Consider the following 55825-nt stretch of genomic DNA (forward strand, 5'->3'; position numbering starts at 1 on the left):
GGCACTGCATCCGGACGATGGGCTCGCGAACCTCGTCACCTTCACCACGCCGGTCGATTTTTCGAAGATGGAGATGTTCCAGCGCTGGGCCGATTGCCGCTTCTTCGATGTCGACAAGCTGGTCGATACGCTGGGGAATTGCCCCGCCGATTACCTCTACACTGCGTTCGACATGTTGCGCCCTGGCGCGCGCGCGGCGGGCAATATCCGGCTCTACGACAATCTGTGGAACGACGAGTTCGTGAAGTCGTACCGGATGTTCGACCGCTGGAGCTCGGACAGCCTGCCGCTTGCGGGCGAATATTTTCGCGAGACGACCAAGAAATTGATGTGGGACAACCAGCTCCACGAAGGCACGCTCGAGCTCGGCGGCCGGCGAGTCGATCTCGCCGCGATTACCGCGCCGTTCCTCCACGTCGCCGCCGAGCACGACCATATCGTGCCGACCGCCGCCTCGGCGCCGTTGATCGGGATGATCGGGTCGGCGGACAAGGACGAGATCGTGCTCAAGGGCGGGCATGTCAGCCTCGTCGCCGGCGGCAATGCGGTTCGGCGGCTATGGCCGAGCCTGGTCGCTTGGCTGGGCGAGCGATCGACATGAGCCACGCCATCCGTCGCTTTCGACCTGAAGACCGCGACAAGGTCATTGCGTTCGCCGCGACCTTGCCGGAGCAGGATCTGCTGTTCCTCAGCCGCGACGTGCGCGAACCGCGCGTCGTCGCGGCGTGGCTCGCGGCGATCGAGAGCGGCGAGATCGACAGCCTGGTCGCCGAGGATGGGGGCGAGATCGTCGCGACCGCCGCCCTGGTGCGCGATCCGCTGAGCTGGTCGGCACATGTCGGCGAGGTGCGGCTGCTGGTGTCGCCGGCGCGGCGTGGCGCGGGGCTCGGCAACGATCTGCTCCAAGGCATCTTCATGATCGCAAAGGAGCGCGGCCTCGCCAAGCTCACCGCGCGGATGACGGTCGACCAGGCCGCGTCGATCGCACTGTTCGAAGGGGTCGGTTTTCGTGCCGAGGCGATGCTCAAGGACCAGGTGCGCGGCGCCGACGGGCAGAGCCACGACATCGCCATCCTCAGCTACGACTCGGCGCGGGTCGCCGCGCGGCACGCCGCGATCGGTATCGAATAAAGACTTGTTGGGATCGAATCGCGGGCACGGTGCGTAGATACCGCTCGAAACGCAGGAGAAATACGAATGGCCAGTGCAGCTCCCCGGACCGCGGTCAAACCGCCATCGGCGCTGCTCGCGCTTACCGAACTGCCGCGCGCCTTGTTCGAGTGGAGCGCCTTGCCCTGGGCCGCGCCGATGCTGGCGAGTGCGCCGCGCGGCGATGGGCATCCGGTGATCGTGCTGCCGGGCTTCGTCACTGGCGACAGCTCGACCGGCACCTTGCGCGGTTTCCTCAAGCGCCAGGGCTATGCCCCGCACACTTGGGATTTGGGACGCAATCTCGGGCCCAAGGCGATCGGGCGGCAGGGCGAAAAGCTGATCGCGCGCGTGCTCGCGGTGTTCGAGCAAAGCGGGCAGAAGGTCAGCCTGGTCGGCTGGAGCCTTGGCGGGGTGATGGCGCGGCTCGTCGCCAAGCGGATTCCGCACGCGATCCGCCAGGTCATCACGCTCGGCTCGCCCTTCTCGGGCAGCCCCAAGGCGACCAATGTTTGGCGCGCCTACGAAGTGCTGACCGGGCAGAAGGTCGACGCCGAGGACACCAGAGCGCAACTCGACGAAATCTCGGCGCCGCCGCCGGTGCCCTCGACTGCAATCTACTCGCGCAGCGACGGCATCGTCGCGTGGCAGAATTGCTGCGAGGAAGTCGGCCCCACGAGCGACAATATCGAAGTGCATGGCAGCCATTGCGGGCTCGGCGTCAACGCCAGCGTGCTCTACGCAGTCGCCGACCGGCTTGCGCAGCCCGAGGACGACTGGCACCCGTTCGAGCGGACCGGGATCAAGGCGTGGGTGTTCCCATCGGCTGGGCATGCTTGAATCTCCCCTCCCGCTCGCGGGAGGGGTAGGGGGGCCTATGATCGGCCGGCGCTTGTTTCAGGCCCACCCCGAGCCCCTCCCGCAAAGCGGGAGGGGGATGACCTATTTCTTCCCGCCCGCCGCACCGCGCCCGAATTGCATGATCAACTCGCCGATCTCGCGTGCGTGCGACAGCGAGCGGGCGCCCTGATCGCGGAGATATTCGCCTTGGATCTTGGCCACCGCGGCCGGGCTCTTCGCGGACGCCGCGGCGCGCATCGCGGCGAATGCCTCGCGCGTATTGGCTTCGGCTTGTTCGAGCATCTTGAGGCTGACCGACGAGCCTTGCTTGGCGAGCTTCTCGCTCGATTCGCGCAGCTTCTCGCCGGCGCCCTGAACTCGGTCGGCAGCGGATTTCGCGCCCGCGGCGGCGCGGTCGGTGGCATTCTTGGCGCGCTTGGCCGCCTTGTCGGTAGCGTCCTTGGCGCGCTTTGCAGCTTTGTCTGTGGCGCTCTTCGCACGCTTGGCGCCATTGTCGATCGCGTCCTTGACCTTCTTCGCCATCACCTTGCTCCCTTCGCTGCGCGCTTCGGCGCCGGTTTGGATTTTGCGGGCGCCGCTGCCGGCTTGATCGCCGCAGCCTTGAGCGCCTCGAACGAACGGCGCAGCGCGGCGGCATAGACGTCCGGATCGGGCAGCATGTCGCGATCGGCGGTGAACGACACCGCGATCGTATCGCCGTACGAATAGACGGGGTTGATGAGGCCCATGCTGTCGAACACCGGCGCGGTGCCGTACATCGCGACCATCTTCGCGCCGCAGAAATAGAGCGGCACGCGGCTGCCCGGCACGTTGGTGACGACGCAGTTGAAGGCCGGCGCGTGCATGTTGGCGGCACCCACGCGCGTATAGAGCCGCGCGCCCAGCCCGGCGAGGCCCGACGGGATGAGCTTCGAATAGTCCGCCAGCGTCTTGGCGCCGACCGCGTTGGTCATCGCCTTCGAATTGACCGCGTCGTCGTGGACGAAGCGCAGCCGCTCGAGCGGGTCCTCGATCTGCGTGCCCAAGCCCACCACCATCGCCGAGACGAGGTTGCCGAGCGCTGCCTTCTCGCCCTCTTGCCGCACCGAAATCGGCGCCATCGCGGTCAGCGTTTCCTTGGGCAGCTCGCCTTTGTCCTTGAGGTAGATACGCAACGCCCCGCCGACCACCGCCAGGATCACGTCATTGACCGTCGCGTCGGGCACCGCGTCCTTGATCGCGCGCACCTCGGCGAGCTTGAACGGCACCGCGTCCCACACGCGGTGCGCGGAGACCTTGCCATTGAACCGGGTCTTGGGCGCGGGGCGCGTGTTCTTGAGGGAGACGTCGCCTTTGCCCGCCTGCACCGCGAGCTTGGCCATGCCGGGGAGCGAACGGCCGATCGTCTCGGCGATCCGCATCGGCTGGAGGAGATTGTTGAAATAGGAGCGAGTCAGCAGATCGGCGACGCGCGGCATGTTCTCCGGTTTCCACGTATCGGGCTTGGGCGGGCTCGCCATCTCGGCGTCGAGGTCGTGCACCGCCGCCGACATCTCGACCCCCGACATGCCGTCGATCGCGGCATGGTGAACTTTCGAGACCAGCGCGAAACAGCCCGGGGGCAGCCCGGGAATGTTGTCGAGCCCCTCGACCACGGTGAACTCCCAGAGCGGCTTGGTCAGGTCCATCGGCCGCGCGTGGAGCCGCGCGACCTGGATGCACAGCTGGCGCCAGTCGCCGGGCTTGGGCAGCGCGATGTGGCGAACGTGGAATTCGAGGTCGAACTCGGGATCCTCGATCCAATAGGGATGGTCGACGTCGAACGGCACGCGGACCAGCCGCTGGCGAAAGCTGCGCGCGCCCTGCAGCCGGCTCTCGACGAAATTTAGGATGTCCTTGAAGCGCACGAACCCGCCTGGCGCGGTCGACGGGTCGTAGATGCCGACCGATCCGATGTGCATTGGCGTGTGCGGGGTTTCGAGATAGACGAACGACGCGTCCTGCGCGCTCAATTGCTCCATGCGCACTCTCTCCCGTGGCGCCGGCCGATGCCGGTCTGTAGGGCAGGCGTAGCAGAGCGCGGGCGGAGGCGCGAATCGGGGCGAGCCGGTTGCCGGCCAGTCATTACCGAACTCAGACACACGAAAAAGGGCGCCCGCGAACGAGCGCCCCCTTCGATGCCTTCGGCACGGGTTCGGTTTAGAACTTTACCTCGGCATTGACCGTGAACGAGCGGCCGCGAGGGTCGGCAACGCGCGGTTCCCACGAGCTGCCCGAGCCGGTGTTCGAATCGTACGTGATCGCGAACGGCGGATCGGTATCGAACACGTTCCTGACCCCGGCGGCGATGGTGAAGTGCTGATTGATCCGCTGCGAGATCGACGCGTTGTAGATGATGTACGGCTTCACGTCGGGGTTGAAGTCGGGCCGGCTCGGACTGCCCGGCAGCGCCTGATTCTTGTATCCCGAGCGGTAGATTTGCGAGAAGGTCAAGCCGAAGCCGCCGGTCGTCGTATAGGCAACATAGACGTTGTGCTTCCACTTCAGTCCCAGGTCGCCCGCAAGCGTGAACACGCCGCGCGTGTTGGTGTAGGGCAGGTTGGGGAGCAGCTTTTCCTTCTTTTGGATCAGCAACGTGCCGTCGAATCCGGCGGAGAACACGCCACCCAGCGCCTCGATATTGCCGCGTCCGGAGAAATCGACGCCGCGTGTCCGGCGCGATCCGAAATTGCCGGTCCTGAGATCCACCGCAGTGATGATGCCGGCAGTGCGCGTGATGCGATCGGGGAAGGCGTTGATGTTGGCGAGCAGCTGCGGGATCGTGATCGTGCCGATCGTATTGTCGACCGCGATGTACCAATAGTCGGCCGACAGGCTGAGGTGGCTCGACGGCTGCAGGACGGCGCCGAACGTGTATTGCTTCGACGTTTCGGGCCCGAGGTTCCGATTGCCACCGCTCGACGAATCGGGCGTGATCGGCTGGCAGCCCGGCGTGGCGTTGACTACGCCCCCCGGGCAGGTGGTCGGATCGACCAGCGTGTTGCCCGGATTGGGGGATACCGTGACGCCGTTGAATATCTGGTTGAACGACGGCACGCGGAAACCGGTGTTGTACGAACCGCGGAGCAGCAACCAGTCGACCGGACGGAATTTGGCGGAGACCTTCGGATTGAAGGTCGAGCCGAACCCCGTGTAATCGTCGACGCGCCCAGCGACGGTGATGTCGAACGACTTGAACACCGGGAACAAGACTTCGCCATAGGCGGCCTTCACGTCGCGCGTGACCTTGCTCAGCGCGTTGACGTTGTCGAACGCGACGTTGAAGATATCGGGCTGGTTCAGGTCGGCTGCCGACGAGCCGTTGAAGCTGTAGCTTTCGCGCCGGTAATCGACCCCGACCGCGAGCTGCACATCGCCCCCGGGCAGGCGGAACAGCTTGCCGGAGATCGACGCGTCGAACTGCCGCGTCTCATACTTTCCGCTATACAGCTTCAGGCCCTTGGCCGAGACGGCGTCGAGCGCGGCGAGCGCTTGCGGCGTCTGCACCAGCGAGAACGGATTGAGGATGCCGCTGTTGAACAGCCCGACGATACCCGGTGCGCTCGCACCCGGTGCAGTCGGCGCGCGGGGATCGGCCTGGCCCGCGAGCGTCGCGCCGGTTCCCGAAGCGATCGCCGCAGCGTTCGACGCGAACACGCCGCGATACGAATAGCCCGATCCCAGCACCGAACTCGCGCTGCTGCTCGCGTAGGAAGCGCCCGCGCGATAATCCCAGCCGGGCGCGATCGGTCCGTCGATACCCAGCGCGGCGCGGAACGTCTTGGTGTTGGTGGTATATTCGCGCGGGCCGCAATCGATGCAGCGATAGCGGAACGCGATCGGCTTGCCGTAATTGGCCGCGACCGCCGGCAGCACCGCAACGATGCTGTTGTAAACGGCGTTGTAGGTCGGTGCCGTGAGCGCGTTGAGCGGGTAGGCGATCGGCAAAGACGTATTGTTCGCGCTATACTGGTTGTTCGAGAAGATCTTGTTCGATGTCGCGTCCGATCCGGTCACTTCGACATAGAGTTCGTTCCCGCCGAACTTGGCGGTGGCGCGGCCGTAATAGGTCAGCGTCTGGAGCGGCTGCTGCAGCGTCGCCGCGCGGCCCGTGTCCCACGAACATGCCAGCGCGGTGGTGGCATTCGCCCACAGCACCGAATCGTAGTTCATGCCGCCATCGACCGAGTCGCAGCCGGCGCCGCCAGGCAGGCGAAGCGGATTGACGCCGCCCGATGCGGCGGCCGTCGTACCCGGAATGAAAAAACCTGGGTTGGCGAGAAGCGAGGTCCCACCGCTTGTGCCGCCGAGCAACGTGCCGCCCTGCGTGATGCCGATCGGTCCACCCGCGACCGGCGTCGCCGCGGTCGGGTTGATCGGGAAAGCCGTCGCGATCGGCGTGCCGCGCGTGTCGATCGACAGACCGCGATTGGGCTGGTTGCCGTTGACGAAGTCGCGGTCCTGGCCGAACAGCGCACCGTTCCAGCTCTTGCTGATCGACCCCATGACGTTGAAGCCCTGCTCGTCGAGCTTGCCCCAGCCGACGGTCGCCGAAAGGCGATAGATTTCCGCGTCGCCCTGCTGAGTCGTGTCGGTGAAGCCGGCGACGTCGATGCCGGTGAAGTTGGTCTTGGTGATGAAGTTGATCACACCGCCGATCGCATCGGTGCCGTAGATCGCCGAGGCGCCGTCCTTTAGAATTTCGATGCGGTCAATCGCCGCGAACGGGATCTGGTTCACGTCGACCGCCGAGCCCTGAAGTCCGTGCGCTGCGACTCGGCGGCCGTTGAGCAGGACGAGCGTCGACGCGCTGCCCTGCCCGCGCAGGTTCGCCGCCGACAGGCCGTTGGTGCCACGCGCCGCGCCGCTGACCACGTCGGAGTTCGACGCGAGGTTGTCCGCGCCGTTGCCGTTGTTGGCGAGGAACGAGATCAGCTGTTCGGGGCTGCTGATACCTTCGCGGCTCAAATCCTTGTTGGTGATGATCGTCAGCGGCAGCGCCGAATTGTTCGGATCCTGCTTGATGCGCGAGCCGGTGACGATGATGTCCTTGCCATTGTCTCCGCGATCCGCCGGATCGGCGGCGACCGGCGCGGCGCCGGTTGGCGTGGCGGCGGGCGGGGTGGTCTGATCGCCGCCCGTGGTTTGCGCGAAGGCGGCGCTCGGCAGCGCGCACAAAGCGGCGAACGCCGTGCCCGAAACCAGCATCAGACGGAGCGAGGTCGAACCAGCCATGTCGTATTCCCCCAAGTGACGCCGTTCCCCCGGCGTTTGATTCACATATTAAGCAACAAAACTGCCATACCGCGCCACCCCTTTTTTCAACTCCCGGAAAGCACAGGCATTTTTTGGCGCAGGCACCTCGAAACGTTGCTCCGCTGCAACATACCGGGCATTGACGCCGGCAGCGTTGCAGGGGAGCGTGACCGCAACGCAATGAGGGGAGCCGGGATGCCATCAATCCAAGGTCGCTCGACAAAGCGCGGCGCATGAGCGCGTCGGTGACGGCGGGCCAGGCCGAAGCGCAGGCCGCGGTGCCGCGCGATTGGCGGCGATACGCACTGTACCTGCTGCTTGGGTTCGCCGCCGGTCTCCCCTTCTACATGTTCAACGCGGTGCTGCTGCTGCGGCTCGCCAGGCATGGCGTCGACATCGTAACGGTCGGCTATTTCGCCTGGGTCGCTCTGCTGCCGACGTTCAAGTTCGCTTGGGCGCCTTTGCTCGATCGCTACGATGTGCCGGGCTTCGGACGGTTCTGGGGGAAGCGGCGCGGGTGGATCATGCTCGCGCAGCTCGGCATTTTCCTGTCGATGGTGGCGATGGCGTTCACCTCGGCCGATCATAGCTTGCCCGTCGTCGCGTTGTTCGCGGTGTTGCTGGCGTTCTGGACGACGACGCTCGAGGTCGCGGCCGACGCTTGGCGTATCGAGATCGCACCGACCGCGGAGGAGCAGGGTCCGATGGTCGCCGCCAATCTGTGGGGATATCGCAGCGCGATGGTCGCCGCGGGAAGCGGCGCGATCTTCATCGCCGCCAAAGCCGATTGGACCTGGGCCTATCTGGTGATCGCGGTGGCGGCGTTCCTGCCGTTCCCGATCCTTGCGGCGATGCGCCCGGACCCGGGGCGCGGGGGCGGCCGGCTGAGCGCGCTGGCGACGGGCCTGGGCGCCAGCGCGATCGTGCTCGGCGGATCGTTGATCGTCACGGCCGTCGTCGGCTGGGCGCTGCTCGCCGCGATCGGATCGATCGGGATCAACAACCCGTCGGTCGTCAGCTATTGGGTGTTCGGCATTGCCTTGTTGCCGTTCGTCGCGATCGCCGCGGCGGTGCCGTGGATTCGCGACTTGCCGCCGACCGCGCCCGCGCGCATGTCGGCAGCGATCGGGCCCTATGTCGATGTCGCGTGGCGATACGGCTACATGCTGATCCCGGTGCTGCTGTTCGTGTCGGTCTATCGCATGGGCGACGTGATGGCGCTGACGCTGTCCCACCCCTTGTTTAACGCGCTCGGCTATAGTCTCGAGGCGATCTCCTTCTCGGACGGGGCGGTGGCATTGGTGTCGAGCATGCTCGGCGTCGCGCTCGGCGGCTGGCTGGCGGCGCGCGCGCGGATGGGGTGGGCGCTGGCGATCGGGGCTTTGATGTCGGCGCTGAGCAATTGGATCTTCGCCTGGCTCGCGCACCAGCATCCCGGTGGCCCCGCGCTGTTTTCGCTTGGGTCGTGGGTCATCAGCGGTGGCGACTTCAAGCTCTACCTGGCGATGGGGGTCGACCAGTTCGGCCACGGCTTCGAAGGCGCTGTGTTCGTCGTCTACCTTTCGATGCTGGTGAACCCGCGCTTTCCTGGGGCGCAATATGCCTTGCTGTCGGGGCTTGCCTTCCTCCTGCCGCGGCTGCTCGCGGGACTGTCGGGCGTATTTCAGCAATCGATCGGCTATGCCGGCTTCTTCATCATGGCGGGCGCGATGAGCTTGGGCGCGGTGGTGTTCCTGCCGCTGACCGGGCGCGCGGTGGCGCGGCCCGACGATCACCCGGAAGCGGCATGATCGACATCGACCAAGCCTTCGCGCCGGCAGCCGCGTACGTTGCCGAAGCACGGATCCCCGGGGCGACGTTAGGCATCGTCACCGCGACTGGGGAGCGCGCCGTGCGAGTGGCGGGGCATGCGGCTCTAGTGCCCGAAGCGGAGGCGCTGACCGAGCAGCATTGGTTCGACCTCGCCTCGGTATCGAAGGTCGTTGCAACCACGACTATGATCCTCGAGCTCGCCGATGCCGGCAAGCTCGACCTCGACCGCCCGCTGACCGACGCGATCTTCGATCTGCGGCAGTACGACGTGGCCAACGCGCCCGAGCGGCGGCTGACATTCCGCGATTGCCTGGCGCACCGCACCTTCCTGCCGGCGGTCGAGCCGATCTACACCTATGGCGACGATCCCGACCGGCTCCGCGCGTTCGTGCTCCAGCGCGAATGGCGGCATGGCCCGCCGGTCTATTCGGACATCAATTTCCTGCTGCTCGGGATCGCGATCGAGCGGATCACTGGGCAGTCCTTGTCGGCGTGGCCGCTCGGCGACGGCTTGAGCTACGGCCCGCCGCTGGGCTCCGCCGTCGCGACCGAGTTCTGCCACTGGCGCGGCCGGATGCTCAAGGGCGAGGTCCATGACGAGAATTGCTCGGCGATGGGTGGCGCGACCGGGCATGCCGGGTTGTTCGGGACGGTCGCGGGCGTGCTCGCCTTCGCGCAAGGTCTGCTCGACGGCAGCGGCGCGTCGCCGGCAATGCTCGACGCGATCCGTACGCGGCAGTTCGAGCATCGCACCTGCGGATGGGACAGCCGCAATCCGGGCTGGCCGGGCGGGGAGACATGCTCGCCCGCGACGATTGGGCATACCGGGTTCACCGGGACGGGGCTGTGGATCGATTTCGATCGCGGCGTCGCTTGGACGTTGCTGACCAACCGAGTTCATCCGACGCGGCACAGCGCGGGCGCGGCGAGCATCTTCAGTTTGCGCAGCGAAACCGGCGAAGCGGTGATCGCCGCCGTCGGTTAGACGTAGTGCGGCTCGCCGTCCTCGAACAATTGCTCGTAATGGACCAAGGCCGGCTCGGGGCCGAGAGGTACCGGCTCGCCGTCGCGGAACGCCCATTCCCCCCGGTCGCAATCCTCGGCGCGGACATAGCCGTTGATATACAGCCGGCGCAGGTGGTCGGAGCGATTGGTGCCCGATGCGTGAACCAGATACGGGTTCCACAACGCGACGTCGCCGGGCTCGAGGATCAGGTCGACCTGGTCTCCGGGCGAAATCCCCGCCGCCTCCAGCGCGGCATCTTGCGGCGCGTTGCCGAGCACTTCGGTGCTGGTGTCGAGATCGACCGGGCCGCGCGCATGGCTGCCCGGGATGAAGCGCATGCCCCCCGTCATCGGATTGTGCGGATCGATCGCGATTCCCGTCTGGACGTACGAATCGCCGAGGTTGCGGTAGGCCGTCTCGGGCCGGCGGAAGCGCGAATCCTGATGCCAGGCGAAGTCGCCGCGGCTGTTGGGCAGCTTCCAGTGGAGCTGGTTGATGATCTGCTTGAGGTTGTCGCCAATCAGCGGCTCGAGGATTTCGACCCAGCGCAGGTCGAGCCGAGTCTCGTTGAGCACCGCATTGTGGTAGGACGGCCATTGCGCCATCGGCACGTGCGGACGGCCGTCAGGGCCTGGCTGGACGTTATAGAACAGGTTGCCGTGGCGAAAGCTGCGGCCGTGCGCGACGCCTTCGGCATAGACTTCGTCCATCGCCGCGCCGATCCGCGCTATCTCTTCGAGCGAAAAAATGTTGCGGGCGATGGCATAGCCCTTGTCGCGGTAATCGCTGACATAATCGGTCATGCCTGCTTCCCTAATTGGCGGCAGCGACGATTTCCAGCGCCTTGTCCATCGCCTTGGTCGCGCCTGTGCCATCGGGGATGTCGTTGGCATAGATCGAGAAGGTCAGTACCCGCCCGCTCCTGGCGATCATATAACCCGACAGCGCCGAGGTGGCGTTGAGGCTGCCGGTCTTGGCGAACAATTTGCGGTCGAGCGCGGTCCCGCCGAAGCGCCGTACGAGCGTGCCGTCGACCCCGCCGACCGGGAGCGTCTCGCGCCACGTCGCGCCCCAGGTCTGCCCCGCGATCCAACGCAGCAACTTAACCGCAGAGCGCGGCGAGACTCGGTTGTAGGTCGACATCCCAGACCCGTCGGAGAAATCGAACCCGGCGCGGGGCGCGCCGGCCTTGGCAAGGACACCGCGCACCGCGACTTGCCCATCGGCAATCGAGCCACTGCCGGCGACCAGCGACACGCGGCGCAGGAACAGTTCGGCGTGGAGGTTCTGGCTGACCTTCATCGTGAGCTTGACGTCGTCGGCGAGCGGCGGGGGTGTGAGCTTGGCGAGCACCGGCTCGGCGGGCGGCCTCGCGGGTGGCGCGCTGCCCCGCACCATCGGATCGTCGGCGGGCATCAGCGGTCTGTGGCGCACGGCGATCGTGCCCGTCACGCGCACCCCGCGCGCGCGAAGCAACTCGGCGAGGCGCCAAGCGGCGTAGCGCGCCGGATCGTCGATCCCGACGCGCAGCCGCTCGGGCTTGGCGTCGGCGCCGATCGTCCCGGTCAGCCGCAGCTCATAGCCGTTGGGGGCGCGGTCGAACCCGATATCGCTCTTGCTGCCGGGGACGGTCGTCACTCGGTCATCGACGGTATAATAAGCCGGCAACGCCGCGCTCGGCGCGCCACCCGGCTTGCCCGGCGTCACCGTCACGACCAACTCGTTGTCGTCGAGCGTCAGCGCAGAGATGCCGGTCCCCGACCGAGTCGGAATGTTGTTCCAGCTCATCCCCGGGCTCCAGCGCTCGTCGGGGAACAACGTGTCGTCGCCGATCACATTGCCGACCACGCGCGTCCTCGCGGCGACCGCGTCGGCAAGGCTCGCGAGGCAGTCGACCGTGCAATCCTCCGCACTCGACAGCCGCGCATCGCCATTGCCGACCAGCACGACATCGCGGCCCTCCAGCCGCACTGCGGCGCCCCCGATCGTGTCGGGCCCGGCCATATCCGGTAAGGTCGCGAATGCCGCCGCGGTGGTAAACATCTTGGTGTTCGAGGCCGGAATGAAGCGTCCGTCGGGATCGATCGCGATCACTTCGCGACCCTGATCGTCGACCGCGAGCAGCCCGAACCGCGTGCCGGGCGGCGCCTGCGCAAGCGCCGCATCGACCGCGCCGCGCAAGCCCGCATCCTGCGCCAGGCTCGGCATCGCCACCGCGAGCGCCGCGGCCAGACCCACTACCCCCTTGATCATGGCCACGACGGTAAGGGTTGCGCAGGCGGACGCAAGTCGGGAAAGTGTGCGACATGAACTGGGCGCGCCGCATCGTCATGATCCTCGTCGTCATACTCGGTATGACCGCAGCATCGGCCGAGCGACCCCAGGCGACATTGATCAAGGGCGCGCGCGTGTTCGACGGCACCGGCGCGCCGGCCGTGATCGAGGATGTGCTGATCGTCGATGATCGCATCGCCGCGGTCGGCCGCCACCTCAAGCGTCCCCGCGCGACGCGGGTGATCGACGCGCGTGGGATGACGCTGATCCCTGGCCTGCACGACCTTCACACGCATCTGCGCGCACCCGCGATTGATGCGCCGGAGGACCTCGGCAAATCCTACGCCGCGTACCTGCTCGACGGGGTGACGACGGTAAACGACTACTCGCTGTCGGGCGAGATGATCGCGCCGATCCGCGACCTCACCAGGCCGGAGGGCGTGGCCGCACCGCATCTCGAAATGGCGGTGCGGATCGGGGTGCCGGGCGGGCACGGTACCGAGTTCGGCTGGGGCGACTTCTTCACGCTGCAGGTCTCGACCCCGCGTTCGGCGCACCTCGCGATGAAGACGGCGCTTCGGTACAAGCCCGACGTCATCAAGGTGTTCGCCGATGGCTGGCGCTATGGCCGCGACCCCGATCTCAACAGCATCAACGAGGATACGCTCGCGGCGATCGTCGCCGACGCGCACGCCGCGGGAATCCCGGTCGTCACGCATACGGTGACGCTGGAGGGCGCCAAGATCGCGGCGATGGCGGGGGTCGATTCGGTCGGGCACGGCGTCGGCGACGCTCCGGTCGACGACGAGCTGATCGCGCTGATGCGCAAGAACCACACCGCCTACATCGCGACGATGGCGACGTTCGAGCCGCAGGAGGATCGGACGTTCCTCCCCGCCGAATGGGCTAGTCTCACGCCCGGCGAACGCGCTCGTGAGGAAGCACGGATGGCCAAGCCGCTCGAGCCAATCCAGCCTTACGATGCGAAACGCTGGGCGATCATGCAGGGCAATATCCGCGCGCTGAAGGCGGCGGGGATCCGCATCGGGATCGGCACCGATGCCGGGATCGAGGGCACGTATCATGGCGAGTCGACGCTGCGTGAGATCTGGCGGCTGACGCAACTCGGTTTCACCCCGGCGGAGGCGTTGGTCGCGGCGACCAGCACCAGCGCGGAGATCATGGGGCTCGACAAGATCGAGGGGGCGATCCGCCCCGGGATGCGCGCCGACCTCGTGCTGATCGCGGGCAAGCCCGACCGGAACATCGCCGACCTCTACAACGTCCGCCACGTCTGGGTTTCAGGCCGCGATCAGGACCTGATCGCGCTGCGCAAGCTCGCCGACGGTACTGCGCCGACGCCGATGCCGGTGACCGTGATGCCCGGCCCGATCGACACCGGCGCCCGCGACGACGGCCGCACTGATGTCGACACGCTGCCGGTCGAAAGCACCGAGCCCGGCACCGACCATAGCCGCCTGACGATCGCCCGCCCGAACGATCCGCGCGTGGGCAAGAAGCTGTTCCTCGCGGTCCGGCTCGGCGCGCGTGCGCAGCCGTTCGCGCAAATGATCGTGCCGCTGACACGGGGTGGGGTGACGCTCGCCGATGCGAGCGGATTCATCGGCGTTGCCTTCGATGCGCGCGGCAGCGGGCGCTATTCGCTCGCTTTCGACAGCTACGGCCTTGAGCCCGACGACTGGTTCCACGCCGGCTTCGATGCCGAAGAGGGCGTGCACGAGGTGCGCGTGCCGTTCAGCGCGTTGAGCGGCAACGGGACGTTCGATCTCAAATCACTTCGCGCGTTGCTGGTCCGGCTACACGGCGATCCCGGCGCGACCACCTGGCTCGAGATCGGGAACTTGCGTTTCTATCGCTGAGGTGGGCACGTCCCCGGGGTCGGCGTGTGCGGCAGCGCGCGACCCGCGGCGACGCCGGTGAGCTTGCCGTTGTCGACCGCGACCCGGCCGTTGACCAGCACGGTGCGCACGCCCGTGGCGGGGAGCGACGGCTGCTCGTAGGTCGCCTGCGCCGCATAGCTTTTGGGATCGAACACCACGACATCGGCGAAATCGCCGGGCTTGAGCTCGCCGCGACCCTTGAGCGCGAACCACTTGGCGGTGAGCGTCGAGCTGCGCTCGATGAACTGGCGCAGCGTGATCACCTTATCCGCGACGACGTACTTCGCGTATTTGCGCGCGAACGTGCCCCATACGCGCGGGTGGCCGCTCGACGCATCGCTGTCGGTCATCACCCAGGGCTGACGCATGAACGCGGCGATATCGGCCTCGCTCATGTTGAACGAGACCGTGGCAGCGTCGTGGACCCGGATCACCGCGATCACGGCGGAGATCGGGTCGGTCTTCATGGCCGCCGCGATCTCACTCAAATACTTGCCGCGCCATTGCCCTTCGGTGACCAGCAACGTCGCCGCACCCCCGCGCTTGCGCATGTTCTCCGCCATGTCGGCACGCAGTCTGGGCTGGAGCGCCTTGTCGTCGAACCGTGCGATCATCGCCTTGGTGCCGCCGTCCTGCGCCCAGAGCGGGACCAAAGAGGCGACCAGGCTCGTGCCGCTGGCCGACCATGGGTATTGGCTCGCGGTGATGTCGACGCCCGATGCGCGCGCGGCGTCGATCTTGGCGATGATCGCGGGCGCCATGCCCTGGACGTCGATGCCCAGCGCCTTGATGTGGCTGATGTGGATCGGCATGCCGGTCGCGCGGCCGATCGCGATCGCTTCGTCGATCGCCGCGGCGAGGCCGACCGTGTACGAACTCTCGTCGCGGATATGGCTGTCGTAATAGCCGCCGCGCTTTGCGGCTTCCGCCGACAATGCGATCACTTCATCGGTCTTGGAAAAGTTCTGCGGGGCGTAGAACAGCCCGGTCGAAAAGCCGATCGCGCCTTCGCACATGCCCTTGACCACCAGCGCCTTTTCCCGCGCCAGTTCGGTGGGGGTCGGCGCGCGCGCATCGCCGCCGATCACCGCCTCGCGGATCGTCCCGAACCCGACATAGGTGGCAAAATTGATCCCGACCGGCTTGGTCCTGGGAGTCGCCAGCACGCCCGCGACGTCGATCGATCCGCCGCCGTCATTGCCGATGAACGCGGTCGTCACGCCTTGCAGCAGAAATGCGGGGATCAGCCTGGTCTTCGCGTCTGCCGAGGCGAGCCACGGGCCGGCGTGCGTGTGCGGATCGATGAAGCCGGGCGCGACGATCATGCCCTTGGCGTCGATCGTCCGTGTGGCCGCGATCTTCAGGTTGGCGCCGACCGCGACGATCCTGTCGCCGCGGATCGCGACGTCGCCGGTGAACGGCGCTTCGTCGCCGGTGTAGATCGTGCCGCCGCGGATCAGCACGTCGGCCCCTTGGGTTGGCGCGGCGCCAAGCGAGGAGCCGGCGAGCAGCGCGGCGATCAGGGCGGAGGCGAGCTTCATGGCGGCGATCCTTTCGTGGGCGTAGGGGCGCGTCAAGGCTGCGCGAGCGACTCCTCGGTCACGGTATAGGCCGAATGGCTGCCCTTCACCGGCGGCACGTCGGTCGCGAAATAGGCAGTCCCGGTGCCGGTCCTGGGGTCGAACCATAGCCCGGACTTGAGGCCATAGGCATCGCCCGAATGGCCGATCCGCCGCTTGCCGTCGCCGAACACGTCGTCGCCGCACTTCGCCTGCGGCGTCGCGGTCAGCAGCGTGCCTAGGCCATAGCTGCACACCCAGCCATCGTCGACCTCGCCGTTGGTCCCGTCATAGGTCCAGGCCGGAGTCTGCATCAGCTTGACCGAAGCCGGCGTGAGCAGCCGCACGCCGTCGACCTTGCCGCCGTTCATCATCAAGCGCCCGATCCTGGCGAGGTCGACCATCGAGATATGCAGCCCGCTCTGCGGCGCGAACATGGATCCGTTGGCGCCCGCGCGCCAGCGCGACAGGTCGCAACTGCCGTCGGTCGCGGGGGTGACGGGGCAGGCGGGGCGCTTCCCGTGATTGTCGTCGCGAGTCACTTGCCCGCCGCGATAGAGCACGACCCCGCGCGCGATCGTCGCGTCGTCGCAGGTATCCCACTGATAGCAGGCGGGAAGGCGCAGCGGGCGGACCACGAGTCGGTCCATCAACCGATCGAACCGCTCGCCGGTGGCACGCTCCATCACCGCGGCGACGACGGGAAAGTTGAAGTTGACGTAGTGGAACCAGGTGCCGGGGGCATGCTGGCTGTCCCACGCCTTGGGATTGCTCAGAACGCTGCGCATGTCGCCGTCGAGCGGTAGGACATAGTCGAGAGTGTCGGTCAGGCTCGAGCGGTGCGAGAGCAGCAGCCGCAGCGTGATCGGGATGTCGGGAAAGGCGGGGTTGCGGAAGGTGTAGCCGAGATAGTTGGAGACGTCGGTGTCGAGGTTGAGCTTGCCCTGCTCGACCAGCCGCATCGCCGCGATCGTCGTCACCATCTTGGAGATTGACGCGATGCGCACCGGGCTGTCGGGCGTGACCGCACGGTTCGCGGCGGCGTCGGCCAAGCCTTCGGCGCGGACCGAGGTGATGCCGTGGCGATCGAAGGTGACACGGACGGTGGCGGCGGGCTGAGCGGCAGTCGCGCCGGCGAGGAGGAAGGCGAGGGGGAGCATGGCGTCGGAAGCTAAGCCAACATGCGCCGTTGGGGAATAGCCCCTCCCCTCAGGGAGGGGTGAGAGACCTATTGCTTGAACGATCCCGCGCGCCACAGGAGCGTGATCGACACGCGTCGGTTGCGTGGGTCGCTGGGGTTGTCCTCGATCATCGGCTCCCGATCGGCGACGCCTTCGATCCGGTAGAAGCGAGTCTCTGGCGTGCCACCAGCGGCCAGCCGTCGGCGAGTCGCCTCGGCGCGGCCCGATGACAGCATCCAGTTGTTCATCGCCATCGGATCGCCATAGCCCAGGCTGTCGGTGTGCCCGCGGATCATGATCGGGTTCTTGGTGTCCTGGATCGTCGTTGCGATCAGCCCGATCAACTTGTCGGCCTCGGGCACCAATTGCGTCGTGCCGAGCGCGAACATCGAATAGTCGGCGTCGTCGACCAGATCGATGCGCAGGCCTTCGGTGGTCTGGATGAAGCGGACGTGGCTCGCCAAACGCTTGAGCGGCGACGTTTGCATGGCGGCCATCAGGCGGCGCTTCAGCGCTTCGAAATTCTTCGCGTCCTCGGCGGCGATCGTCTTGTTCTTGAGCGATCCCTGCTCGCCGGTGCCGACTTGGGCGCCGCCCTTCGAATCCATCGGGATCGTCAGCGATCGGGTGCCGGTCTGCGACGCGCGATTTGGGTAATTGTCCTTATCGGTGATCGACTGCCCGCCGAGCATCCCGTTCGATCCAGCCGAATTTTCCTTGAGCTGGACCAGCGTCGGAGTGAAATAATCGGCAATGCCCTTGCGCTGTTTCTCGGTGGTCGCGCCGAGGATCCACAGCAGCAGAAAGAACGCCATCATCGCCGTCACGAAATCGGCATAGGCGACCTTCCACGCGCCGCCATGATGCGCGCCGTGACCCTCGATATAGATCTTCTTGTAGATGATGCGGGGCGGTTGATTGGACCCGTGCGGAGCGCGCGCGGACATTTTATGCGGCTCCTGACGGAGCCGGACGGTGCCGGCCCACTCCCCCACCCGACCGCCCAATCAGGGTACGATCGTCGGCGGTCGGGTGGGGGAGTGGGCGGACACCGCTCATCGGATTAACGCCCCCGCAACCCGTCGAACACCTCGGCGAAGCCCGGCTGGTTCGAATGCGCGATGCCCGAACGTGCGGCTTCGATCACCAGCGGCTGGGGATGGCCGTGGAGTGAGGCAATGATGATCTGCTTGACGACGTTGTAGATCGCCGCGTCGGCGTCGATGACTTGCTTGAGCCGCGAGGCCAGCGGGCCGACGATGCCATACGCGAGCAGCACGCCGAGGAAGGTGCCGACCAGCGCCGATCCGATCATCGCGCCCAGGATCGCGGGTGGCTTATCGATCGACCCCATCGTCTTCACCACGCCGAGCACCGCCGCAACGATGCCGAGCGCGGGAAGCGCGTCGGACAGCGACTGCAGCGTGGTCTGCGGCCCTTCGACCGCGTGGTGGTGTGTCTTGATCGCGTTATCCATCACTTCCTCGACCGCGTGGACGTCGAGCGTGCCCGACGAGACGACGACGAGGCGCAGCGTGTCGGCGATCAGATTGGTCAGCGTGTGGTCGGCGAGCAGCCGCGGATATTCGGCGAAGACGGCGGACGATTTGGGGTCCTCGACATGCGGCTCGAGCGCGATCGGCCCATCCATCCGCAGCATCTTCATCAGCTTCGAGACGAGGAAGATGACGTCGAGATAATCCTGTTTCTTGTACTGGGGCCCCTTGAGCACCTTGGCGACGCCGCCGCCCAGCGCTTTCAATTCCTTGGTCGAATTGCCGATGATCAGCGCGCCGGCCGCGGCACCGCCGATGATCAGCATTTCGTGCGGGATGGCCTCCATGATCGGGCCCAGCGCGCCGCCGGTGAAGACGAACCCGCCGAACACCATCGCGAACAGAACGACGAGGCCGATTGCCGGAAACATTACGCTCGAAAATCCCCCATATTTCGCGGCCTTGCCGGCATCAGGACCGGCCTGATCAACGGTTAAGCGGGTTTGGTATTCAATCCGTTAACCGTAAGGCGGAACCGGCCCCCAAAATTGGGGATCAGCGCATATAATCGAACAGCGACAGGCTGGAGAGCTTGGTGAAGCTCGCTTGCGCCGCCGACAGGATCGTCATTGTTTTCTGCAGGTCGGTGATCGCTTGAGTCACGTCGGTGTCCTCGATCGCCGACCGAGTGACTTCGCGATCGGTGGCGAGGTCGCTCATCCGCGTCGATTCGATATCGACTCGCTGCGCGCGCGCGCCGAGCGAGCCCTGGACGGCGGCTGCCTGACTGTTGGCCGCACCCAGCGAATCCGCCGCGGCGCCGGCGACGCTGGAGATGTCACCGCCGCCGCGAAGTGCGGCGGCGAGCGCGGAGATGGTCGACAGCACGTTGCCGCCGCTCGAATCGACGAACAGCCGCGACGCGGCTTCGCCCGGCGCGGCGCTCGACGCGGCACCGATCGGGATCGCGGCCGGACCGTCGCTGGCGAAGGTAAAGCTGCCGTCGGAATTGGCGGTGACGGCGGGCGTGTCGCCGCTCGCGAAGATCGCGGCACCCCGCGAATCCTTGGCGTTGGCGAGGTCGGTCAGCGACTGGACGATCGAATCGAGCTGGTCCGCAATGACGCTGCGATCGCTCGCCGACAACGTGCCGCTATTGGCCTTGATCGCGAGCTCCTGCGCCTGCTGGATCTCGTCGCCGATCGACTTGAGGGTAGTGTCGGCCTGGCTCAGCGCCGACTGTACGATGGTGATGTTGCCGGCATAGGCCTGGTCGTCGGCACCGTCGCGCACGATCCCCTGCAAGCGGCGATAGCCGACCGCGTCGTCGGACGGCGTGTTGAGCTTCTTGCCCGTCGACACTTCGGTCTGGAGCTTGTCCGCCGCCGCGGTCAGCGACTGAAAGTTGCGCTGGTTCGACGTGTAGAACTGGTTGGTGCTGATCTGCATGGCGCTTTACCGGATATCGATGATCGACTGGATCGTGTCGCGGGCGACCTGGATCACTCGGCTGGTCGCGGCATAGGCTTGCTGGAAGCGCATCAGGTCGACCGCTTCGCTGTCGAGATCGACGCCAGACAGCGAATCGCGCGACGCCACCGCGTTGCTGCGGATCGTGGTCTGCGCGTCGGCGACCGATTTGCGCTGCGCCAGCGCCGAGGCATTGGTGGTGGTCATGTCGACCACTTTGTTCTCGTAATCGCCCGAGGTGCGAAGCGCGGTGAAATTGCCGAGGTTGGTGTTGTCGCGCTGGCCGCCGCCGACCGCGGAGGCGGCGATGCCGCGCGGATCGTCGAGCGCGACCGAGACCTGCGCGGTGCCTTGGCTCGGGTCGATCGCGAACAAGGCGGCGCCGCTGTTGTTGTCGAGGTCGCGGCCCTGCGCCTGGACGGCGTTGATCCCGTCGACGAAATTTTGGGCGATCCCCTGGAGCCGGCTGCGCGCGTCGGCGATGCGCTGCGCGCCGTCGACGATCCCTGCCAGCGCCCCGCCGACCGGCGACAGAACGTGCTGGTCGATGCCGGACATCATGTTGAACGTAATCGTCCCCGCGGCATTGCGAGAATAGCCGACCGTGCTCGCCTGGCTGGTATCGACCAGCACCGGTCCGCCGCTGCCGCCGGCGCGCACCGTAGCGCGCCCGGCACGGTCGTAATCGACGGTGACGTCGGTCAGCGCACTCATCTGGTCGAGCACCTGGTCGCGCTGGTCGAGCAATGCGGCATTGCCCGCAGTGCCCTCGCCAGTGCGGCCGAGGCCGTTGTTGATCTTCGCCAGCGTCGCCGCGAGCGAATTGAGCGACGACACGGTGTCGCGCGTGGTGGTGTCGAGGTCGGCGGACACTCGGTCGAGCGATGCGCCGGTTTCGCTGAACGCGCTGGCGACGCCGTTCGCCGATTCGAGCATCGCCGATCGCGCGGCGGTCGAGGTCGGGTCGCCCGCGAGCGTGGTCGCCGAGGTGAAGAAGCTCGACAGTCGCGTCCCGAGCACGCTGCCGCTCATCGAGGTTTCGATGCGGTCGAGCCAGGTCACACTGGTCTCGGTCTTGGCGAGGTCCGCGCCCGCGACGAGGACCTCGGCCTGCTTGAACATGTCGCCCGCGCGCTGGACGCCGGTGACCGCGGCGCCTTCGCCGCTGCCGGTCGACTGTGCGCCGACTGCGCCGATCGACGCGACTTCCTTGATATTGGTGGTGCGGCGCGAATAGCCGGCGGTGCCGGCGTTCGCGATATTCTCCGACACGGTCGCGAGCGCGACCTGGTACGCGCGCAAGCCGCTCGCGCCGATCGCCAGCATGTCGCTCATGGCGTAGTGCTCGCTTCATCGGCGGCAGGGGCAGCGGCGGGCGTCTGCAACGACGCCTGCGAGCGCGACAGGAAATCGGTCATCGCCTTGCCGATGCCGATCGGCTGATGTGCCGCCATGCTCTCGGCGATCTGTTTGTCCTGCATCTCGCGGAACGTGTCCTGTTCCTTCGAATCGAACAGCCCGTCGCCGAGCTTCGCCTGGCGCATCGACTTCATCATCAGCCCGATGAACACCGATTCGAACTGCTCGCCCGCCTTTTTGAGGTTGGCGGCCGAGCCGAGCCGGCTGGTGTCGGTCGAGATGCCCGTGGTGGGCGCGATCGGGGTAGGCCCCGTCGAGGAGGGAAAGTCGGTCACAGGATGATCAACTCGGCCTTGAGCGCGCCTGCTTCCTTAAGCGCCTCGAGGATCGCGACGAGGTCCGACGGCGAGGCGCCGATCGCGTTCACCGCCTTGACGATGTCGGCGAGCTTCGGGCCCGGCGCGAGCAGGAACATCGGCCGTTTCTCTTCGTCGACGGCGACGCCCGATTTCTGTTCCTTGGCGGTCTGACCCTGACTCATCGGCAGCGGCTGGACCACGGTTTCCTTCTCGTCGATCCGCACGGTCAGCTTGCCGTGCGTGACCGCGGCGGGGCCGACGCGGACCGCCGAATTGATCACGACGGTGCCGGTGCGCGCGTTGACGATGACTCGGGCCGGCGGTTCGGCCGGGACGACGTCGAGATTCTCGATCTCGCTCATGATCGTCGCGCGGGTATCGGCACCGGTCGGGGCCTTGATCCGGATCGACACGCCGTCGACGGCTTCGGCGGCGCCGCCGCCGAACCGCGCATTGATCGCCGCGGCGACGCTCTGCGCCGTGGTGAAATCGGACCGTGCGAGATTGAAGGTGAGGGCGGGCGAGGTTTCGAACCCGGTCGCGACCGCGCGTTCGACGGTCGCTCCTTCTGGGATCCGTCCGGTCGAGGGCACGTTGATCACCACCGACGAACCGTCCTTGCCTTCGACGCCCAATCCACCGACGGCGAGGTTGCCCTGCGCCATCGCGTAGATCTGGCCGTCGGCGCCCATCAACGGGGTCAGGATCAAGGCACCGCCGCGCAACGACTTGGCCTTGCCCATCGATGCGACGGTGATGTCGATCCGCTGGCCGGGCTTGGCAAACGGCGGCAGGTCGGCGGTGATCATCACCACCGCGGCGTTCTTGAGGCCCGGGTTGATTCCGGCCGGCAGCTGCAAGCCCAACCGGCTGGCGACCGCCTTCACCGACTGAATGGTATATTCGAGATTGTCGTCGCCCGTGCCGGCGAGCCCGACGACGATGCCGTAGCCGGTCAGCTGGTTGGTGCGGATACCCTGGAAACCGCCCAAATCCTTGATGCGGTCCGCCGACGCGGGAATCGCGATCAAGCTGGCGATCAGGGCGGCGAGGATCAGGCGGAACCGGAACATAAGACGCAATCCAATCAGGTTGTCATGATGCTATGCCCGGCCGATGGTTAAGGCCGTGCTAACCATCGAGCACGGCCGTGGACCGGCTAAAAGGGGCTGATCACCGAGAAGAACCGGCCGAGCCAGCCCTGGCGACCGGCGCGGGCGACGTCGCCCTTACCGGTATAGGCGATGCGAGCGTCGGCGACGCGGGTCGACAGCACGCGGTTGTCGGCGCTGATGTCGGCGGAGCGGACGATGCCCTTGATCTGGACGAACTCGTCGCCGCGGTTGAGCGTCACGCGCTTCTGTCCCTGCACCAGCATCGTGCCGTTGGGATAAACCTCGACCACCGTCACCGAGACTTCGCCGGTCAGCGAGTTCGACTGATCGGCGGTGCCCTTGCCGTTGAAATTGCGGTTGCCGCTGAGGCTGAGATCGGTCGGCTTGACCGCCGACAGCAAACCGGTCGACGGCGGCGTCAGCCCGAACCCGCCACCCGAATCGAGCTTCGACGAGGACGATTTGGACGCCGACGTGTTTTCGACCAGCACGATCGTCAGCGGGTCGCCGATGCGGCGCGCGCGGCTGCCTTCGTAAAGTGCGGCATAGCCGTCCTGCGGCTGGAAGATGCTGCCGTTGGCTGGCGCCGGCGCTGCCGGCGGCGGCGGCGGGACCGCCGAGAAATCCTCGACCGGCTTCTTCTTGCCGCCGTGCGCATATGCGGGCGTGCCCGCGCCGAGCATCAGCGCGGCGCCGGCGACGGCCGCAATCAGGGTGAAGTTGCGCATCAGATGTTCTGATTAACGTATTTGAGCATGTCGTCGCTCGCCGAGATCATCTTCGAATTGACCTCGTACGCGCGCTGGCATTCGATCATGTCGACCAATTCCTCGACGACGTTGACGTTGGACGCTTCGAGCATTCCCTGGCGGACGGTGCCGCGGCCGTCCTCGCCCGGCACACCGAGATTGGCGGCGCCGGAAGCGGCGGTTTCGGTCATGTAATTGTCGCCCTTGGACTGCAGCCCGCCCGAATTGGCGAAGGTCGCGACCTGGAGCTGGCCGAGCGTCGCCGGTTCGGTCTGTCCCGCGACGGTCGCGGAGACGGTGCCGTCGGTGCCGACGGTGATCGCGGTCGTGCCTTCGGGAACGGTGATGCCGGGCATCACCTGATAGCCTTCGTTGGTGACCAGGAGTCCTTCGGGGCTGCGCGAGAAGTTGCCCGCGCGGGTATAGCCGAGCTGGCCGCCGGGAAGCTGGACCTGGAAATAGCCGTCGCCATCCAGCGCCATGTCGAGGCTGTTGCCGGTGGTCTGCATCGACCCTTGCGTGTCCATCCGGGCGGTGCCCTGGATGCGGACGCCGGTGCCGAGGTTGAGCCCGGTCGCGTACTTGCTTTCGCTCGACGACGACGCGCCGGCGGCGGTGACCGTCTGGTACGAAAGCGTCGCGAACGAGGCGCGGTCCTTCTTGAACCCCGTCGTGTTGACGTTGGCCAGGTTGTTCGAGATCACCCGCATCCGCATGTCCTGGGCGTCGAGCCCAGTGCGGGCGATATGCATCGCGGCGCTGCTCATCTCATATCACTCCTCAATTGGGCATGCGCATCAGGGATGCGCCGCCTTCGTCCATGTCCTTGGCGGACTTCATCAGATTGGCCTGCACTTCGTAGGCGCGCTGGTTTTCGAGCATGTCGACCAGAGCCTGCGTCATGTTGACGTTCGATTGCTCGAGCATCCCGCTCTCGCACTTGGCGTCCTCGTCGGTCGGCAACACGCCGCCACCCTTCACATGGACGAGGTTGTCGAGACCCTTGACGGTGTCCGAGCCCTTCGCGCTGGTGAACTTGATGCGATCGATGATCTGCGGGGTCTTGGCATCGCCGCCCTGCGGGACGATCGACACCGTGCCGTCGCCCGCGATCGAGATCGACGTCGCCGGCGGCACGGTGATGGGTGCCCCCCCGGACCCCATCACCGGGAAACCGTCGCCGGTTTCCAGTACGCCACTGGCCGAAACGTTGAGATCGCCACGCCGTGTATAGGCTTCGCTGCCGTCGGCGGCCTGGACCGCCATCCACTGATCGCCAGGAATGGCGAGGTCGAGATTGCGGCCGGTCGAGATGATCGTCCCCGAGCTGCGGTCGAAATCCTTGACCTCTTCCGAGGCAGAGGCGCGCGTATCGAGCCCGTCGCCCTGGAGCATCAGGCTGTCGAAATTGACCCGCTCGGCGCGAAAGCCGATCGTCGATGCGTTCGCCATGTTGTTGGCGATGACGGCCTGTGCCGCCATCCGCGCCTTCAAACCCGACGCCGCCGTGTAGATCAATTTGTCCATGCGTGCCCCCCGTCAGCGCTTCGATCAGCTGCGGATGTTGAAGATGGTTTCGGAGATCTGGCTCGCGGTATCGAGCGCCTTGGCATTCGCCTGGAAGTTGCGCTGCGCCGCGATCAGATTGACCAGTTCCTCGGTGATATCGACGTTCGACCGTTCGATCGTCGAGGACATCAGATTGCCGAAGCCGTCCATGCCCGCCGAGCCGAGCTGCGGCTCGCCCGACAGGCCGGTCGCCGACCAGGTGGAGTCGCCAAGCTGGCGAAGCCCCGCGGGATCGGTGAACTTGGCCAGCACGACCTTGCCCAGCGCCTGAATATCGCCGTTGGAAAAGCTTGCCTTGACCATGCCGTCGTCGCCGACGGTGACACCCTCGATCTGACCGATCGCGGCGCCGTCCTGCGTGCGTGAAGCGATGTTGAACGGCTGCGCCAGCTGTGCGGTGGCGGCGCCAAAGCTGAACGCCGCGGTCTGCGCTGTGGTCGCGCCCGCGGGCGTGAACGGATCGAACGTCGTCGCGCTGGTCGGCGCGGTCAGCGTGCCGTTCGAATCGAACGTCAGGGTGATGTGGTCCGAACCGCCCGAACTGAGCTTGGTATCGCCGACATAGTTATAGACTTCCCACGTCGAATCGACACCCGCCCCTGTGGAAGCCGCGGTGCGCTTGAAATAGGTCGTCAGCGTCTGCGGGCTGCCGTTGGTGTCGTAGATCGTCGTCGAGGTCGACTGGTTGTAGCTCGTCGGATCGAAGCGATCGAACGTCGCGGTTACGGGGATCGACCCGGTCGACGGAAGGTTGGCGGTCATGTTGATCAGCGAGGTCGGCTTGGCGGTACCGCTGGTCTGCGGCAGCTGGAGCGCCTTGGTCTGGTCGATGCCGGTAGCGACCACCGCGCCCGACCCGTCGACCGGATAGACCTGGAGATAATTGCCCTGCGCGTCGGTGACGAAATGGTCCTGATTGACCGAGAAGCTGCCGTTGCGCGTGAAGTCGACCTTGGCGCCATCGAGCTGCGGCTTGATCGCGAAGAAACCATCGCCCGAAATGGCGAGGTCGAGGCTCGACGACGACTGGATGAGGTTGCCCTGGCCGAATTGCTGGATGTTGCCCTTCACCACGGTGCCCGACCCGGTCATCAGCGTCGGCGACAGGCTGACGCTCGATGCGATGACATCGGCGAAATCGGTGCGGCTCTTTTTGAAGCCGTTGGTCGCGACGTTGGCGAGGTTGTGCGAGATCGTGTTCATCTCGGTCTGCGAGGCCTGAAGACCGGAAAGCGAAGTGTAGAAGGACATGGGTCGTACTCCTTGGGGATTGAGGTCAGCCGATCTGGCGAACGGCGGAAATGTCGATCGCGCCGAGCCCGGCGACGTTGAGGATCGGAGAGCCGGAGGCCGGCATCGAAATCGAGGTGACCGGCGCCCAGACGAGCGCCTGGCTGGTCACCGCGGTGCCGCCGTTGGTCGCGCTGGCGACGACCTTGAACGGCCCGGCCCCGGCAGCGTCGCCGCTGTCGGTGGTGCCGTCCCAGTCGAAGGTCGCGGTCCCCTGCGGCTGCTGGCCGAGGTTGAGCGTCTTCAGGGTCTGGCCGTTGGCGTCCTGGATCGTGACGGTGACGTTGGTCGCGTCGCCGCCCAGTTCGACCGCGCCGGCGATGCCGCCGCTGGTCCGCGCGAACGCAGTGTCGCCGGGGGTCAGCACGGTCTTGCCGACATACGACATCGCGTCGGTGGTCGAGGTGCCGGTCAGCTTGGCGGCGATCGTCTTGAGCGTCGACGCCATGTCGGTGATCCCCGACAGCGACGAGAATTGCGCCATCTGGGCGACCATCTGCGTGTTGTCGACCGGATTGAACGGATCCTGATTCTGCATCTGCGCGGTCATCAGCTTCAGGAAGTCGGCCTGGCCGAGCGTCTGCGACGCGGCGGCGGTCGAAACCGTCGGTGTTGCGGCCGAACCGCTGCGCGCGATGCCGAGATTGGCGAGCGTGGTGTCGAACGTGCTGGTCATCTGAATTATTTCCCGAGCTTGAGCGTGTCGACGATCAGCGACTTGGCGGTCTGCATCACTTCGACGTTGTTTTGATAACCGCGCGCGGTCTCCATCATGTCGACCAGTTCGCGCGTTTCATCGACATTCGATTCCCAGACGTTGCCGTCCTTATCGGCCATCGGATTGGCGGGGTCGTAGCGCTTGGTCGGATCGGCGCCCGCGGTGACGACGCTCTCGACGTCGACCGTGGCCATGCCCGACGCCTTGTCGAAGCTGGTGCGGAACACCGGCTTCATCGTGCGGTACGCGGTCTCGGGCGAGCTCGCGACCGACCCGGCATTGGCGAGGTTGGAAGCGGTCGTGTTCATCCGCACGAGCTGCGCGGACATCGCGCGGCCCGATACCTGGAAGATCGAAAGCGGTCCGTTGGGCATGCTTATTCTCCCCGTAACGCGCGCGTGACTTCGTTGATGCGTCCGTTGAGGAACGCGAGCGTCGTCTGATATTGGACGGCGTTCTCGGCGAAAGCGGTCTGCTCGGTCGACAGGTCGACGGTGTTGCCGTCGAGGCTGGGCTGGAGCGGCACGCGGTACATCGTCGCGCCCGAGATCGCGTTGCCGACGTCGCCGGTCTGCGCGGCGGCCATCGCCTTTTGGAAGTCGATGTCCTTCGCCTTGAACCCGGGGGTCGAGGCGTTGGCGATGTTCGAGGCGAGAATGCCCATGCGCTGGCCGCGCACTTCGAGCGCTGCTGCATGTATCCCGAACAGACTGTTGTCGGCCATCGAGCCGGTTCCCTCGCGTTAATTCCTGCGCGAGAGGTCAGCAAAGGCCGTGCCAATTGCTGTTTGGAGGCGGTTTTACCGGGGGCGGCGGGGGAAAGCGGCAAGGGATTGCCGGTCGGCGGCAAGCGGATTGCCGGTTTTGCCGATGCCAGCGTCGCCCCGGCGGAGGCCGGGGCCGATCTGTCATAGGCGTCGCGCGTGCCGCACAGCGGCCCCGGCCTGCGCCGGGGCGACGAAAGGCGAATTGGCCCGGCGCTTGCAGAGCCCTCGCGCATGATCACGCCCGACGCGCTCGCCCCGTTCATCGACCCCGCCGCCATCGCGATCGTCGCGGGGGGTACGCTTGCCGCGACGCTGCTGCGCACGCCGTTGCGCGACGTCGGGCGCGGGATCGCCGCGCTCGCCGTCCTGCCGCGCCGCAATTTCGACGCCGACCCGTTGATCGATCAGGTTCGCGCGCTCGGCCGCATCGCCAGGCGCCACGGCGTCCACACGCTCGACCGTTCGGTGCTCGCAGACCCCGATGTCGCCGCCGCGATCGCCGAAGTCGTCGACGGCACCACGCCCGCCGAGATTACTCGCTTGCTCGACGAGCGCCGCCGCGCGCGCGTGCTGCGCCACGCCGCCGCCGCCGATATGTGGGCAGGCGCCGCCGAGGTCGCACCCGCAATGGGCATGGTCGGGACCCTGATCGGACTGGTGAAGATGTTCCTGGCGATGGCCGACCCTAGCGCGATCGGCGCGGGGATGGCGGTCGCCTTGCTCGCGACGCTCTACGGCGCGCTTATCGCCAATCTGGTCGCGATACCGGTGGCGGTACGCTTGCGCCGCCGCGCGCGCGCCGAACTCGAAGAGCGGGCGAGGCTCGTCGCCCCGCTTGCCGCTTTGGCCGAAATCGACCGAGCACGTCCCATGATGGCGGTGGTAGCGGCATGAGCGACGATCTGCTCGACCCGCCGCCGGGGCGCCCGCTCTGGCTATGGACGCTCGCCGATCTCGCGCTGCTGCTGGTCGGCTTCTTCGTGCTGATCCAGGCGACCGATCGCCAGGCGCTGGCCAAAGGTTTGCGCGAAGGGTTCGGGGCGACGAAGGTCGACGCGCCCAATCCAGATCCGATCCCGCTCGCGGCCGCTGCGGTCGCTTTCGCGCCCGGCTCGGCAGTACCGCAAGCGCCCGAAATGTTGCTCGACTTCGCGCGTGCCAGCCTCATCGATACGCGCGCGAGCTTGCGCGTGAGCGGCGGAACGGCGGGGGCAGGGGACGTAGACCACGCCACTGGCAGCGCCGATCTGCTCGCGACCGATCGCGCCCGCGCGATAGCCGCCTACCTCATCAACCACGGCGTCGCCGCCGATCGCGTTGCGATCGCGAGCGCCACGACCGGATGCCGCGTGCTCGTCACCGTCAGCTTTACCGGCAATACCGCCCAAAGGACCAAGCCATGATCCGCGCGACTTTCCTGCTCGCAGCGCTCGCCGCCGCCGCCCCGGCGGCGGCGCAGACTTTCCAGAGCACGAGCCTGCTCGACAAGGCGGTCGCCGGGTTCACGGGCCATCCGATCGGCGACGATGGCGGCGCGCGCACGGCGGTCGATACGCGGCTCAAGCTCGCCGCCTGCCCGATGGTGACGCTCAACTGGCGCACGCCCGTCCACGATTCGGTGGTGGTGGCATGCCCCGACCCCGACTGGCGGATCTTCGTGCCGATCCGGATTGCCGCGCCACCCGTAGTTCCAGCGACGGCGCTCGCGGCGTCCGAGGCATCCATTGCGGTGCCCGAAGCCAAGCCCGTGATCGTGATCAAACGCGGCGACCCGGTGTCGGTCGTGGCCGGCGATGCCGGTTTCTCGATCACGCGCGACGGCATCGCGATGAGCGACGCCGCGGCGGGTGCGCGCGTGCTGATCCGGGTCGAGGCCAACAAGCCGCCCATCCAGGCGATCGCGGTCGAGTCGGGCAAAGCCGTGATTCCGGGCGGGGAATAATTTTTTCTAAATCTTTTGAGCAGGCGGTCGTTCGATGATCCGAGTAAGTTGCAAGGTGGACCATGATGGACCCGATCGGACCGAAGGGCTCGACGCCCGACCTCCGCGTCGCTCCCGTCACGAACGTGGCGGCGCCGGCGCCGGTCGCTTTGGTCGCCACTGCTTCGCACGAGACACCGAGGGCGCCGACCCCCGGGCAATTGGCGAGCGCGCTGGCGGCGCAACCGCCGGTCGATGCCGACCGTGTCGCGCGCATCAAGAAAGCCATCGCCGAGGGTACCTTCCCGATCCTGCCCGCAACGATCGCGGACCGCATGCTCGCGCTCAAATACGATTGGATGTCGAATGACCCGGCGTGATGGCCTGATCCGAGTGATCGATTCGCTCCACGCCGAGATCGCGGCGATGAAGGCGAACGACGTCGCCGCGCTCGACCGCGCGACTCGCAAGAAGCTGGTCGCGATCGAGCAACTCGCCGCGATCGGCGGCGGCGCGGCCGAACCCGGCGTGCGCGAGCTCGCCGAAGAAGCGCAGCGCTTGAACGAAACCGCGCGCATCTACGTCAACCTGTTGGCGGCAAACGTCCGCCGCCGGCTGCAAATGCTTGCCGGTGATGCCGGCGGCTACCGCCCCAACGGGCGGGTTGCGGCGTACGCCTAAGCCGTTTTCTGCACATGCACGCCCGTTAACCGCGGCCGTTTACCACATCTGGCACGACCCTTGCTGAACCGATCCCCAATAGGGGCAGTTCACCAAGGGGCCGATGGGCGTCGAAGCAATCTCTGGCAATGTCGGCAATGTCCGCTCGGCGATCGCGCAAGCGAGCCAGGCGACCGGGATCGACTTCGACTATCTGCTTGGGCAAGCGCAGCTCGAAAGCGGACTGAACCCAAGCGCGCGTGCCGGCACCTCGTCGGCGACCGGGCTCTATCAATTCATCGATCAAAGCTGGCTCGGGGTCGTCAAACAGCACGGCGGCGATTACGGCCTCGACTGGGCGTCCAACGCGATCAGCCGCGGCGCCAACGGCCGGCTTAGCGTCGCCGACCCGGCGATGCGCCGCGCGATCCTCGACTTGCGCAACAACCCCGCAGTCTCCGCCTCGATGGCCGCCGCTTCCGCGTCGGACAACAAGTCCGCACTCGAGGGGACGCTCGGCCGCGGCGCGACCGGCACCGACCTCTATATGGCGCACTTCCTCGGGCTGGGCGGCGCGAAGTCGTTCCTGCGCACGATGCAGGTCAATCCGGGCGTGTCGGGCGCGGCGATGTTTCCCGCCGCGGCGCGTGCCAACCGCGGCATCTTCTACGAGGCGTCGGGTAATGCGCGCAGCCTCGGCGACATCTACCAGCGCTTCGCCGCCAAGCTCGACAAGGGCGCGGCGAGCGTCGGCGCGACCGGCCTCGCCTCCGACGCGCTCGGCACCGACCCGGCGATGATTCCCGCGATCGCGCGGGGCGGCGACTTCGCGACCGCCAGGGCCAATTTCGCCGCGCTCGCCGGCATGACCAATCTGGGCGATGCCATCGTCATCACCGGGTCGGGCGAGACCAACCAGAGCGCCGCGGCCTGGGCCAAGGCGGCGCTCGCGCGAGTCAATTCGACCAGCGCCGCCGGCGCCACCGCCAATCCGGCGATCGATTCGACCAACCTGCTCCGTCCGACGCCCGACACCGCGCGGCTGGCGTACATGATGCTCGCAAGCCTGGGGAGCTGACAGTCTAGTGCCGAGTTTTTTGAACAAGTCGTTGGGCGGCAATGCCCGCCAGGCCGCGCTGCCGCTCGCGATCCTGTTGCTCGTCTGCGTCATGGTCGTGCCGATTCCGGCGGCGATGCTCGACATCTTCTTCGTCACCAACATCGCGATCAGCCTCGCGGTGCTGATGGTCGCGCTGAACGCGCAGAAGCCGCTCGATTTTTCGGCTTTCCCGACGGTGCTCCTGTTCGCGACCTTGTTCCGGCTCGGCCTCAACGTCGCCTCGACTCGCGTCGTGCTCGTCCACGGGCATGAGGGCGAGGCAGCGGCGGGCCACGTGATCGAAGCGTTCGGGACGTTCCTGATCGGCGGCGATTACGTCGTCGGGATATTCGTCTTCGCCATCCTGGTGATCATCAATTTGATCGTCGTGACGAAGGGCGCGGGCCGGGTGTCCGAAGTCAGCGCGCGCTTCACGCTCGACGCCTTGCCCGGCAAGCAGATGGCGATCGACGCCGACTTGAACGCCGGGCTGATCACGCCCGAGGAAGCCAAAGCGCGCCGCGTCGAAGTATCCACCGAGGCCGATTTCTACGGGTCGATGGACGGCTCGTCCAAGTTCGTGAAGGGCGACGCGATCGCCGCCTTGCTGATCCTGTTCGCCAACATCATCGGCGGGCTGATCCTCGGGCCGGTGAGCCACGGCATGTCGCTGGGCGACGCCGCGCACAATTACGTGCTGCTCGCGATCGGCGACGCGCTCGTCGCGCAGCTTCCCTCATTGATGCTCTCGATCGCCGCCGCCGCGATCGTCACGCGAGTCACCTCGAGCCACGATCTCGCCGGCCAGATCGGCACCCAGTTCGGCTCGGCCCGCACCTGGACGCCGGTCGCCGCGATCCTCGGCATCCTCGGCGTGTTGCCGGGCATGCCGCACGTCGTCCTGCTGTCGGCCGCAAGCATCGCCGGGTTCACCGCGTGGAAGCTCAACCAGATCGCCAAGCGCCCGCCGTCGCCAGCGCCCGCCGCACCGGCCCCCGATTTGTCGAAGATCGGCTGGGACGAAGTCGCCGACGGCATGCAGATCAACCTCGACATCGGCTACGGCCTGGTGCCGCTGGTCGACGAGCGCCGCGGTGCGCCCTTGATGGGGCGCATCACCGGGGTGCGTCGCCAGCTGTCGAAGGACCTCGGCTTCGTCGTGCCGCAAGTCCGCGTGCGCGACGACATCAACCTTGCCCCGTACACCTACCGCATCGTCGTCGGCGGCGTCGTGGTCGGCGAGGACCAGGCTTCGGCCGACGAAATGCTCGCGCTCAACACCGGGCAGGGCTTCGGCGACTTGCACGGCAAGAAGGCCAAGGACCCGACCTTCGGGCTCGACGCGACGTGGATTCAGCCGGGCGACGCCGATGCCGCGACCGGCCAGGGCTATCTGGTGGTCGATTCCGGGACGGTGATCGCCACCCATCTCAACCATCAATTGGGCAGCAACGCCGCCGACTTGCTCGGCGCCGACGAGGTCCAGGCGTTGCTCGACGGGCTCAAGGAAAAGAGCCCGCAACTGGTCGCGGCGCTGTCGCCCGCGCCGCTGCCGCTGACCACGCTGACTCAGGTGCTCAAGGGCTTGCTCGCCGAGGGCATTCCGTTGAAGGAATTCCGCCGCATCGCCGCCGCGATCGCCAACGCCGCGCAGAAAACCGCCGACGCCGAGGAGATCATCGAGGCGATCCGCCCCGAGCTCGGCGCGCTGATCATTCAGCGGCTGTGCGGCGTGCATGAGCCGTTGCGGGTGATGACGCTCGAAGGGCAGCTCGAAGGATTGCTCGGCCAGGCGGTGCGCGGCGATCCGTCGCGGCGTCACACGATCGAACCCGATCTCGGCCGCCGCATTGTCGACGCGCTACAGCAAGCGGCGCAGCCCTTGGTCGCCGAGGCCAAGCCGTTCGCGCTCGTCGTGCAGCCCGCGATCCGCCTCGCGATCCGCAAGCTGGTCAAGACGTGCCTGCCCGACACGCCGGTCATGAGCTTCTTTGAGGTGCCCGAGGAGAAGGCGGTCGAAGTCGTCGCCGTGATCGGGGCACCGCAGGCGCTCGCGGCATGAGCGCGCTGCCGATGAGAGCTGCGTTCGCGGAAGCCCAACCGCTCGTTTATGGTCGTGCGGGGCCGGATGTCGATGCACTGGTGCGCAAGCATTCGCCGCTCGTTCGCCGCATCGCCTGGCACGTCCATGGCAGCGTGTCGGGCGTGTGCGAGGTCGAGGATCTCGTGCAGACTGGCCTCGTCGCTTTGGTCGAGGCCATCCACGCGTTCGAGGATCGCGGACAGGTCACGTTCGAGCAATATCTCGCAACCCGGCTGCGTGGGAGCATGATCGACCAGCTGCGCCGTCAGGCGACACTGACTCGCGGGGCGATGCGCCGCCGCAAGCAATATCAGGAAACGGTCGCCGCGCTGACCGTCGACCGCGTGCCGCCGAGCGATGCGCAAGTCGCCGACCGCCTCGGCGTCAGCGTCGAGAAGCTGCGCGCCGATTACGTCGGTGCCGAAGCGGTGCGGTTCGATTCACTCGACGACGTTTATACCGATCAGGGGCCATGGTTCATGTCGGACGATCCCGACGCGTTCGAGCAGCTCGCCGAGGCGGACCTGCGCGACAAGCTGATCGCGGCGATCGCGGCGCTCCCCGAGCGCGAGGCGCAAGTGGTCCAGCTTTATTACGTCGAGGAACTCAACCTCGAGGAGATCGGCCAGGTCCTCGGCGTCGGCGCCGCGCGCGTTTGCCAGATCAAGGCCTCGGCACACGCCAGACTCAAAAAGGCGCTCGCCCGCGCGGCATGACGGCCGCGAATGTTCACGAATGTTCGCACCAAGCGATCAATTCGCGGCGGCGAAAATCCACAAAGTTCACGCCCTATGCGCAGTCGCGCGCATGCGGCGGCGTCCGCAAGCGGCAGATATTTCAGGCTGTCAAAGAGCCGTCTGCATCATAGCACGGGGCAAGGGGTGTAGGAAAACTCCAATCTACCGAAGAGAAATGTCGGGACGCTTGCGCTTCCTGCGCGAGCACGCTAGACACTGAACTATATGGTTCACTATTCAAGCCCTCCCCTCGACCTCTCGTTCGCGGCGCTATCCGATGCGACCCGCCGCGGGATCATCGATCAGCTCGGCCGTGCGGACGCGTCGATCACCAGTCTCGCGGACAAGTTCCAGATGACGCTGACCGGCATCAAGAAGCACGTCCAGGTGCTGGAGCGGGCGGGGCTCGTCGTCACGCAGAAGGTCGGGCGGGTGCGAACCTGCAAGCTTGGGACACGCGGCCTCTCGGCGGAGGCGGAATGGATCCAGGCGCACCGCAAGCTGTTCGAGGACCGCTTCGACGCATTGGACGAAATCATCGGCGAAATGAAACAGGAGGAAAGCAATGGATCAGCAAGTTAGCAGTACACAGAACCGCACGTCGATCGAGCGCAGAGGGGATCGCGAACTCGTCGTGACGCGGACGTTCGATGCGCCGCCGAGCATTGTTTTCCGGGCATGGAGCCAAGCCGAGCTGTTCCGGCGCTGGTGGGTGCCCAAATCGGCGCCGGGCGTTTCGCTCGTTTCGTGCGACATGGACGTCCGCACCGGCGGCAAATATCGCCTGGAATTCAGCGCCGGCGGCTCGGACGCGATGGCCTTTTACGGCAAGTATCTCGAAGTGGTGCCGGACGAGCGGATCGTCTGGACCAACGACGAGGGCGAGGAGGGCGCGGTCACGACGGTGACGTTTGAGGAGCAAAGCGGGAAGACGCTGCTGACGTTCCACGAAGCCTATCCGTCCGCGGAGGCGCTCGAGGAAGCCATGCAGGGTTCGGCGGCCGGGCTGCCCGAGCAGCTGGACCAGCTCGACGAACTGCTTTCCGGCATAAGCGAGTAGCGCGAGTCGAGTTGCGTCGTGTTGGCATGAGAAAACCCCGGCGGTCTCGCGACCACCGGGGTTTCCATTGTCGGCTCCGGCACCCCTATTGAAGGGGGGCAGGATGCCGGAGCCGTACCTCCGGCTGCTCGTGGATTACTGGAGCAGCTTGAGAACGGACTGAGCGCTCTGATTGGCCTGGGCCAGCATCGCGGTCGATGCCTGGGCCAGGATCTGAGCCTTCGCCAGGTTGGTCGATTCGGCCGAGAAATCGGCGTCTTCGATGCCGCTGCGCGCCTGGCTCAGGTTGGTGACGTTGTCGGACAGGTTGTTCACCGTCGACTGCAGCTGGCTCTGCGCCGCGCCGAACCCGGCACGCGCCGTGTTCACCGTGGTGATCGCCGTGTCGATCGTGTCGAGCGCGTCCGAGGCGTCGTCCTGTGCCGAAATGTCAACGCCGGTCGCATCCGACAGATCGATCTGAGCGAACGACACCGTCACGGTGTCGGCCGCGCTCGAACCGGTCTGAATCGTCACGTCGCCCGAGCTGCCGGCGTCGCCGGTGAACAGGTTGACCTTGTTGAACTGCGTGTTGTCGAGGATGTTGGTGATCTGCGTGGTCAGCGCGGTGACTTCGACCTGCATGTTGGTGCGGTCATCGTCGCTGTACGTGCCCGAAGCCGACTGAACGGCCAGCTCGCGCATACGCTGCAGCATGTTGGTGACTTCGTTGAGCGCGCCGTCGGCGGTCTGCGCCATCGACATGCCGTCGTTGGCGTTGCGGATCGCCTGGTTCATGCCGCGGATCTGCGAGGTCATCGAAGAAGCGACGGCGATGCCGGCGGCATCGTCCTTCGCCGAGTTGATGCGCTTGCCGGTCGACAGGCGCTCCATCGCCGTGTTGAGCGCGCTGTTGGCGCTCATCGACGCATTCGCGGCGCGCAGCGCGCCGACATTGGTTCCAATTACGGTCATTGGTCGTCTCCATTTGCCCTGACGCTCCCGTTGCCCCCCAAGGGGAACCGAGCCGTCACAACAGGAAAACGACCGGTTCGGTGCGCGATTAAGTATTTTTATTCGCCATGATGTTTTGGGGAGCCGGCAGGGCGGCAAAGGCAGCGGGTCGCCTGTTTCCGCTCGCGTACGTCCGCGCGCGCGCGTCCTTGCCGGAAATATTTTGCCGCCCCGGCAACATGCTTAACCGGTCGTTTACCTTGTTGCCCCATTTCCCTCTTCACCAAGGGGGAATTCATGCGTTCGATCTTTCCGTCAGCCGCGATGCTTCGTCAGAAATATGCGTTGATCTCGTCGCTCAAGGCGCAGGGGTTGACCGTCGCCGACGACGGCGCGCGGCCGGGGCCGAACGACACTTTCCTGGTCACCGAAGGCGAGGCCGTGCCGATCGCTGCCCGGACGCTGGTGGTGGCCGACCAAGGCTGCGGCTTTTCGCGTGGGGCCGCGAACGCGCCGGCGCGGATCGCGTTCGGCGCCGCCGACGCGGCGATCGGCAACGCCTTCACGCATGCCTATGTCGCTGGCGCCGACGCGGCGACCGCCGCCGATCCCGAGAGCCTCGCCTTGTTCGCGCTCGCCGAGCGCGTCGCCGGCGCCGACATCACCGTGCTGATCAACGGTCCGACCGGAACCGGCAAGGAAGTCCTGGCGCGTACGATCCATCGCGCCAGCCCGCGCGCCGACAAGCCGTTCGTCGCGATCAATTGCGCGGCACTTCCCGAGACGATGCTCGAAGCGATGCTGTTCGGCCACCAGAAGGGCGCGTTCACCGGCGCGAGCGGCGCCGGCGACGGGTTCTTCCGCGCGGCCGATGGCGGCACCCTGCTGCTCGACGAGATCGCCGAAATGCCGCTGGCGCTCCAGGCCAAGCTGCTCCGCGTGCTCCAGGAGCGCGAAGTGATCCCGATCGGCGCGACCCAGGCGATTTCGGTCGACGTTCGCATCATCGCTTGCGCCAACCGCGACCTCGCCGAGGAAGTCGCCGCCGGCCGCTTCCGCGCCGACCTCTATTACCGCCTGTCGGTGTTCCCGCTTGCGACGCGTCCGCTGGCGGAGCGGCCCCAGGACATTCCGGCGCTGACGGCCGCGATGATCCTGCGCCACGCCGGCACCCGCGCGTCGATCCCCTGGCCCGATCATAGCGCGATCGACATGCTGATGGCGCACGATTGGCCGGGGAACGTCCGCGAGCTCGAGAACGTCATCCAGCGTGCGATGCTGTTCGCCGCCGGCGATGCCATTTCCGCTAGCCATATCGTGTTCGATCGCCGCGCCGGGCCGCAAGCCGACGCCCCGCCGGCGCGCTCGGCATCCGGCGACACACTCGCGAACGTCGTCCAGTTCAGCGAATTCCATGCGATCCGCGAAACGCTCGCCGCGTGCGGCGGCAGCCGGATCGAAACCGCGCGGCGGCTCGGCATTTCAGAGCGCACGCTCCGCTATCGCCTCGCCAAGGCGCGCGAACAGGGTGAGGATATCACCCGCAGCACGAGGATGTCGGCATGAGCGGCATTGGCGGAATCGACGGCGCGATGGGCGTCGACCGGGTGATGGCGCTGCGTGCGCAGATCCTCGAACGCAACCAGGCGCTGGCGCGAGTCAACGCCCAGGGCGCCGCGTCCGCGCCGCAAGCGACCGGCCCGGCGAGCTTCGCGGACTCGCTGTCGAATGCGCTTCAGGGCGTCAACGAGAGCCAGAACGCCGCCGCCGACATCTCCGCTTCGTACGAGCGCGGCGACACGATCGACATCGCCAAGGTGATGCTCGCCCGCCAGCAGGCGTCGGTGAGCTTCGAGGCGACGTTGCAAGTCAGGAACAAACTGCTGTCCGCCTACAAGGACATCATGAGCATGCCGGTGTAATCGACCATGAGCAACACACTCACCCCGCTGCCCGTCGAGGGCAATCCAGGCTTCGCCAACCCGGTGAAGCAATTGACCGGCCTGCTTGCGCAACCCGCGGTCAAGCGCAGCCTGCCGATGATCTTCATGGTCGGGCTGATCGCGTCCGCCGCACTCGCCTGGTTCATGCTGTCCACGCCGACGCAGAAGACGTTGTTCTCGGGATTGCCCGACAGCGACAAGGCGGCGGTTATTTCCGCGCTCAAGACCGGCGGCATTACCGGGCGGCTCGACGATTCGACCGACGCGGTCACCGTCGCCGAAAGCGATTATTCGAAGGCGCGGATGCTGCTCGCGGGCCAGGGCCTGCCCAAGTCCGCGCCCGCGGGCTACGCGATCCTCGACAATTTGCCGATGGGCACCAGCCGCGCGGTAGAAGGCGAGCGCTTGCGCCAGGCGCGCGAAAGCGAGCTGGCGCGGTCGATCGAGGATATCGACGCCGTCGCCGAAGCGCGCGTCCATCTGGCGGTCCCCGAAAACACGGTGTTCGTCCGCGACAATGCCGCGCCCTCGGCGAGCGTGATCCTGAAGCTTCAGGGCGGGCGGTCGCTGTCGAACGCCCAAGTCGCATCGATCGTCAACCTCGTCGCCTCGTCGGTGCCGGGGATGAAGCCCGAAAGCGTGACGATTGTCGATCAGATGGGCGCACTCCTGTCCAAGCCCGACGGCGCGGATGGCGGCAATGACGCGCGCGTGCGGCTGCAGACTCAGGTCGAGCAGAAATATCGCGACCAGCTGACGCAGCTGCTGACGCCTCTCGTCGGCGTCGGCAACTTCACCGCCGAAGTGTCGGCCGACGTCAATCTCGACGACACCAGCTCGACTCGCGAAAGCTATGATAAATCGGGCGCGCTACGCGCCGAGCAGGGCAATTGGACCGGCAAGGACGGCGGCGCCGCTGCCGCGCCCGGCGGGATCCCCGGCGCGCTGTCGAACACGCCCGCTGGCCCGACCACGGTCACCGCGCCCAATGCGCAACCGGTCCCGCCGCCCGCCGCCGGTGCCGCGGCGGCTCCCGGCGCACCCGTTGCCACGCCGGCGCCGAGCGTACCCGACGGCGCCAAGGCGGCGGACAGCTATGCCCGCGCCTACGATCTCGGCAAGGAAGTATCAGTGACGCGCAACGCGCCGGGCGGGCTCAAGCGCCTGTCGGTCGCGGTGGTGCTTCGCGACGTCGAGGGTTCGAAGCCACGCACGCCGGTCGAAATGCAGCAGCTGACTCAGCTGGTCAGCTCGGCGGTCGGGTCGGACACTTCGCGCGGCGACCAGGTCACCGTGATCAGCCGGCGTTTCGCGCCGGCCGCGCTCACCGACGGCGGCCCCAAATTCTATGAAAGCGGCTGGTTCGCGATGATCATGCGCAACGTCACCGCGCTCGGTATCGCGCTGCTGGTACTGTTCCTCGGCGTCCGCCCGCTGGCCAAGGCGTTGCTCAAGAAGCGTGACGATGCCGGCCGCGGCCGCGACCTCGCCGCGCTCGGGATCGGAGCACCGATCGGCAATCCGCGCGGCCAGGCCAAGGGGCCGGTCGGGATCGACGCGCTCGGCGATGCTCAGAATTTCGACGACCGCCTCGGCACCGTCCGTGGCTTTACCCGCGACAACCCGGCGCGCGCTGCTCTTGCGGTGCGCGACATGATCAAGGCGGACGCACGCTGATGAACGCGCCCTTTCGCTCCTATACCGGCGTCGAGCGCGCCGCGGTGCTGATGATGCTGGTCGGCGAGGAGGAGGCAGCCGCCATCCTCCAGAAGCTCGAGCCCGAAGAGGTTCGCCAGCTCGGCAAGGCGATGTTCGCGGTCGCCGATGTCGGTGAGGCCGAGGTCGAGTTCGTGCTCGACGATTTCGTCGATCGCGCGCGCGAGCGCACCGCGATCGGATTCGACCCCAAGCCGATCATCGAGGGCGTGATGACTCGGGCGCTCGGCCAGGAAAAGGCCGATAGCATGCTCGCGCGGATTACCCCGCCCGAAGCCGCATGCCAGATCGACCTGCTCGACTGGATGGACACCGCCGAGATCGCCGCGATGATCGAAAAGGAACATCCGCAGATTGCCGCGGTGGTGATCGCCAACCTCGATCCCGTGATTGCGGGGCAAGTGCTCGAACTGCTGCCCGACGCTGCGCAGCCGGACATCCTTCATCGCGTCGCGCGACTGGGGCCGATCACGCCTGAAGCGGTCGAAACGTTGCGCGCGATGCTCGCCGGCCGCTCGGGTCCGGCCAAGCAATCGGCCGGCGTAACGCTCGGCGGGACGCGCGAGGCTGCCAAGATCCTGTCGGGCGCCCGCAAAACCACCGAGCAGCGCGTCATGCCCAAATTGTTCAAGATCGACCGCGAGGTCGCCAAAGCGATCGAGGAAGCGTTGTTCGTGTTCGAGAATCTGCTCGACCTCGACGACAAGAACCTCGGTACCTTGATCCGCAGCATCGACGGCGATGTGCTGACTCGCGCGCTCAAGGGCGTCGACGAGGAGATCCGCAACCGCTTCCTCGGGTGCATGTCGGCGCGCGCCGCCGACGGCATCCGCGACGAGATGGAAGCGCGCGGGCCGATGAAGCTCAGCGAAGTGCTCGAAGCGCAAAAGGTCATCATCCAGACCGCGCGCGCGATGGCCAAGGAAGGCACGATCATGATGGGCGGCGACGACGATTATGTCTGAGGACATGCTGTCGAATTTCGTCGCCGGGTTCGCCGGCCGCCGCGACGCCGCCGGCGCCGCGCTGCGCCAGGCCTATGCGGCCAAAAGCGTGGCGTTCGCGCCGCGCGATATCACCCCGACTCCGCCCGGCGATCCCGCGCAACCGCGCCATTTCTCGCCCGCCGATGCCGAGGCGGACCCGACCGAGGACTGGGACCCGTTCGACGCCAATCAGCCGAATACGGGCTTCATCGATCCGCTCACCACCGCGCGTGCGCAAGGTTATGAGGAGGGTCTCGCCGCCGCGCTCGCCAACGGCGGGCGGCTGGGCGAACGCGACCAGGCATTGCTCGACGGGCTGGTCGCGGCGATCGCCGACGATCGTCGCGTCGACCGCGACCGGCTCGCCGCACATTTACGCTCGACGGTGCTGACGTTGGTGACTCGCATGGTCGGCGAGGCCGGTATCGACGCAGACCTGCTGACTCGGCGGATCGCCAATGCCGCAACGATGATCGGCGACGATGCCGAATCCGCACTGCTGCGTATGCACCCCGAGGACATGCCGCTGGTTGAAGGCAAGCTGCCCGACCACATTTTCCCGGTCGCCGATCCGCACCTCACGCGCGGCCATTTCGCGCTCGAATCGGCGGCGACGATCGTCGAGGACGGGCCCGATCTGTGGCTCGAGCAGATCGCCCAGGCGATCGAACGCGCTGGCCTGCCCGACTGATGCTCAATCGTTTTACCGCCGATTATCTCGACAGCCTCGGCGTTGCGGATTTCGTGCCCGCGCCGAAAGTATCGGGGCGGCTAGCGTCGTTCGATGGCCTGTTGATGGAAGCGGTCGGGCTCAACCTGCCGGTCGGCACGGTGTGCCAGGTCGGCGCAGCGAACGGCGCGCGCGTCGAAGCCGAAGTGATCGGCTTTCGCGACGGTCGCACCTTGTTGATGAATCTCGGCGGCGCCGCCGCTTTGCTCCCGCAATCCTCGGTACGGCCGATCGGTGCGCCGGGCGCGGCCGAAGTCGGCGCTGCGCTGCTCGGCCGCGTGGTCGATGGCGCCGGAAAACCGATCGACGGGCTCGGCCCGATTCGCGGCGCCAAGCACTGGCCGCTCGCCGGCAAGCTGCAAGGGCCGCTCGACCGCGGCCGCGTGCTCGAGCCGATGGATGTCGGGGTGCGCGCGATCAACGGGCTTCTTACCATCGGCCAGGGGCAACGCGTCGGCATCATGGCGGGGTCGGGCGTCGGCAAATCGGTGCTGCTCGGCATGATTGTCCGCGCGGCCGAGGCCGACGTCGTGGTGATCGGGCTGATCGGCGAGCGCTCCAGGGAAGTCGCCGACTTCCTCGAGACCAAGGTCGCTGGCGAGGCCCGCGCACGCTCCGTCGTCGTTGCCGTCCCCGCCAACCATTCGCCCGTGCTGCGCATCCGCGGCGCCTTGCGCGCCACCGCGATCGCCGAGGGCTTCCGTGCCGAGGGCAAGAAGGTCCTGCTGATCATGGATTCGCTCACGCGCGTGGCGCATGCGGGGCGCGAGATCGGGCTTGCGCTCGGCGAGCCGGCATCGGCGCGCGGCTATCCGCCGTCGGCCATCGCCATGCTCCCCAACCTCATCGAGCGCGCCGGCACCGACGTGAAGACAGGCGGGTCGATCACCGCGATCTACACCGTGCTCGCCGATGGCGACGACGGCAACGATCCCGTGGTCGACAGTGCGCGGTCGATCCTCGACGGGCACATCGTGCTGAGCCGCCAACTCGCTGAGCGCGGCGTCTATCCGGCGATCGACCTTGGTCCTTCGGTCAGCCGGGTGATGACCGACATCGCCGCGCCTCGGCATATCGCCGCTGCGCGCGTGCTTCGCCGCCACCTGGCGACGTACGAAGAAAATCGCGACCTCGTTCTGATGGGCGCGTATCGCGGCGGCGCCGATCCCGAGATCGACGCTGCGATCGCGTGCCACCCGGCGGTGATGGAATATATCCGTCAAGACGCCGACAGCATGGTTTCGCTCGACGAAGCCGTGGCCGAGTTGATCGGCGTATTCGGCGATGTTTGATTTGGTGGCGGTGCCGGCCCGCACCCCCACCCGGCCGCCCATAGAATATCGTAACTGGGCGGTCGGGTGGGGGTGCGGGCCGGCACCGCTGCACTTCCATGCATAAGCGTCAGCAGCTCGACCGGCTGCTGCGCGTCCGCACGCTCCAGCTCAATCTCGTGCGCGCCGACGAAGCGCGTGCTGCCGACAAGCGTGCGACCGAGGCTGATCTCGCGCACCGTATCGCGCGGCTCGCCGAGAATGTCGCGCCGGCGCCGACCGAGGGCAATGGCTTTGCGCTCGTCGCCGCGGCGCATTTCCGCTCGCGGCTCCACCAGTCGGCGGAGATGGCGGCCGCACGGCTGCGCGACGCCGAATTGGCCGCCGAACGCGCCGCCGAAGCGACTCGCGAAGCGCGGCGCGACCAGAACGCGATCGAGAAATTGATGGCGCGCGCCGATGCCGACGCGGCGTTGAAGGCGATCCGCGCGCTCGAAGCCGCGCCGCCCATCCGCAAGATTCGGCACGATCCTTGCTAATTCGCCCCCGGGGGGCAGTGCACGTCCCTTGAACAGGGGTTCGATGTCAGGCTCGATCAGCCAGTTTTCCGGTCCAGTCGCGTTGCCCGCGACGATGGCCTTGCCCTCGGCGAATGCGCCGGGCGGGACAAGCCTGGCCGTGTTCATCGACCTCATGACGGGCAAGGCGGCAACGCCGGCCATGGTTGCTGCACCGAGCGGCGACGAGCGGCAGGAGGATGCCGCGCCCGGCAAATCCTTGCCGCCCAAGGACAAGATCGATCCCGCGCTCGCCTGGCTGTTCGGTGCCCCGCCAACGGTGGTGCCTCCGGCGACGGTCGCGATTCCGCAAGGTCCGGCGCCCATCCTTGCCGCTACGCCCACCGTTTCGGCTGGCGGTTCCGCCCCCCAATTGGGCGCCGCTGGCATAGCCTCCGGGCCCGCGGCGGCCCCGGCGGCCGTAATCGAAGCCACCTCTCGGGCGGAAACCCCCAGTGTGCTCCCGATCGGCGACATGCCGGTGCTGCTTGCGGCGCTGTCCGCGACGAAGTCGGCGAATTCAACCGCCCCGGTTGATGCGCCCAGCGCGCCCGTGCCGATCATCGTTTCGCGCGACGCAACTGGTCCAAGCGCTGTCATCCCGCCCGCAACGGCGGCAGTCGCTACGCCCGCCGTCTCGGCAGAGGGAGCTCCCCAAACCAGATCGGCACCTGCTGGGCCTGTGCAACTGGCCGCTGCAGTGCGCATCGTTCCCCCCGAGGCGCCGCGCTCGATTGCCGAGGGACCGGCATCGCCCACACCTATGGTTGCCGGGAAAGCCTCGAATGCGGCCGTGTCAAGCGCCGTCCCGCTCCCGATCGTGCCGATCACCACGGCACCGTCACAGAGCGCGCCAATCATCCTGCCAGCCTTGTTTGCGCTGGCGATGGCGGCCGGTCCACGTCCCGCCGACCAAGACGATACGCCGTTGGCCACGCCGGGCTCCGCCGAGTTCCAGCCGCTCGCGGTCTCGCTTGCTGCGATCGCGCCGCCGGGTGACGCGCAGCGCCAATCGCTCGATATGGGCCAGCGCGACTGGCCGCAGAAGATGATCGATCACATCGAGGCACTTCGCGACAACGCGAACGCCAACGACACGTCGATCCGATTGAAGCCCGACGCGCTCGGCCAAGTCGACGTCGCGCTCAAGACGCACGAAGACGGCGCGATCAGCGTCCGCTTCATCGCCGAGCAGCCGACGACGCGTACGCTGATCGCCGACGCCGCCCCGCAACTGGCGCAAGCCGCCGAAGCGCGCGGCATCCGTTTGTCGGGTACCAGCGTCGACTTGACGGGCCAGGGCGGCGATCCGCGCTCGCAAGCCGAGCTCGAGCGCCGCCAGCCGATTACCAATCATCTCACCGCACCCAGCGGCGACGACGGCGAACCCGTCGCCGACGACCGGGTCGCGTAAATCCGGGGGAAAATGAATGAGTGACGAAGTCGAAACCGAAACGCTGGCCAAGCCCAAGAAGAAGGGCAAGGGCAAGCTGATCCTGATGCTGCTCGTGCTGGTTCTGGCCGGCGGCGGGGCGGGGGGCGCGTACGCGCTCGGGCTGTTCGGCGGCGCCAAGGCGTCGGCCGAGGTCGCGTCGGGTCCGGCGCTCGTCCCCAAGACCGAACAGAAGCGCGGCGGCGAAGGCGACGGCAAGGGCGGCGAGGCCGCGGCCAAGGGCGGCGCGAAGGCCCCATCGGGCGTCGGCGGCGACAAATATGCCTCCAATTATTACGCGCTCGACAAGGATTTCACCTCGAACCTTCAGGACAGCGTCCACTACGTCCAGGTCGGGATCGCAGTGTCGACCCCATACGACGACAGCGTGATCGATAACCTCAAGACCAATGAGATCGCGGTGCGCTCTGCAGTGCTGATGGCGCTCGGCGACGCGACCGAGGACGAAGTTTTCACCTCCGAAGGCAAGCAGAAACTCGCCGCCCGGCTGGCCGTCGCGATCAACGCGACGCTCAAGCAGAAAGAGGGATTCGGCGGGATCAGTAACGTTTACTTTACCAATTTCGTTGTTCAGTGAGACATGGTTAACGAGACGCCAACCATGTCCGACGAGGACCGCCGCCGCCGCCCGCGTGATGGTGCGACGCATGCGGCGGCGCTGGGTGGCGCGAACCTCAACCCGTTCGGCGATCTCCACACGCTCCAGCATCTCTCCGCGCGGCTCGCGCGCAGCTTGCGGGGCGTGTTCGAGCCGTTGCTTCGCCACGAATTGCGGACCTGGGCCGAACCGCTCGCGGTCCAGCGTTTCGCCGATTACCGCGCCGAGCGGCCCGAAGGGCTGACCGGTTGGCTGCCGCTGGCGATCAGCCCGGGCAACGGCCAGACGCTGCTTGTGATCGACGGCAAGTTCGCGCTCGAGCTGCTCGATCTGTTCTTCGGCGGGACGGGCGCGGTGCCGCACGACATGCCGCGCGAATTCACGCCCGCCGCCGAAGCGATGTTCCGGCGGCTGGGCACGATGATCGCCGAGCCGATGGCCGCGGCGTGGGAGCCGCTCGCCAAGCTGCACTTCGCGCCGGGCCGAGTCGAAGGCAATGCCGCGATGGTCGGCGGGATCGACGGCGACGATCCGGTGGTCGTCACGCGCTTCGGCATCGCCAAGGGCGCGCACAAGCCGGTCTTCATCGACATCGTCTACCCGGTCCAGTCGCTCAAGCCCTACGCGCCGTCGTTGACCGGCAAGGTGCTCGGCGCCGCACCCGATCCGGCGTGGCAGAACGGCCTCGCCAAGGCGATGATGACGGTGACCTTCCCGGTCCGCTCGGTGCTCGCCGAACCGCATATCAGCCTCGCCAAATTGATGGAACTCAAGGAAGGCGACGTGATCCCGATCACCGTCGCCGCCGACGTTCCCGTCATGGTCGCCAAAGGGCGGCTCGGCACCGGCACCGTCGGCACGTCGAACGGCCGCGCCGCCATCAAGCTCAATTCACTCTCTCTCAACGTTGAGGAAATCGCATGACCGATATGTCCGGGACCTTCCCGGTCGACGCCAACATGGCGGCCAATTTCCGGCTGCTGCAGGACGTCGACGTCAAGCTGACGGTCGAGATCGGCCAAACCCGACTGACCTTGCGCGAATTGCTCGCGCTTGGCGAAAGCTCGGTGATCGAGCTCGACCGCGCCGCCAACGAATTGCTCGACGTGTTCGTCAACGGCACGCTGATCGGGCGTGGCGAGGTCGTCACCGTGGGCGAGCGCTTTGGCGTTCGCCTGACCGAGCTGGTCAGCCCCGAAAAGCGCAACTGATGCTCTGGAGCTACATCCTCAAGCTGGTCGTGCTGCTGCCGCTCGTCTGCGGCCTGATGATCGGCTGCCTGTACCTGTGGCGCCGGCTCGAAAGCCGGATGGGCGCCAAGCAGGTCAACCGCCTGATCAAGGTGCAGGACACGATGATGCTGTCGCCGGGGCTTCGCCTCGCGGTGATCGAGTTCGAGGGGCGCAAGCTGCTCGTTTCGGTCGGCCGTGGCGGCGTGGCGTTGATTGACAAAGGCGGACCTAGCCTGTGACCTCCGTCCGCCGCCTCGATGACGACGGCCCGTCGCTGTTCCGCGCGCCGGTTCCGGCGAAGCGGCCGGCGACGCTGCCTGTCGGCAAGCTCGTGCTCGCGATCCTGGCGATCGTAGCGCTGATGCTGGTCGCCGCGCCTGCCTTCGCGCAGGCCACCCCCGCTGCCCCAACCGTCAGCGCTCCCGCGCCGGTGACGGCGCCGGGGGTCGGCGACGCTGTGGATCGCGCGCTGGGCCAGCTCGGCGGCCCCGGCGCGGCGGCTGCGACCAACGGCGCGGGGAAAGCACCGCTGTCGCTGAGCCTCCAGGTCCTGATCATCATGGGCCTGTTGACGATCCTGCCGGGCCTGCTCCTGATGATGACCAGCTTCACGCGCATCATCATCGTGCTGTCGCTGCTGCGCCAGGCGCTGGGCTTGCAGCAGACGCCCCCCAACCAGGTGCTGATCGGGCTGTCGCTGTTCCTGTCGCTATTCGTGATGGCGCCGACGATCAACCAGATCAACACCCAAGCGATCCAGCCTTATTCCGCCGGGCAGATCCAGGGCACCGAAATGATCAGCCGCGCCGGGGCGCCGCTCCACGCGTTCATGATCAAACAGACCCGCGTCAAGGACCTGACGATGTTTGCCGACATGGCGAAATCGGGGCCGTATAGGAATTCGGCCGACGTGCCGTTTTCGGTGTTGCTGCCCGCGTTCATCACCAGCGAATTGAAAACCGCGTTCCAGATCGGCTTCCTGATCTTCCTGCCGTTCATCGTCATCGATCTGGTCGTCGCAACGGTCCTCATGTCGCTCGGCATGATGATGATGTCGCCGACGATCATATCGATGCCGTTCAAGCTTTTGCTGTTCGTGCTGGTCGACGGCTGGGCGATGATGATGGGCAGCCTCGCCGGCAGCTTCGCGACGTAGCGATGACCCCTGCCGCCCCGCCTTTCCTGCCGAACCCGTTTCGGATGCCGGCCCTGCCGGCGAAGCGCCCTGCGGCTGCGTGGTGGCTCGACGTGCCGCCGGCACCCCAACCCAAATACCGGATCAATTGAACGATGGACGCCGATTACTTCCTGGGAGTGGCCGATCAGACGATGTGGGTGCTGGCGCTCGCCGCGGCCCCTGTGCTGATCCCCGCGCTCCTCGCCGGGTTGATCTTGGGCATGGTCCAGGCCGCGACCTCGATCAACGAACAGACGCTGACCTTCGTCCCCAAGCTGGTCGTGGTGGGCATCGCGCTGGTGATCTTCGGCGGGATGATGATGGGACTGTTGAGCGACTTCACAATCGACATCTTCGGCCGCATTCCGGATTTGGTGAAATAGACGTGTTGGGCTTCGGCCTCGCGATCGAGCCGCAGCTCTGGGCGCTGGTCTTCGTGATGGTGCGGATCGGGGCGGCGTTTATCGCGGCACCCGTGTTCGGCGCGGTGTCGGTGCCGTTGCCGGTGCGCGTCGCCTTGTCGGGCGCAATCGGCGTGCTGGTGCTCGCGGTCCATCCGGTCGCGCCGCCGGCCGAGCTGTTCGGCGTCGCCACTTTCCTTAGCGTCGCCGCCGAAGCGCTGATCGGCCTCGCGATCGGGTTCGTCCTGCAGATCGCGTTCGCCGCCCCTATGATCGCGAGCGAAGTGATCGGCACATCGATGGGGATCGGTTTCGCCTCGGCGATCGATCCGCAGAACGGGCGCTCAAGCCCCGCACTAGGCCAGTTCCTCTCAGTCCTGATGACGCTCCTGTTCCTCTCGGTGAACGGTCACCTCGTGCTCGTTGACATGCTCGTGCGCAGCTATGCGGTGCTGCCGCCGGGCGGGGCCTGGCTTGCCGCCGATCGCCTCAAGGACATCGCGTTCTTCGGCGGCTACACCTTCGCCGCTGGGCTGTTGCTCGCGCTGCCGGTCGGGTTCCTGTTGCTGTGCCTCAATATCATCGTCGGCATGATCAGCCGTGCCGCGCCCAGTCTCAACCTGTTCGCGATCGGGCTGCCCGCCAGCCTCGCGGTCGGCATCGTCGCGCTCGCGCTCGCGATGCCCGCCATGGGCGATTACATGCTCGTCATCGTCCAGGAAGGGCTCGATGCCGCGCAACGCCTGGTGTTCGGCTGATGTCCGAGCAAGAGGGCGACAAGACAGAACTGCCAACAGCCAAGCGCCGCAAGGACGCGGTCGAGCAGGGCGATGTCCTCAAGTCGCGCGAATTTGCGACGGCGTTGGTGGTGCTCGCCGGGTGCGCCTGGCTGGCCTTGTTCGGCCAGTCGCTGGTCAAGGCGTGCGAAGGCATCATGATCGCGAGCTTCAGCTTCGGGCGCGGCGATATCGAGGATTGGTCGCCGATGAAGCCGCTGGCGCAGGCGGGAATGGGCCTGGCGCCTGGCCTCGTCAGCCTGCTGGTGATCGCGGTCACCGCAGGCATCTTGAGCCAGGCGGGTCTCGGCACGTTCAACTTCAACGGCAAATTGCTCCAGCCCAAATTCTCGCGGGTCAATCCGGCGTCTGGGCTCAAGCGCATCTTTGGCCCGACCGGCTGGATCGAGCTCGGCAAGTCGTTGCTCAAGGTGATCCTGCTCGGCGGGATCGGCGCGTGGTTGCTGTGGCACACCGCTCGCCCGACGATGGGGCTCGCCTCGTCGGCCGACGTGTCGGGCGCGGTCGGCGCGCTGTCGGGCACCTTCCTCACGATCCTGTTCACGATGGCAGGGGGGCTGGTGCTGATCGCTGGCGTCGACTTGCCGATCCAGATCGTCCGCCTGCTCGGCAAGCTGCGCATGACCAAGCAGGAAATCCGCGACGAGCATAAGGAAACCGACGGCTCGCCCGAAGCCAAGGCGCACATGCGGCAACGCCAGCGCGAGATGAGCCGGCGATCGGTGCGCAAGGCGGTCGCTTCCGCGCACGTCATCCTGACCAACCCGACGCACTTTTCGGTCGCATTGCGCTACGACCGCACCAGCGACGTCGCGCCCGTGCTGGTCGCCAAGGGTCGCGGCGTTACGGCGCTCGCGATCCGCGATGTCGCGGGCGAAAGCCACGTGCCGGTGCTCGAATATCCGGCGCTCGCCCGCGCGGTCTATTACACCAGCCGCGAAGGGCAGGAGGTGCGTGACGACCTCTACGCTGCGATCGCGACCGTGCTGGCGTTCGTGTTCGGCCTCAACGCGCGAGCGGCGCAGCCGGCGGTCGACGTGCCGGCCACCGCCCGGTTCGACGAAAACGGCGTCAGGCAATGACAAATCCCCTAAAAAACCGAGCTTTTCGGACGTTATTGGATTCGACGCGCGCGGAGATATTCCAGTGACCACGACGAGCCCAACCCCCAGCGCGAGCAGCGTGACGGCTTCGGCCGCGCAATCGCTGTTCACATCGCTGTCGAGCGGTTCGGGCGTCGACACCGCGTCGCTCGTTACCTCGCTCGTCCAGGCGCAGTTCGCCGCCAAGACCGACGCGCTCACCCAGCAATCGAGTTCGATTACCGCGCAGATTTCCGGCGCGTCGACGTTGATGAGCACGATCAGCCAGTTCGCCACCGCTCTGAAGGGCTTGGCGACCGGCGGTACGCTGCAGACTCAGCCGGTGTCGTCGAACAGCGGCGTTTTCACCGCGACCGCCCTTTCGGGCGCAAAGCTTTCCGGGCTGTCGTCGTCGATCAGCGTCGCTCAGCTCGCCGGGGGGCAGGCCGCGCGTACCGTGGCTCCTGTCACGACCCGCACCACCGCGCTCGGATCGGGCACGCTGACGCTGACGTTCGGCACCGCGACCTATGATTCGACGGGGGCCGCGATGACCGATTTCGTCGCCGGATCGGCAACTCCGGTGCCAATCACGATCGATTCGAGTGCGACGGGCCTCGACGGCATCGCCGCCGCGATCAACGCCAAGAATGCCGGCGTCACCGCCTCCGTCGTGACCGACGCCGACGGTGGCGCGTATCTCTCGCTCAAGGGGCCGAGCGGCGCCGCTCAGGCCTTCACGCTCGAGGCGACCGACGATCCCTCGGGCAAGCTCGCGCAGCTCGACATCGGGGTCGGCGCAACCGGCACCGCCCTGGCCGCGAACGCGCGGAACGCGCGGCTGACGGTCGATGGCGTGACCGTCGAGCGCGCGTCGAACAGCATCAGCGACCTGATTTCGGGCGTGAAGCTCCAGCTGACCGGCACCAGCACCGGCGCGGTGTCGCTCACCAGCGCGACTCAGACCGACGCGCTCAAGGGGGCGATCACCGACTTCGTCGACACCTACAACGAAGTGCTCAAGACGCTCGATACCCAGATCGATCCCCAGACCGGGCCATTGCGCGGCGACTCCGCGGCGCAATCATTGGCGCGGTCGTTGCGCGGGCTGACCACCACCGCTTTGTTGAGCAATGTCGCCGCCGGCACGCCGACCACGCTCGGCGAGATCGGCATCAAGACCAACCGCGACGGCACGCTGTCGGTCGACGACGCCACGGTGTCGCGCGCGCTGGGCAATTCGCCCGACGCAGTCGAGGCGATATTCTCCTTCTCGACGACCAGCACCAACGGGCTCACCGCGGCGCTCAACTCGATCTCGCTCAACACCGGCAGCACGTTGTTCGGGCTCGGCGCTTCGTCGGTGCGGTACAACCAGCAGGCCTCCGCAGTGGCGAAGGCGCAGGATGATATCGCCACGCAGTCAGACGCGATGAACACGCGGCTGACCCAGCAATTCGCGAGCATGAACGCCAAGGTCGCGGCGTACAAATCGACGCAATCGTTCCTGAAGAACCAGATCGACGCCTGGAACAAGAACGACTGATGCCCGGCTACGCGACCACGCTCGGGGCCGACCCGTATACGACGTATCGCCAGGTTGACCTGGTCGGGCGCACCGCCGAGGCCGACGGCGCTGCGTTGGTGCAATTGCTCTATGACGAGTTGGTGCGGGCGTTGCGTGTCACCGCCTGGGCGACCGAGAAGCGCAACTATTCGCTCAAGAGCGAGAAAGTCACGCGCGCGACCGCGATCCTGTTCGCGCTCGAGGCTGGACTCGACTTCGAAGCGGGCGGCGATGTCGCGCACACGCTGGCGCGACTTTACGGCGGCGCGCGAGCGACGATTATCGACGCCAGCATCGGCCAGGATCCGCAACCGTTCCGCGACGTCGCGAGCAATCTGGAGGAGATCGCCGCCGCCTGGGCGCAAGTCCGCGCGGCAACGTGAGGAGGGGGTGATGGGGGAGTTCGGCAAACCGGCACGTACGATCCTGGTGATCGACGACAGCCGCACCAATCTGAACGTCATCGGCGAGCGGCTGACCGCGCTCGGTTATTTCACTGCGCTGGCCGACAATGGTGGCGAAGCGCTCGACCTGATCGCAGCGCGCGGCTTCGACCTCGTTCTGCTCGACATGGTGATGCCGGGGATGAGCGGGCTTCAGGTGCTCGCCGAGCTTCGCTCGCGGACGGAGACCAGCGACCTGCCGGTGATCGTTGTGACCGCACAAAGCGATCCGGCAGCTGCGGTCGCGGCGCTCACCGCGGGCGCGGACGACTACCTCGCCAAGCCATTCGATTTCGATGTGCTGGCGGCGCGGATCGAGCGCACCCTGGCACGCGCGCGCCGGGTTGCCGACCTCAAGCGATCGAACGCGGCGCTCGATGCGCGGATCGCTGCGCGCGCGATGGAATTGGGCGAGACTCGCGCCGAGCTTGCCGATGTTCGCGCCGAGCGCCAGCGGCTGATCGCAGAAGTCGAAAGGCTTCGCGCCTAACTCCGCAACCAGTGCCGGCGGATGAAATAGATCGTCACGCCCGCGCCGATGATCGCGCACACCGCGCAAATCGCATCGAACGCCCATGGCTCGTCGGCATAGGGCAGCCCCTTGACGTTCATCCCGTAAAGTCCGGTCAGGAAGGTCAGCGGCAGGAAGATCAGCGCCGCGATCGATATGACCAACCCGCGCTGGTCGATCTGTTCGGCGCGCAGGTCGGTCAAAGCTTCATGAGTCAGCGCGGCGCGCTCGCGGATGCTCTCCAATTCCTCCGCCATCCGCGCGGCGCGATCGGCGGCGGCGGACAAATGCAAGCGGTCGTCGTCATCGAGCCAGCCGACCGGGAGCGTCGCAAGCTTTTCGAGCGCGGTGCGTTGCGGCGCTAGGAAGCGCCGATAACCGATCGACTGCGCGCGCACGCGAGTCACCGTGCGGCGCAACTCGAAGACCTTGCTGGTGTCGAGTTGAGTCTCGCATTCGTCGAGATCGTCGCCCAGCTCGGCGACGTCCGGATCGAGATCGGCGGTGATCGCAGTCGCGAATTCGGTGATGAGGTCGCCGGGGTCGAGTACTTGCCCGTCCGCGAGCAATTGCTCGACCGTGTCGATCGCGACGAGCTTCTTGCGCGTTACCGAAATGACTCGGCCGGCGACCGCCCAGATGCGGATCGAGGCGAGCGGATCGGACGAGATCAGTTGGTCGTCGGAGCGCCCGCGCAGGTTGAGCAGCGCGCCTTCGCCGAACTGCTCGCAGCGCGGCCGAGTCTCGGTCGCGGTGAGCGCATCGACCAGATAATCGTCGAGCTTGGCGGTGTTCGCCAGCCACGCCTGGGCATGGTCGTTGTTGGTCGCCAAATGGACCCAAACGAGCGCCGCCTCGATCGCCAGCGCGTCCTTGATATCGCAGCGCTTAGCCTTACCGGATGCATCGACCTGAAACGCGAAACCGGTCATCGGGCCACCTCCACAAACACGGTCAGTCCGTCCGCTTGATCGTTCGGCGGCGCGGTGGCCACGATCCGTACCGCATCCGCCCGTGCCCGGTCGAGGATCGCGGCCGGGACGTCGGGTGCATGCACCACGCGATCAGCCTGCGCCAGCGCGTGCGCCTGGCGCAGCGTAAGGTCGTCCGGGTCGGGGGAGGTCAGTGCGATCTCCACGATCGCGCTCCCATCTTCGCCGGAATTCCCAGAAAGCCAGGCCGGGACGGCTGCCTCATTCGCCGTCAAAGGGTCCAAAGCGCCCCGTTCGGAAAGCGCCTCACCAAGCGCTCGCCGTCGATCACGCGCATCAGGGAAACGATCTTTCAATGGGGCGCGCCCGGCGTGGAGTGCTTCGGCCAAGCTCCCCAGCGTCGCCGGCAGGATCGCCTCCAATCGCTGCCGCAGCGCTGCCGCCAGACCCGCCGACGCCCCGCCTGTTCCGATCGCGACGATCACCGGCGAGCGGTCGACGATAGCAGGGAGGGTGAAATCGCATAGATCGGGGCGGTCGACGGCGTTGACCAGAACACCGCGCGCCTTGAGCTTGGCGACCATCGCTTCCGGATCGGCTAGCGCGACGATCGCGAGGGCGGCGGCCGCATCCTCGCCGACGATCATCGCCCCGGCGCGCTCGAGCAGCCGCCGCTTGGGATCCGTCGCCTCGCCATCGCCCACCAAGATCACCGGCCGCCCGTCCAACCGGACGAAGATCGGCAGGCTGTGCAGGCTCACGCGGTCAACCACTCGGGAACATGCTCCTCCGCCATGATCCGCGCGGCGGGGATACGCTCGGCGACGACGGCGTAGCGGCCGCCATCGACCATCACCTCGGCGACGAGATCGCGGCTGTTATAGGTCGAGGCCATCGTCGCGCCGTACGCGCCGGCGGTGCGGAAGATCGCGAGGTCGCCGTCTGCGACGCGGTCGATCTTGCGGCCTTTGGCGAAGGTGTCGCCGCTCTCGCACACCGGCCCGGCGATGTTGGCGACGAAGCGCTCGCCCGATGGACTCACCGCCTCGAAATCGTGCCACGCATCGTAGAGGGCCGGGCGCGCGAGATCGTTCATCGCGGCATCGACGATCACCCAGGGGTTGCCCGGCGACGGCTTGACCCACAGCACGCGAGTCAGCAGCACGCCGGCATTGCCCGCGATCCTGCGCCCCGGCTCGAACATCAGCGCCACGCCCCAGTCGCGCGTGACTCGCGCGACCATCGCGCCATACTCGGCGTCGCTGGGGGGCGTTTCGCCCGCTCGATAGGTGACGCCGAGCCCGCCACCGAGATCGACATGGCTGATGCGGTGCCCGGCAGCGCGCAGGTCGGCGAGCAGTGCGCCGACGCGACGATATGTCGCTTCCATCGGTGCGAGGCTGAGCAATTGGCTGCCGATGTGCGAGGCGACGCCGCGCAAATCGAGTCCAGGGAGCCGCGCCAGCCGCGCATAGATTGCCGGCGCGTCGGCGATCGCGACGCCGAACTTGTTCTCCGCCTTGCCGGTCGAAATCTTGGCATGCGTGCCGGCATCGACGTCGGGGTTGACGCGCAGCACGCAGGGTGCGCGCTCCCCGCGTCCCGCCGCGATGTCCGACAGCGCCACGCCCTCGGCCTCATGCTCGAGATTGAACTGGCCGATGCCGCGGTCGAGACCCTGCGTGAGCTCGGCGCGAGTCTTGCCGACGCCCGAGAATACCACGTCCTTCGCGGCCATCCCGGCGGCCAGCGCTCTTTCCAGCTCGCCGCCCGACACGACGTCGGCGCCATAGCCAGCATTCGCCATCACTCGCAGCACGGCAAGGTTGGGGTTGGCCTTGATCGCATAGGCGAGATGGACGCGAGCGCAAGTCTTCAGGCCTTCGCGGAAATCGCGCGCGTGCCGCTCGAAACCGGCGCGCGAATAGACGTAGACAGGCGTGCCGACCTCTTCCGCTATTCGCGACAGCGGAACGTCCTCGGCGTAGAACTCGCCGTCCTTCAGGCGGAAATCGTCCATCGAGTCAG

General features: G+C 66.8%; 60 protein-coding genes (2 of these 60 cut by a window edge). 35 read left to right on the top strand and 25 right to left on the bottom strand.

Features of this window, described 5'->3' with window-relative positions:
- The 3 genes from VH326_RS08450 to VH326_RS08460 all read left to right on the top strand — a co-directional run.
- Positions 1–601, top strand: the 3' portion of a protein-coding gene (locus VH326_RS08450) for an alpha/beta fold hydrolase (protein ID WP_329631375.1). The gene continues 470 nt to the left of window position 1, outside the view; only the last 601 of its 1071 coding nucleotides appear in the window; its start codon lies beyond the left edge, outside the window; the stop codon is at positions 599–601.
- Positions 598–1131, top strand: coding sequence for a GNAT family N-acetyltransferase (locus VH326_RS08455; protein ID WP_329631376.1), 534 nt, complete (start codon positions 598–600; stop codon positions 1129–1131). Before VH326_RS08450 ends, VH326_RS08455 begins: the two co-directional genes overlap by 4 nt.
- 66 nt (positions 1132–1197) lie before the next feature.
- Entirely contained in the window at positions 1198–1989 is a 792-nt protein-coding gene (locus tag VH326_RS08460) for an esterase/lipase family protein (protein WP_329631377.1), read from the top strand.
- 102 nt (positions 1990–2091) lie between these two features.
- Here the strand turns inward: VH326_RS08460 and VH326_RS08465 are convergent, their stop codons facing one another.
- From VH326_RS08465 to VH326_RS08475, 3 genes are all read right to left on the bottom strand, one after another.
- Entirely contained in the window at positions 2092–2532 is a 441-nt protein-coding gene (locus VH326_RS08465) for a phasin family protein (RefSeq protein ID WP_329631378.1), read from the bottom strand.
- Complete coding sequence (locus VH326_RS08470; RefSeq protein ID WP_329631379.1) at positions 2532–4010, bottom strand: wax ester/triacylglycerol synthase family O-acyltransferase; 1479 nt, start codon at positions 4008–4010, stop codon at positions 2532–2534. The genes VH326_RS08465 and VH326_RS08470 overlap by 1 nt, the downstream gene beginning before the upstream one ends.
- Positions 4011–4188: 178 nt before the next feature.
- Positions 4189–7263 carry a TonB-dependent receptor domain-containing protein gene (locus VH326_RS08475; protein WP_329631380.1) on the bottom strand — a complete coding sequence of 1025 codons (3075 nt, stop codon included), beginning with the start codon at positions 7261–7263 and terminating at the stop codon, positions 4189–4191.
- A 254-nt stretch (positions 7264–7517) separates the two neighbouring features.
- Between VH326_RS08475 and VH326_RS08480 the strand changes: the two genes are divergently transcribed.
- On the top strand, positions 7518–9074 hold the full coding sequence (locus tag VH326_RS08480) for a permease (RefSeq protein ID WP_329631381.1): 1557 nt from the start codon (positions 7518–7520) through the stop codon (positions 9072–9074).
- Positions 9071–10081, top strand: a complete 1011-nt coding sequence (locus VH326_RS08485) for a serine hydrolase (protein WP_329631382.1) — start codon at positions 9071–9073, stop codon at positions 10079–10081. Before VH326_RS08480 ends, VH326_RS08485 begins: the two co-directional genes overlap by 4 nt.
- Here VH326_RS08485 and VH326_RS08490 read toward each other — a convergent pair.
- Both VH326_RS08490 and dacB read right to left on the bottom strand, forming a co-directional pair.
- The gene (locus VH326_RS08490; protein WP_329631383.1) at positions 10078–10905 is read right to left on the bottom strand and encodes a phytanoyl-CoA dioxygenase family protein; all 828 of its coding nucleotides are present in this window, start codon (positions 10903–10905) and stop codon (positions 10078–10080) included. The genes VH326_RS08485 and VH326_RS08490 overlap by 4 nt on opposite strands.
- A 10-nt stretch (positions 10906–10915) precedes the next feature.
- The gene (gene dacB, locus VH326_RS08495) at positions 10916–12355 is read right to left on the bottom strand and encodes a D-alanyl-D-alanine carboxypeptidase/D-alanyl-D-alanine endopeptidase (RefSeq protein WP_329631384.1); all 1440 of its coding nucleotides are present in this window, start codon (positions 12353–12355) and stop codon (positions 10916–10918) included.
- A 53-nt stretch (positions 12356–12408) separates the two neighbouring features.
- On the opposite strand from dacB, the gene VH326_RS08500 reads away from it, so the two are divergent.
- The gene (locus VH326_RS08500; RefSeq protein ID WP_329631385.1) at positions 12409–14256 is read left to right on the top strand and encodes an amidohydrolase family protein; all 1848 of its coding nucleotides are present in this window, start codon (positions 12409–12411) and stop codon (positions 14254–14256) included.
- Here VH326_RS08500 and VH326_RS08505 read toward each other — a convergent pair.
- The 15 genes from VH326_RS08505 to flgB form a co-directional block, all read right to left on the bottom strand.
- A complete protein-coding gene (locus VH326_RS08505) occupies positions 14247–15818 on the bottom strand; it encodes an N-acyl-D-amino-acid deacylase family protein (RefSeq protein WP_329631386.1) in 1572 nt (523 codons plus the stop codon). The genes VH326_RS08500 and VH326_RS08505 overlap by 10 nt on opposite strands.
- Positions 15819–15850: 32 nt before the next feature.
- Positions 15851–16996 carry a serine hydrolase domain-containing protein gene (locus tag VH326_RS08510; protein WP_329631387.1) on the bottom strand — a complete coding sequence of 382 codons (1146 nt, stop codon included), beginning with the start codon at positions 16994–16996 and terminating at the stop codon, positions 15851–15853.
- 68 nt (positions 16997–17064) lie between these two features.
- Positions 17065–17964, bottom strand: a complete 900-nt coding sequence (locus tag VH326_RS08515) for a flagellar motor protein MotB (RefSeq protein WP_329631388.1) — start codon at positions 17962–17964, stop codon at positions 17065–17067.
- A gap of 116 nt (positions 17965–18080) precedes the next feature.
- Positions 18081–18944, bottom strand: coding sequence for a flagellar motor stator protein MotA (gene motA / locus VH326_RS08520; protein WP_329631389.1), 864 nt, complete (start codon positions 18942–18944; stop codon positions 18081–18083).
- A gap of 124 nt (positions 18945–19068) precedes the next feature.
- Positions 19069–19962: a flagellar biosynthesis protein FlgL gene (locus VH326_RS08525; RefSeq protein ID WP_329631390.1), complete on the bottom strand. Its 894-nt coding sequence runs from the start codon at positions 19960–19962 to the stop codon at positions 19069–19071.
- Between the two features lie 6 nt (positions 19963–19968).
- Complete coding sequence (gene flgK, locus VH326_RS08530) at positions 19969–21318, bottom strand: flagellar hook-associated protein FlgK (RefSeq protein WP_329631391.1); 1350 nt, start codon at positions 21316–21318, stop codon at positions 19969–19971.
- Positions 21315–21677 (bottom strand): rod-binding protein, encoded by a 363-nt coding sequence (locus VH326_RS08535; protein WP_329631392.1) that lies wholly within the window; start codon positions 21675–21677, stop codon positions 21315–21317. Before VH326_RS08535 ends, flgK begins: the two co-directional genes overlap by 4 nt.
- Positions 21674–22774, bottom strand: a complete 1101-nt coding sequence (locus tag VH326_RS08540) for a flagellar basal body P-ring protein FlgI (protein WP_329631393.1) — start codon at positions 22772–22774, stop codon at positions 21674–21676. Before VH326_RS08540 ends, VH326_RS08535 begins: the two co-directional genes overlap by 4 nt.
- Before the next feature lie 86 nt (positions 22775–22860).
- Positions 22861–23544, bottom strand: coding sequence for a flagellar basal body L-ring protein FlgH (locus VH326_RS08545; protein WP_414714264.1), 684 nt, complete (start codon positions 23542–23544; stop codon positions 22861–22863).
- Positions 23544–24332: a flagellar basal-body rod protein FlgG gene (gene flgG / locus VH326_RS08550; protein ID WP_329631394.1), complete on the bottom strand. Its 789-nt coding sequence runs from the start codon at positions 24330–24332 to the stop codon at positions 23544–23546. The genes VH326_RS08545 and flgG overlap by 1 nt, the downstream gene beginning before the upstream one ends.
- A 13-nt stretch (positions 24333–24345) precedes the next feature.
- Entirely contained in the window at positions 24346–25092 is a 747-nt protein-coding gene (gene flgF, locus VH326_RS08555) for a flagellar basal-body rod protein FlgF (protein ID WP_329631395.1), read from the bottom strand.
- 24 nt (positions 25093–25116) lie between these two features.
- Entirely contained in the window at positions 25117–26385 is a 1269-nt protein-coding gene (locus VH326_RS08560) for a flagellar hook protein FlgE (RefSeq protein WP_329631396.1), read from the bottom strand.
- A 25-nt stretch (positions 26386–26410) separates the two neighbouring features.
- On the bottom strand, positions 26411–27100 hold the full coding sequence (locus VH326_RS08565) for a flagellar hook assembly protein FlgD (RefSeq protein ID WP_329631397.1): 690 nt from the start codon (positions 27098–27100) through the stop codon (positions 26411–26413).
- Between the two features lie 5 nt (positions 27101–27105).
- Positions 27106–27516 carry a flagellar basal body rod protein FlgC gene (flgC, locus tag VH326_RS08570; protein WP_329631398.1) on the bottom strand — a complete coding sequence of 137 codons (411 nt, stop codon included), beginning with the start codon at positions 27514–27516 and terminating at the stop codon, positions 27106–27108.
- Between the two features lie 2 nt (positions 27517–27518).
- Entirely contained in the window at positions 27519–27866 is a 348-nt protein-coding gene (gene flgB, locus VH326_RS08575) for a flagellar basal body rod protein FlgB (protein WP_329631399.1), read from the bottom strand.
- A 273-nt stretch (positions 27867–28139) separates the two neighbouring features.
- Between flgB and VH326_RS08580 the strand changes: the two genes are divergently transcribed.
- The 10 genes from VH326_RS08580 to VH326_RS08625 all read left to right on the top strand — a co-directional run bounded on the left by VH326_RS08580 (position 28140) and on the right by VH326_RS08625 (position 35468).
- Complete coding sequence (locus VH326_RS08580) at positions 28140–28802, top strand: motility protein A (RefSeq protein ID WP_329631400.1); 663 nt, start codon at positions 28140–28142, stop codon at positions 28800–28802.
- Positions 28799–29311 (top strand): flagellar motor protein MotB, encoded by a 513-nt coding sequence (locus tag VH326_RS08585; protein ID WP_329631401.1) that lies wholly within the window; start codon positions 28799–28801, stop codon positions 29309–29311. The genes VH326_RS08580 and VH326_RS08585 overlap by 4 nt, the downstream gene beginning before the upstream one ends.
- A complete protein-coding gene (locus VH326_RS08590) occupies positions 29308–29850 on the top strand; it encodes a flagella basal body P-ring formation protein FlgA (protein WP_329631402.1) in 543 nt (180 codons plus the stop codon). The genes VH326_RS08585 and VH326_RS08590 overlap by 4 nt, the downstream gene beginning before the upstream one ends.
- A gap of 65 nt (positions 29851–29915) precedes the next feature.
- Positions 29916–30209, top strand: a complete 294-nt coding sequence (gene flgM / locus VH326_RS08595) for a flagellar biosynthesis anti-sigma factor FlgM (RefSeq protein WP_329631403.1) — start codon at positions 29916–29918, stop codon at positions 30207–30209.
- The gene (locus VH326_RS08600) at positions 30196–30510 is read left to right on the top strand and encodes a flagellar protein FlgN (protein ID WP_329631404.1); all 315 of its coding nucleotides are present in this window, start codon (positions 30196–30198) and stop codon (positions 30508–30510) included. Before flgM ends, VH326_RS08600 begins: the two co-directional genes overlap by 14 nt.
- Before the next feature lie 103 nt (positions 30511–30613).
- A complete protein-coding gene (locus VH326_RS08605; RefSeq protein WP_329631405.1) occupies positions 30614–31567 on the top strand; it encodes a lytic transglycosylase domain-containing protein in 954 nt (317 codons plus the stop codon).
- 7 nt (positions 31568–31574) lie between these two features.
- Positions 31575–33650, top strand: a complete 2076-nt coding sequence (gene flhA / locus VH326_RS08610; RefSeq protein WP_329631406.1) for a flagellar biosynthesis protein FlhA — start codon at positions 31575–31577, stop codon at positions 33648–33650.
- Complete coding sequence (locus VH326_RS08615) at positions 33647–34387, top strand: sigma-70 family RNA polymerase sigma factor (RefSeq protein WP_329631407.1); 741 nt, start codon at positions 33647–33649, stop codon at positions 34385–34387. The genes flhA and VH326_RS08615 overlap by 4 nt, the downstream gene beginning before the upstream one ends.
- Before the next feature lie 246 nt (positions 34388–34633).
- Positions 34634–34990: a metalloregulator ArsR/SmtB family transcription factor gene (locus tag VH326_RS08620; protein ID WP_329631408.1), complete on the top strand. Its 357-nt coding sequence runs from the start codon at positions 34634–34636 to the stop codon at positions 34988–34990.
- Positions 34974–35468, top strand: a complete 495-nt coding sequence (locus tag VH326_RS08625; protein ID WP_329631409.1) for an SRPBCC family protein — start codon at positions 34974–34976, stop codon at positions 35466–35468. Before VH326_RS08620 ends, VH326_RS08625 begins: the two co-directional genes overlap by 17 nt.
- Before the next feature lie 135 nt (positions 35469–35603).
- Here VH326_RS08625 and VH326_RS08630 read toward each other — a convergent pair whose 3' ends face one another.
- Complete coding sequence (locus VH326_RS08630; RefSeq protein WP_329631410.1) at positions 35604–36422, bottom strand: flagellin; 819 nt, start codon at positions 36420–36422, stop codon at positions 35604–35606.
- Between the two features lie 276 nt (positions 36423–36698).
- Here VH326_RS08630 and VH326_RS08635 point away from each other — a divergent pair, with 276 nt between their 5' ends.
- The 19 genes from VH326_RS08635 (at position 36699) to VH326_RS08725 (ending at position 52844) form a co-directional block, all read left to right on the top strand.
- Positions 36699–37967: a sigma-54 interaction domain-containing protein gene (locus tag VH326_RS08635; protein WP_329631411.1), complete on the top strand. Its 1269-nt coding sequence runs from the start codon at positions 36699–36701 to the stop codon at positions 37965–37967.
- Positions 37964–38323, top strand: coding sequence for a flagellar hook-basal body complex protein FliE (gene fliE / locus VH326_RS08640; protein ID WP_329631412.1), 360 nt, complete (start codon positions 37964–37966; stop codon positions 38321–38323). Before VH326_RS08635 ends, fliE begins: the two co-directional genes overlap by 4 nt.
- Positions 38324–38329: 6 nt before the next feature.
- Positions 38330–40021, top strand: a complete 1692-nt coding sequence (fliF, locus tag VH326_RS08645; protein WP_329631413.1) for a flagellar basal-body MS-ring/collar protein FliF — start codon at positions 38330–38332, stop codon at positions 40019–40021.
- Positions 40021–41025 (top strand): flagellar motor switch protein FliG, encoded by a 1005-nt coding sequence (gene fliG, locus VH326_RS08650; protein WP_329631414.1) that lies wholly within the window; start codon positions 40021–40023, stop codon positions 41023–41025. Before fliF ends, fliG begins: the two co-directional genes overlap by 1 nt.
- On the top strand, positions 41018–41737 hold the full coding sequence (locus tag VH326_RS08655) for a flagellar biosynthesis protein FliH (RefSeq protein WP_329631415.1): 720 nt from the start codon (positions 41018–41020) through the stop codon (positions 41735–41737). Before fliG ends, VH326_RS08655 begins: the two co-directional genes overlap by 8 nt.
- Positions 41737–43068 carry a FliI/YscN family ATPase gene (locus tag VH326_RS08660; protein ID WP_329631416.1) on the top strand — a complete coding sequence of 444 codons (1332 nt, stop codon included), beginning with the start codon at positions 41737–41739 and terminating at the stop codon, positions 43066–43068. The genes VH326_RS08655 and VH326_RS08660 overlap by 1 nt, the downstream gene beginning before the upstream one ends.
- 98 nt (positions 43069–43166) lie before the next feature.
- Positions 43167–43586: a hypothetical protein gene (locus tag VH326_RS08665; protein WP_329631417.1), complete on the top strand. Its 420-nt coding sequence runs from the start codon at positions 43167–43169 to the stop codon at positions 43584–43586.
- Between the two features lie 838 nt (positions 43587–44424).
- A complete protein-coding gene (locus VH326_RS08670; RefSeq protein ID WP_329631418.1) occupies positions 44425–45018 on the top strand; it encodes a flagellar hook-length control protein FliK in 594 nt (197 codons plus the stop codon).
- A 16-nt stretch (positions 45019–45034) separates the two neighbouring features.
- A complete protein-coding gene (locus VH326_RS08675; protein ID WP_329631419.1) occupies positions 45035–45634 on the top strand; it encodes a flagellar basal body-associated FliL family protein in 600 nt (199 codons plus the stop codon).
- 24 nt (positions 45635–45658) lie between these two features.
- Positions 45659–46579: a flagellar motor switch protein FliM gene (locus VH326_RS08680; RefSeq protein ID WP_329631420.1), complete on the top strand. Its 921-nt coding sequence runs from the start codon at positions 45659–45661 to the stop codon at positions 46577–46579.
- On the top strand, positions 46576–46866 hold the full coding sequence (gene fliN, locus VH326_RS08685; protein WP_329631421.1) for a flagellar motor switch protein FliN: 291 nt from the start codon (positions 46576–46578) through the stop codon (positions 46864–46866). Before VH326_RS08680 ends, fliN begins: the two co-directional genes overlap by 4 nt.
- Positions 46866–47126: a flagellar biosynthetic protein FliO gene (locus tag VH326_RS08690; protein WP_329631422.1), complete on the top strand. Its 261-nt coding sequence runs from the start codon at positions 46866–46868 to the stop codon at positions 47124–47126. The genes fliN and VH326_RS08690 overlap by 1 nt, the downstream gene beginning before the upstream one ends.
- 74 nt (positions 47127–47200) lie before the next feature.
- Positions 47201–48043, top strand: a complete 843-nt coding sequence (fliP, locus tag VH326_RS08695; RefSeq protein WP_414714265.1) for a flagellar type III secretion system pore protein FliP — start codon at positions 47201–47203, stop codon at positions 48041–48043.
- A 134-nt stretch (positions 48044–48177) separates the two neighbouring features.
- Positions 48178–48447, top strand: a complete 270-nt coding sequence (fliQ, locus tag VH326_RS08700) for a flagellar biosynthesis protein FliQ (protein WP_293986813.1) — start codon at positions 48178–48180, stop codon at positions 48445–48447.
- 2 nt (positions 48448–48449) lie between these two features.
- Positions 48450–49223: a flagellar biosynthetic protein FliR gene (gene fliR / locus VH326_RS08705; RefSeq protein ID WP_329631423.1), complete on the top strand. Its 774-nt coding sequence runs from the start codon at positions 48450–48452 to the stop codon at positions 49221–49223.
- Entirely contained in the window at positions 49223–50344 is a 1122-nt protein-coding gene (locus tag VH326_RS08710) for a flagellar type III secretion system protein FlhB (protein ID WP_329631424.1), read from the top strand. Before fliR ends, VH326_RS08710 begins: the two co-directional genes overlap by 1 nt.
- 64 nt (positions 50345–50408) lie before the next feature.
- Positions 50409–51890 carry a flagellar filament capping protein FliD gene (gene fliD / locus VH326_RS08715; protein ID WP_329631425.1) on the top strand — a complete coding sequence of 494 codons (1482 nt, stop codon included), beginning with the start codon at positions 50409–50411 and terminating at the stop codon, positions 51888–51890.
- The gene (locus VH326_RS08720; protein WP_329631426.1) at positions 51890–52294 is read left to right on the top strand and encodes a flagellar protein FliS; all 405 of its coding nucleotides are present in this window, start codon (positions 51890–51892) and stop codon (positions 52292–52294) included. The genes fliD and VH326_RS08720 overlap by 1 nt, the downstream gene beginning before the upstream one ends.
- 10 nt (positions 52295–52304) lie before the next feature.
- Positions 52305–52844, top strand: a complete 540-nt coding sequence (locus VH326_RS08725; RefSeq protein ID WP_329631427.1) for a response regulator — start codon at positions 52305–52307, stop codon at positions 52842–52844.
- On the opposite strand, the gene VH326_RS08730 is transcribed toward VH326_RS08725, so the two are convergent.
- The 4 genes in view from VH326_RS08730 to VH326_RS08745 are tightly spaced (at most 4 nt apart) and all read right to left on the bottom strand, a layout consistent with a single transcriptional unit that may run on beyond the window.
- The gene (locus VH326_RS08730) at positions 52841–53797 is read right to left on the bottom strand and encodes a zinc transporter ZntB (RefSeq protein ID WP_329631428.1); all 957 of its coding nucleotides are present in this window, start codon (positions 53795–53797) and stop codon (positions 52841–52843) included. The two genes, VH326_RS08725 and VH326_RS08730, sit on opposite strands and share 4 nt — an antisense overlap.
- A complete protein-coding gene (locus tag VH326_RS08735; protein WP_329631429.1) occupies positions 53794–54558 on the bottom strand; it encodes a precorrin-2 dehydrogenase/sirohydrochlorin ferrochelatase family protein in 765 nt (254 codons plus the stop codon). The genes VH326_RS08730 and VH326_RS08735 overlap by 4 nt, the downstream gene beginning before the upstream one ends.
- On the bottom strand, positions 54555–55817 hold the full coding sequence (lysA, locus tag VH326_RS08740; protein WP_329631430.1) for a diaminopimelate decarboxylase: 1263 nt from the start codon (positions 55815–55817) through the stop codon (positions 54555–54557). The genes VH326_RS08735 and lysA overlap by 4 nt, the downstream gene beginning before the upstream one ends.
- Before the next feature lie 4 nt (positions 55818–55821).
- Positions 55822–55825: the end of a hypothetical protein gene (locus VH326_RS08745; protein WP_329631431.1), read on the bottom strand. Its footprint extends 236 nt past the window's final position; 4 of the gene's 240 nt are visible here — the last part of the coding sequence; the start codon falls outside the window, past its right edge — the gene reads right to left on this strand; the stop codon is at positions 55822–55824.

Source organism: Sphingomonas sp. (assembly GCF_036269755.1).
Classification (GTDB): domain Bacteria; phylum Pseudomonadota; class Alphaproteobacteria; order Sphingomonadales; family Sphingomonadaceae; genus Sphingomonas.

Bases quoted from the DNA above. Each gene is read 5' to 3' on its own strand.
- VH326_RS08455 (WP_329631376.1), top strand. From the start codon at position 598: ATGAGCCACGCCATCCGTCGCTTTCGACCTGAAGACCGCGACAAGGTC.
- VH326_RS08460 (WP_329631377.1), top strand. From the start codon at position 1,198: ATGGCCAGTGCAGCTCCCCGGACCGCGGTCAAACCGCCATCGGCGCTG.
- VH326_RS08465 (WP_329631378.1), bottom strand. From the start codon at position 2,532: ATGGCGAAGAAGGTCAAGGACGCGATCGACAATGGCGCCAAGCGTGCG.
- VH326_RS08470 (WP_329631379.1), bottom strand. From the start codon at position 4,010: ATGGAGCAATTGAGCGCGCAGGACGCGTCGTTCGTCTATCTCGAAACC.
- VH326_RS08475 (WP_329631380.1), bottom strand. From the start codon at position 7,263: ATGGCTGGTTCGACCTCGCTCCGTCTGATGCTGGTTTCGGGCACGGCG.
- VH326_RS08480 (WP_329631381.1), top strand. From the start codon at position 7,518: ATGAGCGCGTCGGTGACGGCGGGCCAGGCCGAAGCGCAGGCCGCGGTG.
- VH326_RS08485 (WP_329631382.1), top strand. From the start codon at position 9,071: ATGATCGACATCGACCAAGCCTTCGCGCCGGCAGCCGCGTACGTTGCC.
- VH326_RS08490 (WP_329631383.1), bottom strand. From the start codon at position 10,905: ATGACCGATTATGTCAGCGATTACCGCGACAAGGGCTATGCCATCGCC.
- dacB (WP_329631384.1), bottom strand. From the start codon at position 12,355: ATGATCAAGGGGGTAGTGGGTCTGGCCGCGGCGCTCGCGGTGGCGATG.
- VH326_RS08500 (WP_329631385.1), top strand. From the start codon at position 12,409: ATGAACTGGGCGCGCCGCATCGTCATGATCCTCGTCGTCATACTCGGT.
- VH326_RS08505 (WP_329631386.1), bottom strand. From the start codon at position 15,818: ATGAAGCTCGCCTCCGCCCTGATCGCCGCGCTGCTCGCCGGCTCCTCG.
- VH326_RS08510 (WP_329631387.1), bottom strand. From the start codon at position 16,996: ATGCTCCCCCTCGCCTTCCTCCTCGCCGGCGCGACTGCCGCTCAGCCC.
- VH326_RS08515 (WP_329631388.1), bottom strand. From the start codon at position 17,964: ATGTCCGCGCGCGCTCCGCACGGGTCCAATCAACCGCCCCGCATCATC.
- motA (WP_329631389.1), bottom strand. From the start codon at position 18,944: ATGTTTCCGGCAATCGGCCTCGTCGTTCTGTTCGCGATGGTGTTCGGC.
- VH326_RS08525 (WP_329631390.1), bottom strand. From the start codon at position 19,962: ATGCAGATCAGCACCAACCAGTTCTACACGTCGAACCAGCGCAACTTT.
- flgK (WP_329631391.1), bottom strand. From the start codon at position 21,318: ATGAGCGACATGCTGGCGATCGGCGCGAGCGGCTTGCGCGCGTACCAG.
- VH326_RS08540 (WP_329631393.1), bottom strand. From the start codon at position 22,774: ATGTTCCGGTTCCGCCTGATCCTCGCCGCCCTGATCGCCAGCTTGATC.
- VH326_RS08545 (WP_414714264.1), bottom strand. From the start codon at position 23,544: ATGCGCAACTTCACCCTGATTGCGGCCGTCGCCGGCGCCGCGCTGATG.
- flgG (WP_329631394.1), bottom strand. From the start codon at position 24,332: ATGAGCAGCGCCGCGATGCATATCGCCCGCACTGGGCTCGACGCCCAG.
- flgF (WP_329631395.1), bottom strand. From the start codon at position 25,092: ATGGACAAATTGATCTACACGGCGGCGTCGGGTTTGAAGGCGCGGATG.
- VH326_RS08560 (WP_329631396.1), bottom strand. From the start codon at position 26,385: ATGTCCTTCTACACTTCGCTTTCCGGTCTTCAGGCCTCGCAGACCGAG.
- VH326_RS08565 (WP_329631397.1), bottom strand. From the start codon at position 27,100: ATGACCAGCACGTTCGACACCACGCTCGCCAATCTCGGCATCGCGCGC.
- flgC (WP_329631398.1), bottom strand. From the start codon at position 27,516: ATGCCCAACGGACCGCTTTCGATCTTCCAGGTATCGGGCCGCGCGATG.
- flgB (WP_329631399.1), bottom strand. From the start codon at position 27,866: ATGGCCGACAACAGTCTGTTCGGGATACATGCAGCAGCGCTCGAAGTG.
- VH326_RS08580 (WP_329631400.1), top strand. From the start codon at position 28,140: ATGATCACGCCCGACGCGCTCGCCCCGTTCATCGACCCCGCCGCCATC.
- VH326_RS08585 (WP_329631401.1), top strand. From the start codon at position 28,799: ATGAGCGACGATCTGCTCGACCCGCCGCCGGGGCGCCCGCTCTGGCTA.
- VH326_RS08590 (WP_329631402.1), top strand. From the start codon at position 29,308: ATGATCCGCGCGACTTTCCTGCTCGCAGCGCTCGCCGCCGCCGCCCCG.
- flgM (WP_329631403.1), top strand. From the start codon at position 29,916: ATGGACCCGATCGGACCGAAGGGCTCGACGCCCGACCTCCGCGTCGCT.
- VH326_RS08600 (WP_329631404.1), top strand. From the start codon at position 30,196: ATGACCCGGCGTGATGGCCTGATCCGAGTGATCGATTCGCTCCACGCC.
- VH326_RS08605 (WP_329631405.1), top strand. From the start codon at position 30,614: ATGGGCGTCGAAGCAATCTCTGGCAATGTCGGCAATGTCCGCTCGGCG.
- VH326_RS08615 (WP_329631407.1), top strand. From the start codon at position 33,647: ATGAGCGCGCTGCCGATGAGAGCTGCGTTCGCGGAAGCCCAACCGCTC.
- VH326_RS08620 (WP_329631408.1), top strand. From the start codon at position 34,634: ATGGTTCACTATTCAAGCCCTCCCCTCGACCTCTCGTTCGCGGCGCTA.
- VH326_RS08625 (WP_329631409.1), top strand. From the start codon at position 34,974: ATGGATCAGCAAGTTAGCAGTACACAGAACCGCACGTCGATCGAGCGC.
- VH326_RS08630 (WP_329631410.1), bottom strand. From the start codon at position 36,422: ATGACCGTAATTGGAACCAATGTCGGCGCGCTGCGCGCCGCGAATGCG.
- VH326_RS08635 (WP_329631411.1), top strand. From the start codon at position 36,699: ATGCGTTCGATCTTTCCGTCAGCCGCGATGCTTCGTCAGAAATATGCG.
- fliE (WP_329631412.1), top strand. From the start codon at position 37,964: ATGAGCGGCATTGGCGGAATCGACGGCGCGATGGGCGTCGACCGGGTG.
- fliF (WP_329631413.1), top strand. From the start codon at position 38,330: ATGAGCAACACACTCACCCCGCTGCCCGTCGAGGGCAATCCAGGCTTC.
- fliG (WP_329631414.1), top strand. From the start codon at position 40,021: ATGAACGCGCCCTTTCGCTCCTATACCGGCGTCGAGCGCGCCGCGGTG.
- VH326_RS08655 (WP_329631415.1), top strand. From the start codon at position 41,018: ATGTCTGAGGACATGCTGTCGAATTTCGTCGCCGGGTTCGCCGGCCGC.
- VH326_RS08660 (WP_329631416.1), top strand. From the start codon at position 41,737: ATGCTCAATCGTTTTACCGCCGATTATCTCGACAGCCTCGGCGTTGCG.
- VH326_RS08665 (WP_329631417.1), top strand. From the start codon at position 43,167: ATGCATAAGCGTCAGCAGCTCGACCGGCTGCTGCGCGTCCGCACGCTC.
- VH326_RS08675 (WP_329631419.1), top strand. From the start codon at position 45,035: ATGAGTGACGAAGTCGAAACCGAAACGCTGGCCAAGCCCAAGAAGAAG.
- VH326_RS08680 (WP_329631420.1), top strand. From the start codon at position 45,659: ATGTCCGACGAGGACCGCCGCCGCCGCCCGCGTGATGGTGCGACGCAT.
- fliN (WP_329631421.1), top strand. From the start codon at position 46,576: ATGACCGATATGTCCGGGACCTTCCCGGTCGACGCCAACATGGCGGCC.
- VH326_RS08690 (WP_329631422.1), top strand. From the start codon at position 46,866: ATGCTCTGGAGCTACATCCTCAAGCTGGTCGTGCTGCTGCCGCTCGTC.
- fliQ (WP_293986813.1), top strand. From the start codon at position 48,178: ATGGACGCCGATTACTTCCTGGGAGTGGCCGATCAGACGATGTGGGTG.
- VH326_RS08710 (WP_329631424.1), top strand. From the start codon at position 49,223: ATGTCCGAGCAAGAGGGCGACAAGACAGAACTGCCAACAGCCAAGCGC.
- VH326_RS08720 (WP_329631426.1), top strand. From the start codon at position 51,890: ATGCCCGGCTACGCGACCACGCTCGGGGCCGACCCGTATACGACGTAT.
- VH326_RS08725 (WP_329631427.1), top strand. From the start codon at position 52,305: ATGGGGGAGTTCGGCAAACCGGCACGTACGATCCTGGTGATCGACGAC.
- VH326_RS08730 (WP_329631428.1), bottom strand. From the start codon at position 53,797: ATGACCGGTTTCGCGTTTCAGGTCGATGCATCCGGTAAGGCTAAGCGC.
- lysA (WP_329631430.1), bottom strand. From the start codon at position 55,817: ATGGACGATTTCCGCCTGAAGGACGGCGAGTTCTACGCCGAGGACGTT.